We start from the raw sequence: 56,221 nt of genomic DNA on the forward strand, positions 1-56,221 counted from the left end.
CGGCCACCCTCGGAATCCAGCTCGCTCCGCACAACGAGAACGTACGAGGCGCCTTCGCCGTCTTGCCGCAAGCCAACGAGTGGGACCTCGAGGCCCGCGACAGAAGGGGGAGCGGTGGACGGCGTTGCCGTCACCTCGCTCCCATCCACAAATGCGCTAGGAAGCGGACCGGTTGGTGCCACGGAGACGTCGACACCAGGGGCACCCTCGTTCGCCGTGAACTCGCTGATGGCTACAACAGTCCCGTCGAACACATCGCTGACTGACCCAGGACGGGTGATGGTTACAGCCGTACCTTCAAGAAAGGCCGCTTCCACGTCCAGCGTTGCCCGAAGGACGACGGATGGCGCACCTAATCGGACCACCGCCGCTGGCGCTTCAAGGCTGACTGCCGAGCCCACTTGGCCTGCCGCCGCGACCGTTGCAGGCCCGGTGATGGCGAAGACCTCGCCTGCCGCCAATCGGGCCGCTGCGGAGAAACGTGCGGCGGCGAGCCGGGCGTCTGCGTCGGCTTGGGTACGTCGTGCAGCCGCAACGATCGCGGGCTCTGCGTCCGATGCGAGTTCAAGGACCGCGGCGTCGGCTTCAGCGGCCAGTACCTCTGCGTCGAGGACCGCGGCCTGCACCTCGGGCGACGGTGCAGGCGGCTCGTACCCCGCCGCCCTGTAAAATCTCGTGACCGCGGACGCGGTACCTGGCCCGTACTTGCCGTCGACCGTGCCGGCGTAGTGTCCTAGCCTCATCAACGCCTGCTGCAGGGCCTCTACGTCGCGTCCGCTCGCGCCCGGCTCGATAGATCGATACGGCGGGAATGCCATCTCTAACGCGATGATTGGACGCCCTGACACTTCAACGATTAGGGAACCATTCTCAACAGAGTCTCCGGGTATGCGCGGCGAGGCGGTCACGACCAGAGTGCTTTCGCCGACATTTCCTACGCTCGTCGGCGCGACGCTAAGCGTACGACCGAGGCTCACCTTGCCCGATATGGCGGGGAGCGCCTCTGCTATGGATCCCTGCGTAACCGCCACTGCGACCGGAACCGCGCGTTCGGAGTTTTGAGCCGCACTGTCGAGGGGAGACACTATTCGAGTGCCGATTAAGAGTGCAGCAACCGCGACAGCCAGAGTGACGCCCAACCAGACGAAGAGCCACCCACCTGTTGGCGCACGCCGCTTAATGACAGAGCTCATCAGAAGCCTTGAGCGGCGAGGAACTCCTGCGCCTCGGCGAGCTGAGCTTCCTGCTTTGCGCGGACGGCTTCCAGCTCGGTACGGTACTCGACGATAATCGGTGACTGATGTGCCGCCAGGAGATCAGCCAGCTTCTGCACCATGCCGACTTCGCTCTTGCACTGCGTGTCGGCAACGGCGACGCGGATTTCTGTTTCGCTCAACTGCTCGCCCTCACCGACAGCTAGCGCATCGAATGCCGCCTCGTTGTCTGGGGGCTGGACCCCTGCAGCCTCGAGGCAGCCACGCCAGGTCTCCCTGAGAGTAGCTGCCTCGTCGGACCCAGCGACCGCCGAGTAGGCGAACTCCATTGCGTCGCTCCACGGTCCCGTGCTTGGCACCTCACGGAACCGCTTCACCTCTGGCGAGTTCACGCACTGATCTGCCAACAGTTCTTGCTGTTCGGGACTCACGACTCCGAAGTCCGGAGTTGTTTGCCCTGCCGCTGCGGCCGCCTTCTCCTCCGACATGACCGCGTGATACCCGAATTGCGCGGCATAACTTGTGACCCACACTCCGAAGTCTCGATCGTCACCCATTTCAGGGATCAGGGGCTTATATGTGTATTCGATGCCAAGGCCGCGAGCGCAGGTTCCCAGGGCCAGGGTGGCAGCGTTCAGGACAGTTTGATGCTCGCTCCAGTTGAAGAAGTACTCCTCGAGCGGGTACGAGATTGTGCCGGCCTCTGGATCGAGTGCGGCGGCGTTCTGGACGATAGGGCCTGGCGTGAGCCGCACCGCGTCGGGGATGGAATTGCCGGCGCCGCATCCGCTGAGGGTCACCGCGAATAGAGCGGCGAGGACGAGTCGGCTCCGGACGTGTGACACTTGATGCCCCCTTCATTAGACCGCGCCACGGCTGAGGAGCTCTGCCTCAGCCGTGGCGCGAGGATCAGACGCAGTCGACAAACTTCAAAGAGGTGAGGTTGTTGCTGAAATTCGATCCGCTGTACGGACCCTGCCCCGCGCCGTTGGAGAGGTTCGGATCCTGGTAGTTGTACCCGTCGACGACTCGGTGCAGGTAGAAAGACGCGCCGCCGTAATTGGCGTCCTTGTACCAGGAGGTCCGGCAGCTGTTGCCCTGACTGATGACAGAGTCGGCCCAGTTGTCGGCGATAGCGAAGTCGGCGTCGCTGTACTGATTGTTCTGCTGATAGAGGTTGCCGAGGTCATAGTCGTTGTACGGGAACCTACAGGCCCATCCGTTGGAGCACACCCCGGGCGCAGCGGCGGCCGGTACGGCGAACCCAACGGCAACCGTTGCGGCGATGGCGAGCGACGTGACTATGCGGTGAACCATGCGTGTGCGCATCCGAACTCCCTTGTGGCATGCCGAGGCAGGACGCACGTATGGGCCCCCTGCTACGTCCCCCTTTCCGGGACGTTGGCGCCGACTTTAGCGGGTGCGAGGCCCGTTGTGGGGTCAATGAGTGCACCAGTTTCGCGCTGGGCAGGAGCCATCGGACGCCCGGTCAGGGAGCCGCGAGGGTGACACGCCGAGTGACCGGGGTCTGCACCTGGGTTGCAGTTGCGGCTGCGACGGTTGCTGACAGGACGAGGTCGAGGAGCTGGCCCGTACTCAGCCCCTCTTCGTGCGCCGTCCGAGCAAGTTGCTGCGCGAGGGCGTACGTGCGGCCTTGCGTGCGCCGTGGCGCAGTAACAACGGTACCGATTCGACGACGGGAGACGACGAGCTGTGCTGCTTCCAGTTCGCGGTACGCCCGGGCAACGGTCCCAGGGGCGATGCCGAGGTCAGCTGCCAAGGCCCTTACGGTAGGCAGCTTTTTTCCGTCATGAAGACCGCCAGCGAGTATCAGGGCTGCTACCTGCGCCCGAATCTGCTCGTACTGCGGCGTCGATGAGCCTAGGTCAACGGCGAGTTTCACGAGGCAGCCAGGCTCTCGATGGGTGCGGCCGCTGACACCGCGGGGGCTCGCCGGCGGGCGGGCAGGAACGTAAGTGCGGCTCCGACTACGAGCGCGGCGACCGAGGCGACCAGCAACCCAACACCCGCGACCTGGCTGGCGGCTCGTAGGTACACGGCGCCGGCAGCTCCGAGTGTGCCCGCGACGCTCATGGCGAGGACGAACTGAACGCCGCGGAGCACGTGGCGCGCTGACCGCTGGCGGAGGTGGTGGTCCCACTCGGGGTTCACGCCAACGACAGCTGGTCTCCATGTGATGAGCCGCAGGACCAGCTCGCAGCTACCAACGAGAGCGAGGGTTCCTACAGCCATCGGGACGCCGTAGTAGATGCCCGGATATCCGCCCAGCGATCCGAAGAGGGGCGAGTCAAGAGTTCGCGGCCCGTCTGCCAGCACGGCGAACGCCGCCAGGGAAAGAAGGTGAAAGGCGGCCCATGATCGAATTAGACGACGGTAGAAGGGTGGAACTACATCCAGGACGCGTCGGCGCTGTAGCACTGCCTCGCGGATCGCGCCGGTCGGCCGCGGCCATGTGACCTGCCCTACCGCTTCCGCGATCAGCAGGCCAGTTCCGGCGAAGGCCGGCATGAGCGCGAGGGTCCGCCCGTCACCGACAAGCGGCCCAACTAGGCCGGCCAGGGCGCTGGCAAGCACGACCACAAGGAGGGCCGCGACGCCCGTCAGGGAGGCAAGAGTCGCATGGCGATTCGCGCGTGCTGCAACCCGGGATGGCGTCGCTGTACGGCGGCTATCAAGCACCAGCAGACCGAGGGTCACGCCAAGCAGCAGACAGGCAGGAGCCAGGAACGCTACCGTGGCCATAGGCCACGAAGCGCAGAGCATGCTGCTCGACCCGTTCAAGCAGACGCCACCGTCAACGATCCACATCCCGGCCTCCTGTTTATTGTTCATGAACAATGCTCCATCACGCTCGCAGTGTCAAGTGCGTGGATGCGCGTGTGCGGATGACGGACGCGTACGCCGGTCGCTCGCAGAGTGTTCCGCGCCGGTGCTGCTCCTCAGGTGCGGCGTGAGCCCGTGGTCCGTCGGTCCTCACCACTCCTCACCCTCGGTCGGACTCTGAATGAGCGTGCCGCTGACGTCCTGACCTGACTGGCGCCGTCGCGCGCCCGCCCCCGCGCGCGGGGAGCCGGCCGCCGCGCGGCGGCGGCTGCCCGGTCGTGTACTAAGCCCGGCGACGACACCGGTCCCTCACGGCCGTCGCGACTGTCAAGGGCCATCGAGTTCTGCCCAGGGGCGGTCGTGAAACTTGCCCGGTGACGGTCACGAAAACTGCCCGGGGGACTGCTGCAGGGTCGGTTGACACTCCATCTGTGGGACGAAGTCCCGCTGGAAGGATGTCGCTGTGCCCAAGAAGTTCCCGCCTGAGTTCAAGCGTGACGTCGTGCGGGTCGCCCGCCGCGGCGACCTGACCCATGCCGAGGTTGCCTCCGACTTCGACATCTCCGTGGAGTCGGTGCGGCGCTGGGTGCGCCAGGCCGACGTCGATGACGGTGTCGTGGACGGCAAGACCACCAGCGAGCAGAACGAGTTGGTGCAGCTGCGCCGTGAGAAGCGTCGGCTGGAGCAGGAGAACGAGATCCTGCGCCGCGCGGCTGCCTACTTCGCCGCTGGATCGCTCCCAAAATGAGCTACCCGCTGGTCCGTGACCTGGCCGCCGAGGGGATCCCGGTGCGGTTGACCTGCGGGGTGCTGGGCCACTCCAGGCAGGCGTACTACGCCTGGCTCGCCGAGCCGGTCAGCCAGCGTGAGCTGGAGGACGCCTACCTGACCAACGCCCTGATCGACGCCCACAGTGACGACCCGGAGTTCGGCTACCGGTTCCTGGCCGACGAGCTCGAGCGAGCCGGTCACGACGTCGGTGAACGCAGGGTCTGGCGGTTGTGCTCCCAGCAGAGGCTGTGGTCGGCGACGGTCCGCAAGGGCCGGCGCGGCACCGGGAAGTCCCCGGGGCCGGCAGTCCACGACGACCACGTCCAACGCAACTTCACCGCGCAGGAGCCGGACCAGGTCTGGGTCACCGACATCACCGAGCATCCGACCGCCGAGGGCAAGCTCTACTGCTGCGCGATCAAGGACCTGTTCAGCAACCGGATCGTGGGCTACTCACTCGACGAGCGGATGACCGCCCAGCTCGCCGTCACCGCACTGCGCACCGCCGTCGCCCGGCGCGCCCCGACCGGTGTGGTGGTGGTGCATTCGGACAGAGGGTCGCAATTTCGAGCGCGGAGCTTCCGGGCGGTCCTGATCGCCGCCGGGCTGCAGGGCTCGATGGGTCGTGTCGCGTCGGCCGGTGACAACGCGGCCATGGAGTCCTGGAACGCGCTGCTGCAGAAGAACGTCCTGAACCGTCGCCGCTGGCGCACGCGCGACGAACTGCACGATGCGATCGTCTTCTGGATCGAACGGACCTACAACCGTCGTCGACGCCAGCGCGCCCTGGGCAAGCTCACCCCGGTCGAGTTCGAGCTCGCCTTCACCGCCCAGAACGCCGCTCTTGCGGCATGATCACCACTCACCCGGTGTCAACCGAACCTGCAGCAGTCCCGTTTGCCCGTGCCGCGGCGCCGTTGGCGCCGTTGCCGGCGTTGCTCGCGGCGCTACGTGCCATGGACATCCCCGTGTCGTGGTTGGCACGCTCCCGGTTCATACCGCTCCTGGACGCCACGGGTGTCCGCGCCGAGGCCGACCGGACTGCCGCGGTGACTCTCCCGGAGGACAGCACTCGAACGCTTCGGCTCCTGCTGCCAAGCGTGCTGGAGGCCACCGTGAGCCGCGAACCACCCACAGGACCTCCATCGGCGCCTTCGCCGATGCCTGGCAAGCGCATGTCCAACCGGGACGCGTTGAAGTACGCCCAGGAGCAGAAGGCACTGATGCTCGAGCTCACGCGCACGGATCTGGTCGAGCCACCCGAGCTGGACCCGGTCACTGCCAGGGCGATCGCGGACTACAAGCCCTCGGGCATCCCGCCATTGACATGGGACGTCATCGCGCCAGCCGTGCGGCTCGCCGCCACGTACTACAAGCCGCCATCGAAGACGTCCGCCCAGAACACGCTCTCGATCGTGGCGCGGTACGCCGCCTACCTGCAGGAGCACCCGCGCCCCGGCCGGTCCGGCCCGATCCAGGCGGAGGACCTGGTCCTCGAGTCGAACATCCGGTGGTGGACTTCGGCGGCGTACCCCAACCCTCACTCGCGAAGCACTGCATCCTGCACCGTGAACCGCGTTGCCCGTAACGCCACCGGGCGCAAGAAGGTCACCCACGTCGTCCGTGACAGCCAGGAGCCGTACGGCACCTGGGAGGTGATTGAGATCCGTCGGGCTCTTCTGTACCAGAAGTCCGTCGGCTTGAACCGGGCGTCGTGCTTCCTCGGCGCGTGCTGTCTGGGCGCTGGCCTGAACTCCCGGGACCTGCGCCGGCTGCGCGCCCGCGACATCGAGGAGCGGACGCTGAGCGACGGGACCGTTGCGTACGTCATCCACGTGACTGCGAAGGGACGCGAACGAGAGGCGGTCGTCATGCGCCAGTACGAAGCGATGACGCGCCGCGCCCTGCAACTGCACGCCGACACCGGGCGGGGCCTGGACGACCTCATCATCGGCGTGAGCGAGGAGCGCGCCGCGATCGCCTCTCCCATCCTCGCCCGCGTCGCGCTCTACGGAAAGGCCGCGACGATCCGGCTCGACGTGAACCGGATGCGCGCCACCTGGATGGTCTCCGCGATGAGCGCCCCCGTCCCGTTGGTCGACCTCCTCAGGACCGCAGGTGTGCAGTCGGCGCGGATGTTTGTCGCTCTCTCGCCGTACTGCCCAGCGCCCGACCCGCACCACGTCGAGCACCTGACCCAGTTGCTGCGCCACGTTCGATGCCCCGCTCTGTCCGGAAGGGAAACGTGATGCCCTCGTCCAACCAACTGCGCAGGATGCGGCGCGCCGACAGGTCCATGTTCAAGGACGTCCTGGCCAAGCTGGAGCAGTCCGGTCTTCCGGACGAGCTGCAGGCCATGCTTAACCCTCACCAGACCGGCGCGCCTAGACAGGTCTCGGTTGCCGTCTTCTTGACCGCGCTGATCCTGGTGTTTCGCTTCACAGGCTCTGCCACTCTGGCCGACCTCCACCGCTACTTGACAACCGGACTGGACCGGCACCTGCAGGTCGAACTCGGCACTCGCAAGAGCCTCCACGGCCGTGACGATGCCTGCGGCGCCCTCACGTACCGGCAGGTGCAGTACTTGTTCCGCCAGATCGTCCGGCGAATCGACCCCAAGGAGTCGAACGAGGTCTTCGAGCGCACGCGCCGCCGTCGGTTTCTCATGCGCCTGCAGACGGAGTACGCCCAGGTCCTGATCCCGAAGGATGACCTCGCGGACGTTCGTGCGCGCGCCGTTGACAGCACGCCTGTACACGCGTGGAACCTCGCCTGGTCCGGGCGAGACTGTGATGCTTCCACCGGACACCGGACGCTGACCGACTCAGACGCACGCGAGTTCTTCTTTGGTTTCCGCGCGCTGACGTACTGCATCGCCGGCGAGCGCCCGTACGTGGAGGCGTTCTACTTGCGTCCCGCCAACGAGGGCGAAATCGAGGCCAACCTTGACCTGACGACCGCGCTGGCCGACCTGCTCAAGAAGGACGGACGGACCCTCGGCTACGTTCTGGCAGACCGTGGGTTCTCCGAACTCCAGGAGCACAACTGGGTGGAACCGATGCGCGGGCTGGGCGCCGAGCCGGTTTTCGACTACAGGAAGTCGGACCGCGGTGTGGTGATGATCCTCGGCGCACTGGTCACCGATGGGCGTCCGCATTGCCCTTGCCTCCCGAAGGAGCTAGAGCTGCCTGCCCGCCCACCTCGCGTTGGGCTGGGTGCGCCTCCCGGGGACAAGGCGCGCCAGAAGCGGCGGGATCAGTACGAGAGCGACCGCACGGCCCTCGAGGAGGCCAAGAAGCTCATCGAGCAGCGTCAGGACTACATGGGTGGACACGTCGCCGGTAACGGATACGGCCACGGCGACGCGTGGCGGTGCCCGGCGCTCGAGGGAAAGGTGCGCTGCACGCGTCGCCCTGACTCGATGTTCCTCCCTGACGACGGCCGGCCCACCCTGCGGCCCGGAGACGACATAGAGATGGGCGAGTTCTGCACCGAGGAGTCGATCGTTCTTCGAGCTGACGTGCAGCCGAAGCTCCGTCAGAAGTTCACCTGGATGGGCCGGATGTGGCGGTTCTGGTACCGGAAGCGCACCTACGCCGAGGGAGTGTTCGGCAACCTCAAGAACCGACGCACGGAGTCCATCACCCGGGGCTGGATCCGAGTGGCTGGTCTGACGGCGACGACGCTGATGCTGTGGGCTGCGACCAACCACTACAACTTGAGGATCGCTACTCGCGACGCTGACGACGGCGACTACGGCTTCGTCGACCTCCCGCGTCCGGACACACCGTGACCCGCTGAGATCGCGCCGCGCAACACAACTGGCTGGACCCGTACCGAGCCCGCCTGAGCACAGGCGGGCCGGGCGGCGCGTCGGCGTCCGCCGCACCTGGGGTGTGAGATCGAGCAGATCGTCGGCCAGGTCTGGCGCACGGCACCCAAGAGCGCCGTCCAACCCTAGAAGCGACGAGAACCCGGCCCTGAGCACCTGTCGGTGCTCCCGAAGCCGGGTTCTGTCGTGAGGGGCTGCCGACTTCTGTCGACACCCCGATGGCGGTAGCGGTGGGATTTGAACCCACGGTGGACTTTCACCCACACACGCTTTCGAGGCGTGCTCCTTAGGCCGCTCGGACACGCTACCTCGCCGGTGAGGATACCTGGTCCGGAGGCCCCGCTCCGAATCGGGCCCGTCGGCCGCGCGGGCAGGCAGGCCCGGGCCGACGACGCGCGCCCGTCACGACACGCCACGTACCGTGACCAGGTGAGTCAGCACACCGCCACCGCGCCGCCCGACGGCGCCGCGCTCACCGACCTCCTCCGCCCCGCCGTCGAACTCCTGGCCGGCCGCCGCCTCGCGGTCCTCACGGGCGCGGGCGTCTCGACGGACTCGGGCATCCCCGACTACCGCGGCCCCGCCTCGCCGCCGCGCCGGCCCATGACCTACCAGCAGTTCGTGTCCGACGCCGCGTTCCGCCGCACGTACTGGGCGCGGAACCATGTGGGGTGGCGGCACGTGGACCGCACCCGGCCCAACCCCGGGCACGTGGCGCTCGCGCGGATGGAGGCGCGCGGCGTCGTCGGCGGCGTGATCACCCAGAACGTCGACCGGCTGCACGAGCTCGCGGGCAGCCGCACCGTCGTGGACCTGCACGGGACGTACGCGGACGTCGTGTGCCTCACGTGCGGCACCCGGATCAACCGCGACGCCCTGGCCGTACGGCTCGAGGCGCTCAACCCGGGCTTCACGGAGGCGGTCGGAGCGGTCGCGGACGTCGAGATCGCACCCGACGCCGACGCCGTCATCGAGTCGACCGAGGGCTTCCGGGTCGCCGACTGCGAGCGCTGCGGCGGCATCCTCAAGCCGGACATCGTGTACTTCGGTGAGAACGTCCCCAGGGAGCGGGTCGCGCGCGCGTTCGCCCTGGTCGACGACGCGCAGGCGCTCCTCGTCGCCGGCTCGTCGCTGACCGTGCTCTCGGGCCTGCGCTTCGTCAAGCACGCCGCGAAGACCGGCAAGCCGGTGGTGATCCTCAACCGCGGCACGACGCGCGGCGACGAGCTGGCCGACCTCCGGCTCGACGTCGGGACCTCCGAGGCGCTCACGGCGCTCGACGACCTGCTGCCCGCGCCCGACGCCGCCGCGGGCCGGCCGCGCACCTGACGCCCGGCCGCGTCAGTCCCGCTGCTCGGCGAAGAAGTCCCGGAGCAGGTCGCCGCACTCCTGCTCGAGCACGCCACCGACCACCTCGACGCGGTGGTTGAGTCGCCGGTCCCGCACCAGGTCGTGCACGGACCCCGTCGCACCGGCCTTCGGGTCCCACGCACCCACGACGAGGCGCGGGATGCGCGCGAGCACGATCGCCCCCGCGCACATCGCGCACGGCTCGAGCGTGACGACGAGCGTGCAGTCGTCGAGGCGCCACCGGCCGAGCGTCACGGACGCCTGCCGCAGCGCGAGGAGCTCCGCGTGGGCCGTGGGGTCGCCGGTCGCCTCGCGCGCATTGTGCCCACGCCCGGTGACCACGCCGTCCGGCCCGACGACGACGGCGCCCACCGGCACGTCACCGGTCGCCAGCGCGAGCCGCGCCTCCGCGATGGCGACCGTCATCCGCCGCTCGTCGTCCGCACGCACCACGACCGTCCTCCGCCCTCACGCGCCCTCGGCGCCTCGCGGTCACCGCTCGGCACGCTAGCCCACCGCACCGGCCCACTGGGCAGGCCCGTCCAGCCGGTACGGTTCACCCATGCGCCTGCACGTCGCCGACCACCCCCTCGTCGCCCACAAGCTCACCGTCCTGCGCGACGAGAAGACGGCGTCACCGACGTTCCGCCTCCTCGTCGACGAGCTCGTGACGCTGCTCGCCTACGAGGCGACGCGCGACGTCCGCACCGAGCCGGTCGAGGTCACCACGCCCGTCGCCACGACCATGGGCACCCACCTCGCCGAGCCGCGCCCGCTCGTCGTCCCGATCCTGCGTGCGGGGCTCGGGATGCTCGAGGGCATGACGCGCCTGCTCCCCACCGCGGAGGTCGGCTTCCTCGGCCTGCAGCGCGACGAGGAGACGCTCCAGGCCATCACGTACGCGAACCGGCTGCCCGACGACCTGTCCGGTCGCCAGTGCTTCGTGCTCGACCCCATGCTCGCCACGGGCGGCACGCTCGTCGCGAGCATCGACTACCTCTTCGAGCGCGGGGCACGCGACGTCACGTGCATCTGCCTGCTCGCGGCCCCCGAGGGTCTCGCGGTCGTCGAGAAGCACGTGGGCGACCGCGCCGACGTGACGATCGTGGTGGCCGCCGTCGACGAGCGCCTCAACGAGAAGGCGTACATCGTTCCCGGGCTCGGCGACGCCGGCGACCGGCTGTACGGGCTCGTCTGACACCCGCCCGTCGGCGCCCAGTCACACCCCCCTTCACTCCCGCGGCCCCTCCCGGACAGGGTCGCGGTCGCACGCCTCGCGCCCGCTACGCCCCGGTTTGCGCACACTCGTCGCCGGTCAGCGGGTGAGGTATGTCCACGATGCGAGACGAGGGGTGACGAGGGCTTGGTGGTGAGGGGAGCGCCAGTCACACTCTTCCCATGACTGCTGTTGCGCTCCCTGTGACTGACACCTCGGTGTCGTCCTCGAGCGCGCAGTCGCACCCCGAGCACGAGGCCGGCTTCGCCCTGTACGTGGGCGTGCCGCAGGACGGCGCCGCCGGTCGAGCGCTCCTCGCAGACATCGCGGAGGCCGTCGTCGCGCTCGTCGAGCAGATGGCACCCGGGGCGACCACACGCTCCACGCTCGCCCTCGGCGCCCGGAGCTCGCGCCTCGACCTCGTCACCCAGGTGCGTGACGCGATCGACGACACGGACGAGCCCGCCTCGCCCGCCGAACCTGCGGCGACGACCCCGGCCGCCCAGCGTGCCCGCGCGGTCTGGAGCGGCCAGCACGGCGGCTCCGTCGTGCTGGACCGGGCCGCGCACCAGCTGACGGTCGACGGCCGAGCCGTCGCCCTCACGTTCAAGGAGTACGCACTCCTCGAGTACCTGCTCCGCCCGCCACACAGGGTCGTCGGCCGCGACGAGCTGCTGGCCCAGGTGTGGCGCACCGGTGTGTCGGAGATCGGCGCCCGGACCATCGACGTCCATGTGCGACGGCTGCGGGAAAAGCTGGGGGGCTGCCTGCAGATCGTCACCGTCCGGGGCGTGGGATATCGCTGTGATCCCACGCCCGAGTTCGTCCTCGTCGGCTCGGGGGATGCTGGCTGAGGGCCCGCACTGCCGGGTCGCGTGAACCAGGGGGCTCGTCCGCGACCCGGCAGTGCACTCTCTCCACCGAGGTGGGGTCGACCGGTCGTCCAGGACCGGTCGGCCCCACCTCGGTGGTTTCAGGACCCGTCGGCCATCCCCGCCGCCAGCACACCGACGCGCGGCCGTGAGCGCCGCCCCCGTGCGGCCGTGAGCGCCGCCCCCGCACGGCCGAGCACGCGCCGGCGCACGGCAGAGCGCGCGCCGACGCGCTGCCGAACGCACGCCCGAGCGCGCCGACACGCCCGGCCGACAACGACACGCCGACCCTACATCTAGTGGCGTGTCGCGCACTTGACCCCCACATCTAGGGGACTAACGTGGCGCTCCTTGGTCTCACGCTGACCGAGGCCCGCCGCCGGCGCGACCCTGCGGCGAGCTCCCACGCTGGAAGGAACGCCGTGACCACCACCACGGACCATGTGACCCCGCCCCCGTCAGCCGCGCCCGCGTCCGCCCCCGCGGCGGCACCCGCGCCGGACACGCGCATCCACGTGACCAAGCGCGACGGGACGCGCGAGCCGTACGACGCGGACCGCATCAACCGCGCGATCGAGCGGGCCGCCGTCGGCCTCAAGGACCAGATCTCGAAGGTCACGCAGGTGGCCTCGGAGCTCGCGATCACCCTGTTCGACGGCATCACCACCGAGCAGCTCGACGAGGCCGCCATCGGTGTCGCCGTGCAGAACGTGAAGGACGACCCGGACTTCGACGTCATCGCCGCACGCCTGCTGCGCAAGGTCCTCTACAAGCGCGTCCTCGGCGACTACGAGTCCGACCTCGAGCTCGCGCTCCTGCACCAGGCCCGCTTCCCCGGCTACGTGCGCGACGCCGTCGAGACCGGCCTGCTCGACACGCGGCTCGCGAGCAACTTCGACCTCGACGTGCTCGCCGCCGCGCTCGACCACCGCCACGACGAGCTGCTCCGCTACACGGGCACCGTCACCATGCGGAACCGCTACATGATCAACGACCGGACCGGGAAGCCGCTCGAGGTCCCCCAGTACTTCTGGATGCGCGTCGCCATGGGGCTCTCGCTCAACGAGGCGAACCCGACGGCCGCCGCGGTCGGGTTCTACTCCGCGATCGCGCGCCTCGAGTACCTGCCCGCCGGCTCGACGCTCGTCAACGCCGGGACGTCCTACCCGCAGCTCTCCAACTGCTTCGTCATGCAGATGGACGACGACATCGAGCACATCGCGACGTCCGTCCGCAACGTCATGTGGCTGACCAAGGGCACGGGCGGCATCGGCCTGTCGGTCACCAAGCTGCGGGCCGAGGGCTCGCCGATCCGGTCCAACAACACGACGTCGACCGGCCCCATCCCCTTCATGCACACCATCGACTCGACGCTGCGCGCCGTGTCCCGCGGTGGCAAGAAGTTCGGCGCCCTGTGCTTCTACATGGAGAACTGGCACCTCGACTTCGCCCAGTTCCTCGACCTGCGGCAGAACTCCGGCGACCCGTACCGGCGCACCCGCACCGCGAACACCGCCGTCTGGATCTCCGACGAGTTCATGAAGCGCGTCGCGGCCGACGACGACTGGTACCTCTTCGACCCCGCCGAGACGCCCGACCTCGTCGAGCTCGTGGGCCGCGAGTTCTCCGAGCGCTACGCGCGGTACGTCGCCGACGCCGAGACGGGCCGCATCCGCCGCTTCCGCAAGATGAAGGCCCGCGAGCAGTGGACCGCGATGCTCATCTCGCTGCAGACCACGTCGCACCCGTGGCTCACGTGGAAGGACACCATCAACGCGCGTGCCCTCAACGACAACACCGGCACCATCCACCTGTCGAACCTGTGCACGGAGATCACGCTGCCGCAGGACCGCGACTCGATCGCGGTCTGCAACCTCGCGTCGGTGAACCTGTCGACGCACCTCGTCGACGGCGAGATCGACTGGGACCTGCTCGCGGCCTCGACGCGGCTCGCGGTGCGCCAGCTCGACAACCTCGTCGACATCACGCTGTCCTCCGTGGGCGAGTCCGAGAAGGCGAACCGCGAGAACCGCGCGGTGGGCCTCGGCGTCATGGGCTTCACGGACCTCACCGAGCGCCTCGGCTACGCCTACGAGTCCCAGGAGGCGTACGACCTCATCGACCAGCTCGTCGAGTTCATCAGCTGGCACGCGATCGACGCGAGCGCGGACCTGGCCCGCGAGCGCGGCTCCTACCCGAACTTCGAGGGGTCGGGCTGGTCCAAGGGCATGGTCCCGATCGACACCCTCGACCGGCTCGAGGCGGACCGCGGCGTCCCCGTCCAGGTCGACCGCACCACGCGCCTCGACTGGGACGCGCTGCGCACCAAGGTCGCGGGCGGCATCCGCAACGCGACGCTCATGGCGATCGCCCCGACGGCGTCGATCGGCCTCGTCGCGGGCACGACGCCGGGCCTCGACCCGCAGTTCTCGCAGATCTTCTCCCGTGCCACGAGCTCGGGGAAGTTCCTCGAGGTCAACCGCAACCTGGTCCGCGACCTCCAGCAGCTGGGCCTGTGGGAGCAGGTGCGCGACGACCTCCTCGCCGCGCAGGGCGACCTCTCCGCCGTCGCGGGCGTGCCCGAGCACCTCAAGGCGGTGTACCGGACGTCGTTCCAGCTCTCGCCGTACGCGTTCATCGAGGTCGCCTCGCGCGCCCAGAAGTGGATCGACCAGGCCATCAGCCGCAACATCTACCTCGCGTCACGCGACGTCGGTGAGATGGCGGCGCTCTACCAGGCGGCGTGGGAGCGCGGCGTCAAGACGACGTACTACCTGCACGTGAAGCCGCGTCACACGGCCGAGCAGTCCACGGTCCGCGTCAACAAGGCCGAGACGCGCCCGACGACGATCGACGCCGCGCCCTCCTCCGGCACGACGAGCGCACCCTCCGCCGCACCCCGCCGCGGGTTCGGCTTCGGCCGCGCGGGCGGCGCGGGCACGGCGGCGACGCCCGAGGTCCGCACAACGCCGGCGGCCCCGGCCCCGGCCCCGGCGCCCGCACCGGACGCGACGGCGACGGCGACACCGGCGCAGCAAGCCGCCGTCTCCCTGGTCACGGCTGCGCCGGCGACCCTCGACCTGGTCACCGCGGCTGTCCGCGCCCGGCCGGTCACGGCCACGCCCGCCCCGATCGCAGCACCTGCACCGATCGCTGCTCCCGCCCCGGCTGTGGCACCCGTCCCGACGGCCTCGGAGGCGGTCGCGGCGCCCGCGAGCACCACGACGAGCGCCGCACCCATCGCCCTGCTCGACGTCACCGACGTGAGCGAGACGGACGACATGGTCGGCGGCGTCGCGTGCCCCGTCGACCCGATGGAGCGGCTCCAGTGCGAGTCGTGCCAGTGACCCGGCCGACCACGCCGGACGACCACGCCCCCGCTTCTGACGCACCGAGGAGAACCATGACCACCGACGCGACCGACCCCACGCCCGCCGCCCAGCCGACTGGGACCGCCGAGCCCACCCAGCCCGCCCACCGCGGCATCCTCGGCACGGGCATCGCCGAGGGACTGCTGCTCAAGCCCGTCCGCTACCAGTGGGCCATGGACCTGTACGACCAGGCCGTGGCGAACACGTGGTTCCCCAACGAGATCCAGCTCGGTGAGGACCTCGCGGACTTCGGCCGCATGACGGACGAGGAGAAGCACGCCGTCACGTTCCTCATGTCCTACTTCAACCCGAACGAGCTGCTGGTCAACAAGGCGCTCGCCTTCGGCGTCTACCCCTACATCAACGCCCCCGAGGCCCACCTGTACCTCGCGAAGCAGATGTGGGAGGAGGCCAACCACTGCATGAGCTTCGAGTACGTGCTCGAGACCTTCCCGATCGACCGGGCCGAGGCGTACGAGTCGCACGTGACGGTGCCGTCGATGGCCGCCAAGGAGGAGTTCGAGGTCCACTACATCCGCCGGATGACCGAGCAGACGCTCGACATCACGACGACCGAGGGCAAGCGCGACTTCGTGCGGAACCTCGTGGCCTACAACATCATCCTCGAGGGCATCTGGTTCTACAGCGGCTTCATGGTGGCCCTGAGCTTCCGTCAGCGGAACCTGCTGCGGAACTTCGGGTCGCTCATCGACTGGATCGTGCGCGACGAGTCCCTGCACCTGAAGTTCGGGATCAACCTGATCCTCACGGTCCTCGAGGAGAACGAGGACCTGCAGACGCCCGAGTTCGCCGACGAGATCCGCCAGATGGTGCTCGACGCCGTCGCGATGGAGGAGCAGTACAACCGGGACCTGCTGCCGGGCGGCATCCTCGGGCTCAACGCGGACTACGTGAACCAGTACGTGCGCTACCTGGCCGACCGCCGGCTCGAGGAGCTCGGGTTCGAGCCCCACTACAACGCGTCGAACCCGGCGAAGTGGATGGCGACGGCCAACGACACCCTTCAGCTCGTCAACTTCTTCGAGGCGACCAACACGTCCTACGAGGTCAACGCGAGCGCGTCGAGCGCGCGCAGCTGAGCAACGGTCCGCGGCGTCGGGAGGGCACAGCGCCCGACGCCGCGGACCCGCTCAGGCGAGCGCCGACCAGATCAGCAGCTGCGTGACGAGGAACCCGACGACGTAGTTGACGCCCAGGAACCTGCGCCACCCACGGTTGGCGAGCGCGGCGTCGGCGTCGGGCACCGAGCGGTACGGCCACGCGAGGGCCGCGTACGGGAGCACCAGCACGGAGGCCAGAGGCCCGGGCCACGGCACGGCGAGCAGCAGCAGGCCCGCCGCCAGGTAGCTCGCGATCGCGAGCCGCACCGTGGTCCGTGCGCCGAGCACCGTGGCGACGGACGCGATGCCGCCCGCACGGTCCGGGACCACGTCCTGGACGGCGCCGAAGGCCTGGCTCGCGCCGCCCCACACAAAGAAGGCGGCGAGGATGATCCAGGCGCCGCGGCCGATCGGCTCCCCGGCCAGCACCAGCCCGTACAGGGCGGGTGAGACGAAGTGGGTGCTCGACGTCAGGGAGTCCAGCACCGGCCGCTCCTTGAACCGGAGCCGGGGCGCCGAGTACGCGACGACGGCGAACAGCGAGAACGCGAGCACCGCCCAGGAGACGGGCGACCCCACGGCCACGAGGTACGCCACGAACGGCACGGGCAGGAGCACGGCCGCGAGGAGCGTCGTGCGGTGCAGCCGGCGGTCGAGCAGCGCACCCTCGACCCCGCCCTTGCGGGGGTTCGCGAGGTCCGACTCGTAGTCGAACACGTCGTTGATCCCGTACATCAGCAGGTTGTACGGGATCAGGAAGAACAGCGTGCCGACGACGAGCCGCGCGTCGACCTCCCGCGTCGCCATCACGTAGGCGGCGGCGAACGGGTAGGCGGTGTTGACCCAGCTCACGGGCCGCGACGCGACCAGGAGCTGCCGCAGCGTCGCCCCCGCACCGCCCGTCGCCCCCGCACCGCCCGTCGCCCGGGCCCCGCCCGCCGTCCCGGGCCCGTCGGGCGCACCGGCCCCGCCACTGCCCACGCGGCTCACCTCTCACCCTCCGCCCGACGACGCCGGCCCAGCAGGTGCCACAGCGCCGGCAGCAGCAGCACGCCCGCGAGGGGGTAGCTGAGGTCCTCGACCGGCGCGACGCCGAGGTCGATGCCGACGAGGTGGGCCTGGCCGTAGGTGAACAGGCCCGCCCGGATCATGAGGTTGTCGAAGACGACGGTCATGACCGCGAGCGCGACGAACGCGAGGGCCACCGGGCGCGCCCGGGGCAGCCCGGTCCGGCGTCGGACGACGACCGCCACCACGGCGGCGACGGCCACGAACGCGAGGGCGAGCCACAGGTACGTCACCGCGCACCTCCCGGGCGGCCCTCGCCGGAGACCGCCGCCGGTGCCCCGGTCGTCGACCGCCGACCGCGCGGGGACCAGCGCGCGAACGCCGCGTACAGGTTCATCGTGAGGTAGCTCAGCAGCACCAGGAACCCGATCTCTTCGATCGGGAGGTGCGGCGCGAGCAGGATGCCCGTCATGTACGGCGTCTGCCCGCGCGCGAAGATGCCGAGGCCGACGCCCGCGAGGTCCCACGCCACGAAGAACGCGACGCCCGCGAGCAGGACGACCGCCGCGCGTCGGGCATCGGCGAAGAAGAACAGCCGGTGGCGGTGGTCGAGGATCACCATGCCGAGGATCGAGAGGGCGAGCGCACCGGCGTACGCCAGGCTCATGCGCGCGCCTCGCCGCCGGCGTGCGTCCGCAGGTCCGCGACCGCCGGGAGGTCGGGCATGCGCGACCCGAGCGGCTCGGCCAGCGGCCCGGAGGACACGTCGCCCCGCAGGCGCTTGACCACGAGCTCCGCGGAGATCAGGCACATCGGCAGCCCGATGCCGGGGATCACCGACCCGCCCGCGTACAGCAGGCCCGCGACGCGGCGCGAGACGTTGCCCGCACGGAACATCGCGCTCTGGCCGAGCGTGTGCGCGGGGCCGAGCGCGGTCCCGCGCCAGGCGCGCAGGTCCTCCGCCCAGTCCGCGGGCCCCACGGTGCGCCGCAGCACGACGCGCTCGGCGAGGTCGTCGACACCGGTCCACGAGGCGATCTGACCGATGACCGCGTCGGCGAGCTCCTCGACCCACGGGTCACCCGTGCCGTCGAGGCCACCGCGGCCGAGGCGCACGTCGGGCGGCACCGGCACCAGGACGACGATGTTCTCCATGCCCTCGGGCGCGGCCGTCGGGTCGGTCGCGGTCACGCGGCTCACGTACACGGACGTCGGGTCCGGCATACGGGCGGGCGGCGCGTCGGTCAGCGGCGCGAAGATCCGGTCGAACGTCCGGTCCCAGCTGTCCGCGAAGAAGAGGCTGTGGTGCTCGATCTGCGGCAGGGGCCCGCGCACGCCGAGGTAGAGCATCACGGCGCTCGGTCCCGGCACCTGCTTGCGCCACCAGCCCGGCGAGTAGGAGCGCAGCTCGGCGGGCAGCAGCTGCTGCTCGGTGTGGTGCAGGTCCGCGGTCGAGACGACGACGTCGGCCGCAAGCTCGTGCGTGCGGCCGTCGGCGTCGCGGTACCGGACGCCTGTCGCGCGGGCACGGTGCCCGGAGCCGTCGAACCCGCCGAGCCACGCCGGTGCCTTCGCGAGGGCCGCGCGAACGCCCGCGGCGGGGCCGCTCAGCGGCGCGACGGGCAGGGGCGTCGTCGTCAGGGCCGTGACGTCGGCGCCCGTGCGGATCCGCACGCCCTCCTTCTCGGCGACGCGACGCATCGCGTCGACCAGCTCGCCGAAGCCGCCGCGGGGGTAGAGCACGCCGTCGGTCAGGTCGAGGTAGCTCATGAGGTGGTACATGCTCGGCGTGAGGCGCGGCGCGGAGCCGAGGAACACGGCGGGGTACCCGAGGACCTGCTGGAGCCGGGTGTCGTCGACGGTGCCCCGGATGCGCGACTCGAGGGACTGGGTGAGCAGGCGCACGAGCTCGGGCAGGTGACGGAGCACGTCCGGGTGCGCGCTGCGGACCAGGGACGCGAACGTCGTGTACAGGAAGTGGCGGGTCGCGATCGTGTACGCCTGCGACGCCGACGCGAGGTAGGCGCGCAGGCGCTCGCCGGCGCCGGGCTCGATCTCCTCGAACAGCCGGACGCTGTCCTCGAGGTCCGAGCGGATGTCGAGGGGCTCGTGCTCCTCGTAGTACACGCGGTAGGCCGGGTCGAGGCGCACGAGGTCGAGCTGCTCGTCCGCGGACGTCCCCAGGAGCCGGAACCAGTGGTCGAAGACCTCGGGCATGAGGTACCACGACGGGCCGATGTCGAAGCGGAAGCCGTCGCTGCGCCACGGTGCGGCGCGCCCGCCGACGTCGTCGCGCGCCTCGAGCACGGTGACGTCCCAGCCGTCGCGCGCGAGCAGCGCGGACGTGGCGAGGCCCGCGACACCGCCCCCGATGACGACGGCCGGACGCCGACGGATGCCCGCCGCGGTCCCGTCGGCGGTCATCGGGCACCCGCCGGTGCGAGCCGGCCGGGCGTGGGCCGGGACCCGCCGCCGCGCAGGGCGCGCGCGGCGACACGGACCTTGACGGGCCCAGGGACGCGGACGCGGGTTCGCGCGATCTCCGCCGCCGGGGTCACCGACAGCCGGCGCGTGAGCTCCGCGAAGAGCCCGTACGCGACGGCCACCGCACGGCGGGCCGCACCGGGCAGCCCGGCCATGGCGGTCGCCGCGAGCCGCAGGTCGTTCTCGATGTCGGCCAGGATCACGCGCTTCTGCTCCTCGGTGAGGTTCTGCGGGTCCACGTCCACGAAGTAGCTGCGGCCGAGCCGGTCGCTGTCGTCGGCGAGGTCCCGCAAGAAGTTGATCTTCTGGAAGGCGGCGCCGAGAGCCCGTGCCCCGGGGGTCAGGCGCTCGTACCGGGCCTCGCGCTCCGCGGGCGGCACGTCGAGGAGGAAGACCCGCAGGCACATGAGCCCGACGACCTCGGCCGAGCCGTACACGTAGGTCGCGAGGCTCTCGGCGTCGTGCACCGTCCGCTCGAGGTCCATGCGCATCGACGCGAAGAAGGGGCGCGTGAGGTCCTCGCGGATCCCCGCGCGGCGGGCCGTGCGCGCGAAGGCGTGGACGAGGAGGTTCGTCGAGTAGCCGCGCTCCAGGGCGCGCTCCGTCTCGGCCTCGAGCGCGTCGAGGAGCCGCCCCGCCTCCACCGCGTCGCCGCCCGCCTCGGCTGCGGCACCGTCGACGACCTCGTCCGCGAGCCTGACCAGGGCGTACACGTTGCGGATGTCCGTGCGGCAGTGCGCCGCGAGGATCCTGGTGGCGAGCCCGAAGCTCGTCGAGTACTCCCGGACCACGAGGTCCGCGGCGCGCTGAGCGACCGTGTCGTAGAGCGTCAGGCGGGCGGGCACCGGGCCTCCTCGATGTGTCGCGCGACGTCGTCGAGGGCCGCACCGATCTGGGCGGCGACCGACGAGACCACCGCTGCCGCGCCGGGCGGGAGCGCGCCGTCGGCCAGCCGTGCGGAGATCTGGCCGAGGTCGGCCCCCACGGCATCCTGCACCATCGCGGGGGCGACCGACCGGGCCAGGGCCCTGCGCAGGTGCGCGGCCGTCGCCTGGTCGAGGTCGGGCCGGCCCAGGTGGTCGGCGAGCTCCGCCCAGACGGGCATGGTGCGCGCGTGCAGGATGAGCGGGGTGCGCTTGCCCTCGCGCAGGTCGGACAGGTTGCTCTTGCCGGTCTCCGCCTCGGGTGCGAACACCCCGAGCAGGTCGTCGACGAGCTGGAACGCGCGGCCGAGGAGGCGGCCGAGGCCGTCGAGCTCCTCGAGCACGGCACGGGGTGCGCGCGCGAGCACGGCGCCCGCGCGCAGCGGCGCCCGGAACGAGTACATCGCGGTCTTGGACTCCGCGACGAGCAGCGACTCCTCGAGCGTCGGCGCCTCGAGGCCGAGGCCGAAGGCCGTGTCCGCGAGCTCGCCACCGGCGGACACGAGCAGGGTCTCGTCGAGCAGGTCACGTAGGGCGTCCCGCAGCTCCGCGGGCACGGGCGCCCCGCCGATGAGCCGGTGGGCCTGGCTCAGCGCGAGGTCGCCGGCGAGGACGGCCGCGGCCTCGGACCAGCGCAGGGCCTGCTCGGAGCCGTGCCCGGCGCCCAGCACCTCGGCCCGCATCGTGGCCGCGAGGTTCGGCTGACCGCGGCGTACCGTGTCGTGGTCGATGAGGTCGTCGTGCACGAGGAAGGACGTGTGCAGCATCTCGAACCCGCACGCCACGGCCACGGCCGCCTCGCGGAGGTCGCCGCCGAGGCCGGCGTGGGTGCGCAGCACCATCGCCGACCGGAACCGCTTGCCGCCGCGCACGCTCCGCTCGATCTCGCGCCACAGGAGCACGTACCGGGGCCCGAACTGCCTGGCCCGCTGCGACGCGTCGTCGAGCACGTGCGTGAGCAGGCGCTCGACCTGCTCGTCGAGGTCGGTCTCGGTGAGCGTCGTCGTGCTCACGGAACGCCGCCCTGGAGGTGCGGGAGGTCCACCGCGGAGCTGACGAGCCAGGGGCTGAACGCCCAGGGGGCCGCGTCGATCGCCCGGCGCAGGGCGTCGGGCTCGACCCACGCGTGGTCCATGACCTCGTCGGGGTTCGGCCGGGGCAGGCCCACGGCCCGCGCCGTGTGGACGGGGCAGATCTCGTTCTCGACGATGCCCGACGCGTCGGTCGCGCGGTACCGGAAGTCGGGGGCGACGAGGCGCACGTCGGCGAGCTCGAGGCCGAGCTCGTCACGCGCGCGCCGCCGCACGGCGTCCTCCATGGACTCGCCGGGGCCGGGGTGGCCGCACACGCTGTTGGTCCACACGCCGGGCCACGTCTTCTTGGCGAGGGCACGCCGCGTCACGAGGACCATGCCGTCGGCGTCGAGCACGTGGCAGGAGAACGCGAGGTGCAGCGGGGTGTCGTGGGTGTGCACGGTGGCCTTGTCGGCGGTGCCCACGGGCTCGCCGTCCTCGGTGAGGAGGACGACCGTCTCGGCTGTCGTCATGGTGGGCCCCTTCCCCGCGCCGGGTCCGCCGCGGAAATACTCAGTATGCTGAGCATACCTGGCGGCTGGCGTGCGACGCTCCCCGTCGAGCGTCGGCCACGTCCCCCTGCGACCCTGGACCCCCATCGTCCGCCCTGAGGGCCCGCGCTGCGACAGGAACGGGAGAGGAGGTGCCATGGCACCCACGCTGTCCGTCGTCATCCCCGTCAAGGACGACGCCCTCGCGCTGCGCCGGTGCCTGGCCGCCCTGGCCGACCAGACGCTCGCACCCCTCGAGGTCGTCGTCGTGGACAACGGCTCGCGGGACGACAGCGCAGCCGTCGCCACCGACCACGGCGCACGCGTGGTCACCGAGCCCGCCCGCGGCATCCCCGCCGCCGCGAGCACCGGCTACGACGCCGCGCTCGGCGACGTCGTCGTGCGCTGCGACGCCGACACCGTGGCCCCGCCCGACTGGCTCGAACGCATCGAGGCCCAGTTCGCCGCCGACCCTGCGCTCGACGCCCTCACGGGCGCCGGACGGTTCTACGACGTCGGGCCGCTGCAGGCCGCCGTCGTCGGCCGGCTGTACCTCGGGGCGTACTACGCGTCCATGCACGCCGCGCTCGGCCACCCGCCGCTCTGGGGCTCCAACATGGCGATGCGCCGCTCGTCCTGGCTCCGCGTCACCGGCACCGTCCACCGCACCGACCCGGAGGTGCACGACGACGCCGACCTCGCCTTCGCGCTCGGTCCCCGCACCCGCATCGTCCACGACCGGACCCTCGTCGTCGCGGTCTCCGGCCGTTCCCTGCACGGGCGCGCCCAGCTGCGCCGACGCTTCGCCCGCGCCTTCCACACCCTCGCGGTCAACTGGCGCCGCATGCCCCCATGGCGGCGGTGGGCCGAGCGCTCACGTGCGCACCGGGGCTCCGCCACCTAGCGTGGCGCCCATGCGCATCGTCATCGCCGGAGGTCACGGCCAGATCAGCCTGCGTCTGACGCGCCTGCTCGCGCAGCGCGGAGACACCGTCGTCGGCCTCGTCCGGAACCCCGACCACGCGCCCGACGTCGTCGCCGCCGGTGGCCAGGCAGGCCTGGTCGACCTCGAGCGGGCCACCGTCGAGGAGCTCGCCCCGATGCTCGCGGAGGCCGACGCCGTCGTGTTCGCCGCCGGTGCCGGGCCGGGCTCGGGCGCCGCCCGCAAGGACAGCGTCGACCGGGGCGCCGCGGTGCTCCTCGCGGACGCCGCTGAGCGCTCGGGCGTCCGCCGCTACCTCCTCGTGTCCTCCATGGGCGTCGACTCCGTCGAGCAGGTGGCCGACGACGTGTTCCGGGCCTACCTGCACGCCAAGGCGGCCGCGGAGGGCGAGGTCCGTGGCCGCGACCTCGACTGGACGGTGCTGCGGCCCGGCGGCCTGACCGACGAGCCGGGCACCGGCCGTGTGCGCCTCGAGTCCCGCACGGAGCAGGGCCAGGTCAGCCGGGACGACGTCGCCGCCGTGCTCGTCGCGCTCCTCGACGAGCCCGCGACGGCCGGCCTCACGCTCGAGCTCGTCGCCGGCAACGACCTCGTGGATGCCGCCGTCCAGGGTGCCGCGCGCGGCGAGCCCGGAGACGCGTCCGCGAGCGCCATCCGCGAGGAGGCCACCGAGCTCGAGGACGACGGTCACGCGGCCGGCCTGCCCCGCGGGCCAGAGGACATCCCGCCGGGGCGGGGGCGGCACCGCGCGGACGACTGAGCTCTCGCGGCCGCCTGGCCGCGGGGTGGGAGCGTGGCCGGGCCAGCGGGTGGGGTACGACCGGGCCGCGGCTCGGATCGTGGCAGCAGCGGACCGGCCTGCGCCGAGAAGCGCGCACGGCGAGCCGTCCGGCTACCGGCGGACAGGCAGCCTCAGGCCGCGCACGCTCCGAGCGGCTTCCACAGGTCGGGGATCTGCGGCGGGATGTAGTACGCGGTCTCGCTCCGGAGGCGCTCGTAGTTGATGAAGTCGTACGAGACGACGGCGCCCTTGGCGTAGAAGGCCCCCTGGACCCACACGGGCTCGCACTCAGGCAGCAGGCGCGTGGTCTCGGAGATGGCGTCCACGCCCTCGGCGCTCGCCGTAACCGTCACCGCGCGGTCGGGCGCCTGCCCACGGACCAGGAACGACATCGAGAGCGTCGCATCGGCGCCGACCTCGAGCGGGGCGGTCCGCGTGCACGTCGCGGGGGCGTTGCTGCCGTGCACGGCGAGACACTCCCAACCCGTTCCTGACGGTACGGACTCCCACAGCACCGCCGGAGGCAGGGTCACCGTGACGGCAACCCCCGTGAGCGGCGCCTCGCCGTCGTTCCCGACGGACGCGCTGAACTCCTCGACGCGGCCGCTGATGTAGCCGTGGTCGGCCGGGACGGTCAGTGCGAGACGACCGGGCTCGAGGACGGTCACGGACAGCTCGTCGCGGAGCACGGCAGCGCCGGGCGCCGTCGCGTCCAGGGTCACGCGGTGGGCTCCGTTGCTCGCGGACCCGGGCACCACGACGTCCAGGGGGACAGTGGTCGCGCGTGCGCCGACGCCAGGTGCGACGGGGACGTCGGTGCACACCTGGGAGGGCGCGCCGCACGAGCGCCAGGCACCGCCCGCCGCGTTCCACCCGTTCGGGAACGTGACGGTCGCGCTCGCGTTCGCCGTCGTCCCGCCGTGGTTCTCGAGCACCACGCTCGTCGTGTGGACCGCGCCGCGGCCGACGCGGGCGTCGCCGCCGATCGAGGCCACGAGCTGCGCAGGAGCAGAGGTGATCGTCACCGGGGCGACGGCCACGGCCGGGCCCGCCGCCGGGACGTGCACCTGGACCTCGGCCGCACGGGCGACGTCCAGCAGGCCCGTGCCCGCGGTCAGGTCGGGGACTGCGGCACGCAGGGTCAGCGACAGCGGCTGGGCGCTCTTGGGCGCGAGCGCCGGGAGCGTGCAGGCCAGGGCACCCGAGCTGGGGGCGCCGCAGGACCACGGCGCCACGCCTTCGATCGTCACGCCGGCCGGGAGGCCACCGGGCACGGCGACGGTCGCCGCGACATCGCGCGCCGTCGTCCGGCCCTCGTTGCTCACGGGGACGGTGACGGTCGCCGCCTGGACCGCGCTCGTGCTTCCGGTCAGGGTCGTGGCACCCGAGGCTGCGCCGATCACGACGTCCGCCGGGGCGGAGGCGACGCGCGCGGGCTTGAACGTCGGCGTGGGGCGCTGCGAGGCGCCGGGGGCCCAGGTGGCCATGCCGATGGAGAGGTCGCGGCTCGCGTCGAGGGTGCCGTCGTCCGCGATCAGCACGGCTGCGCGCAGCGTCGCCGAGTCGCCAGGTGCGAGGTCACGCGTCGTGCACGTCGCGGTCGTCGCGGTCGACCGGACGCACGCCCAGCCGCCCGTCGACACGGCCGCGCGGGACGCCCCTGCGCCGCCCGTGACCGGGGCCAGGGCCCGCACGTCCCACCCGACGCCGTCGGCGAAGACGAACTCGGTGCGCACCTCGTCCGCGCTGCCCGTGCCCCTGTTCTCGACGGTCACGCTGACGACCTCGGCGACCCCCGCCGTCAGGGCCAGCTCACCCGGCTCCTGCACGACGAGGTCGGGCGTCGGCGTCGGGTCGTCGGCCGGGTCGTCGGCTGCCGGGCCCGGCACGACGGCGGGCGGCCTCGTCGAGCCGCTCGTCTGCACGGCGGAGTCGTCGTCGGGGATGTTCGTGGGGTCGGTCAGGTCCGCCGGGGGCTCGACCACGGGCTGCGTCGGCTGCGTCGACGGCTCCGCGGTGGGCTGCGTGCGAAGGTCGGCGTCGTCGTCGGCCGTGCCCGTCGTGTCATCGGCGTCAGGGCTCGGGGTCGCGTCGGCGACGGCCGGCGGGTCCTGCGAGAACGCGCCGAGGCTGCCCGCGACGCCCACGGCCCCGCCGACGACGACGACGCCCGCCACCGCCAGGCCCAGCGCCCCGGCGGGCACGGCCGCGAGGAGACCCGCGAGGCCGCTCGCGGCACCCACGGCAGTGGCAGTGGTGGCCGCTGCTCCCGCGCCCACACCCGCGCTGACCGCTGTCGCTCCCGCTCCTACGCCGGCACCCGCAGTCCCGGCACCCGCACCGACGCCCGCAGTCCCGGCGCCCGCACCGGCACCGGCACCTGCCGAGCCGGCACCCGCACCCGCACCGCCCGCGCCTCCGGCACCACCCGCACCACCGGAGCCAGCACCCACGCCCGCACCCGAGCCGGCCGTCGACGAACCCGCCGTCGCGCCCGTGCCGCCACCCATCGCCGCACCGACACCGCTGCTCGCGGCGATGCCGCCCGTCGCAGCGGCCGCACCGGCAGCGCCACCGAACCCGAGTCCCTGCAGGACCGCGACCGCCACGGCGCCGAGCACCAGCGGACCGATCACGGCGCGCATGCCGTGGTTGACGTCACCGAGCTCCAGGACGAGCGCACGGCACGCGCCGCACTCCTCGAGGTGGCTCTCGACGAGCGCCGTCTCGCGCTTCGCGAGGCCACCACGCACGTAGGCGCCGAGCTTCGCGTTGACGATCGTGCACGCCTCGCCCGCGGGGGCCGCGAGGTGCTGCTGGAGGTACGCCTGGCGCAGGCCCTCGCGGGCGCGGTACGCCAGGGCGGCGACGCCGTTGGCCGTGAGGCCGAGGACGGGCGCGATCTCGGCAGGGCTGAGCTCCTCGACCTCCGTGTACCAGAGGACCGCCTGCCACCGCTCCGGCAGCGACTTGTAGGCCTGCGAGACGATGCCCCGCTCGAACCCCGCGAGCGCCGGCTCCTCGGTCGACGCGGCCGCGGGCACGGCAGCCTCGAACAGCTCGAGGTCGTCGCTGGGCCGCGCACGTCGGACGGCCTCGACCCGGTCGAGCGCGACACGGCGCAGGACCGTGAAGAGGTAGGCACGGAAGGCGACATCGGGACCGCCGCCGCCCTGGATCGCGGAGAACACACGCGAGAAGGCGTCCGAGACGGCGTCCTCGGCGTCGGCGGAGGAGTTCGAGTACTGGCGGGCGACCGCGCGCGCGGCACCGGCGTGACGCTCGTAGAGCGTGCCGAACGCAGCCGACTCGCCGCTGCGGACAGCGGTGATCAGCTCGGCGTCGCTCGAGAGGTCCCACGCGCTGCCGACACTCACGCGGACCCCTTTCTGCTCGGTCCGGGTCAGATGCGTCCTGCTCTGCACGGCGCCGTCGCTGCACCACTGGTGACCGTCGACGACGCCGACCTGCTTGTCACGGTCTGCCGCCCGCCACCCAGGGTCTCATGACACGCGCGCGCAGGCGCTAGTGCCCAAGGGTGACATCGGCAGCAGCCGTCTGGCACTCATCGGCAGCCCGCCCGAGGAAATGAGGTGTCCGAACCGGCGTCATAGGCACGGACCTGACCGCTCTCATCCCCCGTGACGGAGACCGAGCAGCTCCACGACGCGGGCGCAGTGGCCTTGCGTGAGCAGTGGCGTGCCGTGACGGTCGACGCCGTCTGGCTGCGGCCCGGCGACTGGTACCACCCGGCCGTCGACGCGCTCGTCGAGGCCATCGTGAGCGGCGGGTCACCCCTTGCCGCAGCCGCGCGGCTCGGCGAGTCCCGAGGGGCCGCGGGCGTCGGCATCGCGGAGACCCTGGACGACGTCGCTGCGCTCTACGGGCTCATCGGCCTCGAGCCGGGCCTCGACGTCGTGCGCGCGCTGTGCGAGGGCTGGGCCGTGGCGGTCGAGGGGATCCCCGTCCAGGCCGCGTGCATCGAGCCCGAGTCCGGCCTGCCGACCCTCGAGTACCTCGCGGTGCGGCTCGGCGAGACCTACGGGGCCGCCCGCAAGCACGCGCACCACGCCTTCCTCACGCACTGCCTCGTGCTCGTCGACGTGGCCACCGAGGAGCTGCCCGCCTGGCGTCGCATGGCACGGTCCGCCGCGATGGGTCGGGCCCTGAGCAGCGCACTGGTCCCGGGCCACCCCATGGCGGCCCTCGGCGGCGGCGCCTTCGCCGTCCTCGTCGCCCGCGACTTCGACCTCGGCGAGACCGTGCGCCTCATGCGCGACCAGGTGAACGAGCAGGCCGCGCAGCTGCAGATCAGCGACCTGCTGCGCCAGCCGCCGCGCATCTGGATCGAGCCGCTCCCCGAGACCCACGAGCGTGCCGTCGACCTCCTCAACCACCTGCGTCGGTGACCCGCCGCACCCCCTGAACGTCCCCCGGTCGCGAGCGGGGCCGCACCGGCACCACGCCGATGCGGCCCCGCTCACGGCGTTCCGGGTCAGTCGCGGTGCGCGGGGCGCCACACGACGAGCGCACCGGTCGACGTGACGCGCGCGGGCCGGTGGCCACGGGGCACGGCGACGACCTCGCCCTGGGGCCCCGCGGTGAAGACCCGACGGCCGGGGTCTGCGAGGGTTCGCAGGAGCTCGACCTGCTGCTCGAGGCGCTCGACCTCGCTCTCGAGCGCGAGGATGCGCTTGATGCCGGCGAGGTTGATGCCCTCGTCCTGGGAGAGGCGTTGCACCTCGCGCAGCGTCGCGATGTCCCGCAGCGAGTAGCGGCGGCCCCGGCCGCGCGTCCGACCGGGCGAGACGAGCCCGAGCCGGTCGTACTGGCGGAGCGTCTGCGGGTGCATGCCTGCGAGCTCCGCGGCGACGGAGATCACGAAGGCCGGGGCGTCGTACGCCATCGACATCGCGTCCTCCTCACTCCTCGTCGGGTGCCGCCGCACGCCTCACGCGCACGGCGGCACGTCCACCTACTGCGTCGCGCGGGCGCGGAGCTCGGCGCGCACGTCGGCGTCCGCGGTCGCCTTCGCGAAGGTCTCGACGGCCTCCCGCGCCTCGGCGGACAGCCGTTGCGGGACGGCGACCTGCACGCTGACGAGCAGGTCGCCCGACGTCGTGCCCTGCTTCACGCCCCGGCCCCGCACGCGCAGGGTCCGGCCCGACGGCGTCCCCTCGGGGATCTTGACGCGCACCGTCCCGCCGTCGAGGGTCGGGACCTCGACCTGCGCACCGAGCGCCGCCTCCGCGAACGTCACGGGCACGGTCACACGCAGGTCGCGCCCGTCGAGGGAGAACACCGGGTGCGGCTCGACCTTCACGGCGATGACCAGGTCACCGGCCGCCGCGCCACCCTCGCCCGGCCGACCCTTGCCACGCAGCCGGATCTTCTGACCGTCGCGCACACCCGCGGGGATGCGCGCGGTCACGCGTCGGCCCTCGACGCCGATCGTCACGGTCGAGCCCTCGACGGCCTGCCGGAAGGGCAGTGTCGTGCTCGCCTCGATGTCGACGCCGCGCTGGGCGCCCCGGTTGGGCCGGAAGCCGGCGGGCGCTCCCCCGCCGCCACCACCCCCGAAAAGGCCACCGAGGATGTCCTCGAAGCCGGGCGGGACCTGGCCGCCCTGCCCGCCCGTCGAGTACCTGACGCGCGAGCCGGCGCCACCGGCACCACCGCCGCCACCGAACAGCCCGCCGAAGAGGTCCTCGAACCCGGCCGCACCCGAGCCGCCGCCGGGGCCACCCGGTGCGGAGAAGCGTGCGCCGCCGCCGGCCATCGCGCGGATCGCGTCGTACTGCTGCCGCTGCTCGGGGTCGGAGAGCACGGCGTAGGCCTCGCCGACCTCCTTGAAGCGCGACTCCGCGGCGGCGTCGTCGGGGTTGTGGTCGGGGTGCAGCGTGCGGGCGAGCTTGCGGTAGGCCTTCTTGATCGCCGCGGCGTCCGCGTTCTTGGGCACGCCGAGGGTCGCGTAGAAGTCCTTCTCGAACCAGTCCTGCCCGGCCATCACCTACCTCCTTCCGCTGCTCGTGCGGTCCGGGCCCGCGCATCGGCTGCGCGGGCCCGTCCCGGACCTGACCCCATGGCGCTCAGGCGCCCGGCTCCGCGACCGCCACGCGCGCGGCGCGCACGATGCGCTCGCCCACGCGGTGACCCGGCTGGAGCACACGCACCACCGTCGCCTCGGTCACGTCGTCGGAGTGCTCGTGCATGAGCGCCTCGTGCACGTTCGGGTCGAAGGCCTCGCCCTCGACGCCGTACCGCTCCCAGCCGAAGCGTCCCAGGCTCGTCTCGAGCTTCTCCGCGATCGACGCGAACGGACCCTCACCGAGCTCGCCGTGCTGGCGTGCGAGCTCGACCTCGTCGAGCACGCCGATGAGCGCCTCGACCATGGCGACGACCGTCTGGTCGCGTGCGACGAGCCGGTCACGGTCCACGCGCTTGCGGTAGTTGACGTACTCGGCCTGGAGCCGCTGCAGGTCGTCGAGCCGCTCCGCCGCGAGGGCCTGCGCGGTCTCGAGGTCCCCGCCCGGTGCGGCCGCCGCGTCGTCGGGCCGGGAGCCCGGCGTCGTGCCCGCGTCGGTGTGCGCCGGCTCGCGCACGGCGCCCGTCTCCGGGTCGATGCGTCGCTTGTCGGTGAACCGCGGGCGGGTCGGGTCCTCCGACCCGCCCGCGGTGGTGGTCTCGTCCGTCACTTCTTCTCGTCCTCGTCCACGATCTCGGCGTCGACGACGTCCTCGTCCGAGGCGGACGACGACGGCTGCTCGGTCTCGGGCGCGGCCTCGGGGGTCTCGCTCTCGGCCTTGTAGATGGCCTCGCCGATCTTCTGGCTCACCGCGGCGAGCGCGGCGTGCTTGGACTTCACGGCCTCGACGTCCGTGCCCTCGAGCGCGGTGCGGACCTCGGCGATCGCGGCGGTGACCTCGGTCTTGACGTCCTCGGGCACCTTGTCGCCGTTGTCCGCGAGCACCTTCTCCGTGGAGTAGGCGAGCGACTCGGCCTGGTTGCGGACCTCGGCCTCCTCGCGACGCTGCTTGTCCTCGGCGGCGTGCGCCTCGGCCTCCTTGATCATCCGGTCGATCTCGTCCTTCGCGAGGGCCGAGCCGCCGGTGATCGTCATCGACTGCTCCTTGTTGGTGCCGCGGTCCTTGGCGGACACGTGCACGATGCCGTTCGCGTCGATGTCGAACGTGACCTCGATCTGCGGGACGCCGCGGGGCGCGGGCGCGATGCCCGTGAGCTCGAACGTGCCGAGCGGCTTGTTGTCCCGCGCGAACTCGCGCTCGCCCTGGAAGACCTGGATCAGCACCGACGGCTGGTTGTCGTCCGCCGTGGAGAAGATCTCGCTGCGCTTGGTCGGGATGGCCGTGTTGCGCTCGATGAGCTTGGTCATCACGCCGCCCTTGGTCTCGATGCCGAGGCTCAGGGGGGTCACGTCGATGAGCAGCACGTCCTTGCGCTCACCCTTGATGACACCGGCCTGGAGCGCGGCGCCGACGGCGACGACCTCGTCCGGGTTGACGCCCTTGTTGGGCTCCTTGCCGCCCGTGAGCTCCCGCACGACGTCGGCCACGGCCGGCATGCGCGTCGAGCCACCGACGAGGACCACGTGGTCGATGTCGGCCAGCGAGATGCCCGCGTCGCGGATGACCGCGTTGAAGGGCGCCTTGGTGCGCTCGATCAGGTCGGCCGTCATCTGCTGGAACTGCGCCCGCGTGAGCTTGGAGTCCAGGTGGATGGGGCCGTTCTCGCTCATCGAGAGGTACTGCATCGAGATGTTGGTGCTCGTCGCGGACGAGAGCTCCTTCTTGGCCTGCTCGGCCGCCTCGCGCAGACGCTGGAGCGCGATCTTGTCCTTGGACAGGTCGACACCCGCGGTGTTCTTGACCTCCTTGATGAGGTGCTCGACGATCCGGTTGTCCCAGTCGTCGCCGCCGAGCCGGTTGTCGCCCGACGTCGCACGGACCTGGATGGTCGAGAACTGGTCCTCGTCCTTGCCCACCTCGAGCAGGGACACGTCGAACGTGCCGCCGCCGAGGTCGAAGACGAGGATGAGCTCGTCCTCCTTGCCCTTCTCGAGGCCGTAGGCGAGCGCGGCCGCGGTCGGCTCGTTGACGATCCGCAGGACGTTCAGGCCGGCGATCTGGCCGGCGTCCTTCGTGGCCTGACGCTCGGCGTCGTTGAAGTACGCGGGGACCGTGATGACCGCGTCGGTGACGGGCTCGCCCAGGTACTCCTCGGCGTCGCGCTTGAGCTTGCCGAGCACGCGCGCCGAGATCTCCTGCGCGTTGTACTTCTTGTCGTCGACCGCGACGCTCCAGTCCGTGCCCATGTGGCGCTTGACCGAGCTGATGGTGCGGTCGACGTTGGTGACGGCCTGTCGCTTGGCGACCTCGCCGACCAGCACCTCGCCGGTCTTGGAGAACGCGACGACGGACGGCGTCGTGCGCGCACCCTCGGCGTTCGCGATGACGGTGGGCTCGCCGCCCTCCAGGACGGCGACCACGGAGTTGGTGGTGCCGAGGTCGATTCCGACCGCTCGTGCCATGGGAGGTGCTCCTTCGTCGATTCCGTGTGCCTGCGCCCTGGTCCCTCGATGTCAGGACCGGGCGGCGGCTGTCTTTGAGCCTGCTGGGCTCAAGTCTGCGCCGCGCGGCCCGCGGGTGCAAGTCCGCGGCGCCAAACTTGAGCCTGTCTGACTCACCTCTCCGTTGGGCGGGGTTGTTCCCGCGCGCGCGGAGGCTGCGGGGCGGGGGGCTACGGCCTGCCCGACGCTCCCATGCGGATATCCTTGTGTCTGACACCCGGACATGGTGGTGTGCGTTTATTCGCATGAGAGCCCCAGCGTCGGAGTTGCTCATGCTGATATCCGCTTCACTCGGGTCTACCCTGGCTTCGACACCGATAACCGCAACCCGAACCGGAGTGGTGATGCAGCAGGACGTTCGCGCTGCCGAAGGGCGGGGGCAGCGGCAGGAGGACCAGGCCATCGCACGCCTGGCGCAGCGGCTGCGCGAGCGACGCGTGGACCTGGGCATCACCCAGGCCGAGCTCGCTGACCAGCTCGGTGTCACCCAGGCGTACCTGTCGCGTCTCGAGACCGGGGAGGCGACCACCCAGCTGCGCCGCCTCGTCCGCGCCTTGTCGTCCGTCGGACTGGACCTGCTGGCCCTGCCGCGCAACCACCCGGCCGCGCGCGAGGAGCGTCTACGCCCCGTCACCCCACCCAGGCGCGCCCACAGGACGGACGTCGAGCAGCTCCTCGACGCGTTGGACAGGCTGGACCCGTCCCACGTCGGGTCTCCCGAGCTCGCCGAACGGTTGCGGACGCTGCGCGCGGTGCTCGCGCGCGAGGGCACGACCGGTCCCGAGCTGAGACGGATGAACTCGCTCGTCGGCCCGGTGGCCAGGTTGGCGTACAGCAAGGAAGCCCTGTCGATCGCGCACCCGTCGTTGCGTCGCGTGCTGCTGCAGGTGCGCGAGACGTTCCCTGACGCCGTCCAGACCGAGCGATCTGCGTCGACGCTCCCGCCGCAGGGAGGTCCGCAGTGAACGAGACCCTGCGGATCTGGTTGAACGATGTCCACGTGGCCGACCTGCTGGACGCCGGCATCGGGACGGTCTCCTTGCAGTACACCGACGAAGCGGTCGAGCGATACGGACCCGGGGCGATCGCGCTGTCCGTCCGACTGCCGGTGCGCCGGGAACCGTACCCATCGGTCGTCGCGCAGTACTGGCTCGACGGTCTGCTTCCGGAGGACAGCCTGCGCAAGGTCCTGGCCGACCGGTACCGCGTCGCGGAGAGCGACACGATGGGCCTGCTCAGCCGGATCGGCCGCGAGTGCGCCGGCGCGGTCGTGATCACCCCGCCGGACACGGATCTACCGGTCAGCGCCGGGGTGCACTGGTTGGACGAGTCGCTGCTGGAGCAGACCGTGGACGACCTGGCGGTCGCGCCGTTCGGGGTAGGCACCGACGAGCACGTGCGGGTGTCCCTCGGCGGCGTGCAGGAGAAGCTCGTGCTCGTGCGCGACCAGGCCGGCCGACTGGGCCTCCCGTTGGAAGCCACCCCGTCCACGCACATCCTCAAGCCCGCACCGTTGAAGCCCAACGGTGATGAGCGCTGGCCCGGGATCGTCCACGGGGAGCTGTTCGCGATGCGCGCGATGCTGCTCGCCGGTGTGCCGACCGCGGAGGTGCAGTTCAGACAGGTGGGAGCGCGCCCGGGCATCCTGGTGGAGAGGTTCGACCGTGAACGCCTCGACGACCGGCTCGTGCGGATCCACCAGGAAGACATGTGCCAGGCGTTGGGCATCTCCCCGACGAGCAAGTACCAGGAGGCCCAGAAGCCGCTGTCCCCGTCCCTGGCCAAGATCGCCAGGGTGCTGTCGTCGCACGCGGACGCTCCGATCGACCAGCTGCGCGCGCTCGCCAAGCTGGTCACCAGCTCCCTGGTGCTGGGCAACTGCGACCAGCACGCAAAGAACATCTCGCTGCTGCTGGACCCGGAGCAGGGGGTGCGGCTAGCACCGGCGTACGACGTGGTGCCGACCACCGCGTTGCCGGGAGCGAGCCCGGAGCTGTCGATGCGGATCGGGGAGGAGGCGTTCATCGAGGATCTCTCGAACGAGGCACTGCTCGCCGAGCTGGGCGCCTGGGACATCGGGGAACGAGCGGCGCGCCGGATGATCGACGGCGCCCTCGACCGGCTGGAACCGGCGATCGAGGACGCCCGGGAGCAGGTCGCGGACGAAGCAGGGGACCACGAGGTGCTCGACAGGGCCGTGGAGCAGGCGCGCGAGCGAATCTCGAAGCTGCGCCGGTAGGGGAGGGATCCGCACCGCGAGCGGCCTGCCTGACGCCGCCGGGACTCGCGCGAGGGCGCGGTCGTTCGACCCGCTCAGGTCGACGGGTCGAGAAGCCCCGCGAGCGTCGCCGCGGAGTCCAGCCGGGCGACCCTCGGGAAGATCACGTCGATGCTGTTCGCGTGGGCCGAGGCGACGAGGTCCGTGACGGCGTCATGGGCGACCACCACCTCGTAGCCGAGCTCGCGCGCCGTCCTGGCGGTGGACTCCACGCCGACACTCGTCGCGATCCCAGCGAGGACGACCGAGCGCACGCCGCGGCGGCGCAGTCGCGAGTCGAGCTCGGTGCCGGCGAACGCGTCCCACCCACGCTTGGTCACGTGCAGGTCGGTCGCCGTTGGCGGGACGCGCGGGTCGAGCTCGGCGAAGTCGGCATCCTGCACGACGGAGGGCCCGGGCGAGTCGGTGCGCCCACGGAGCAGGTCACCCCCGTCGGCCGAGAACTGGGTTCGGATACGAACGACCGGGCGCCCGCCCCGGTGGGCGGCGTCCGCGAGCAGGGCGGCGCGCGCGACGACGGTCGCCGGGTCATGGACCGTGCGGAGAGCGGTGATGCCCTTCTGGAGATCCACCAGGACGAGAGCGGTGGCGGGATCGAGAACGTCGACGGGCATGTGGACTCCTGATACGTGGCACAAAGGACAGCAAGACTGTCTATCGACGGTTACCAGGATGTCAAGCAAGACTGTGCAGTCTCGCTGCTTGCTTGCCGTAAGGTGCAGATATGGAGAACGCACTGCTCGCGGCCGAGCTCCGCCTCCAGCTCGGCCGGCTCGTCAGGCGCGGGCGAGCCGAGGACCCGCGACCCCAAGCCGTCACCGCCGCCCTCGGGCTCCTCGGACGGGAGGGGGCCCTGACCACCAGCCAGCTCGCCAGCGCCCAACGGGTCCGGCCCCAGTCGATGGCCCGCACGGTCCGTGCGCTCGAGACCGAGGGGCTCGTCGAGCGCTCGACGGACCCGGAGGACGCCCGCAAGTCGCCCCTGGTGCTGACCGCGCAGGGCCGAGCCGCCCTGGAGCTGGAACGCCGACGCCGGACGGACTGGCTCACCGTGGCGTTGGCCGAGGCTCTCGACCCACAGGAGAGGGAGACGGTCGCGGCCGCGGTCCCGCTGCTCGCGCGCATCGTCGCCTGGGACGAGCGCCGCTCGGAGAGGCACGACTGAGCACCTGCCTGCGAGCTGCGCAGGCGCCGGTGCCGACGACCGCGTCGGCCGCCGGACCTCCTCGCGAAGCAACGGGACCCGCGCGTCTCTCTATCCTGTGCCGGTGCCCCGCCGCCTTGCCGCGCTGTCGCTCGCGCCCGTCGTCCTGCTGACCGCCTGCTCGGCCGCCTCGGGCGAGCCGTCCACGGACCCGACGCCGGTCGCGTCCGTCCCCGCGTCGTGGCTGACCTCGACGGCCGAGGGTTGGCCGGACTCTGACGGGTACGGCAGCTCCGCACCCGTGCTGAGCAACGCCGACTGCGTCCTGACCGACGAGGTCACGGTCCACGGCGCGACGGGTCGCACAGACATGAGCGGCTGGGGCCCCTACGGCGACGACACGTCGGCCACCGACGCCTACCGGTACGTGTGCGAGTTCCGGGGCGACGAGCTCAGTGCGCAGCTCCAGGTCATCCAGGCGGGCTCCGCGAGCGACGCCGCGCAGACCGTCGACCTCTTCCTCGACCAGCCGACCAACGGCGACCAGGAGAACGAGACGACGACGGTGCAGCTCGGCGACGTCGACGTGCACGTCAACCAGCGGTGGTACCCGAAGCCGGAGTACGGCGCCGCCACGGCGATGCTGCTCGACGCGGCCGCGAACGCCGTCGTCGTGCTCGAGGTCACCTCGCTCGAGGCCGACGCGTTCGAGGAGTACACGCCCGAGGCGGTCGCCGCGGACCTGATGCGCGCCCTGAACCAGGGCTGACCCCCGCACCGACCCCACCCCGCCACCGGCCCCACCCCCGCTCCCATCACCGGCCAGGTCGTCGAGAATGGGGGGCGGCTGCGAGCGCGGGAGCGGGTAGCGGGCGGACCCCCCGGCGGGGCGTTCAGGATGCTCAGCCGGCTGAGTGTTGCGACGCTCTTCCCATGAGCACATCACGCGCCGCGTCCGACACCGCCACGGGCACCACGTCCCAGGACCGGGTACGCCAGGTCACCGTCCTCGTCGGCGCGGTGGTGGCCATCGCCGGCGCGGCCGTCGGCTCGGGCGCGTTCGGCGGACAGCCCATCGCCGAGGCCGCCGGCGGAGCGCTGTCGGCCACCGCCACGCCGCTCGCCCCGGACACCCCGGCGTTCTCGATCTGGTCCGTGATCTACACCGGCCTAGCCGTCTTCGCCGTCGTGCAGGCACTGCCCCGGCACGGCGCCGACACGCGCCTACGCGCCGTGTCCTGGTGGGTGCTCGCGTCGATGCTGCTCAACGCGGTGTGGATCGGGGTCGTGCAGGCAGGCACCGTCGCAGGCAGCGTCGCGGTCATCGCCGGGCTCCTCGCCGTGCTCTGCGTGATCTACGTCCGGCTCGTACGCCTCGCGCACACGCGCGCCGCGGCGTCGACCGTCACGGACGTGACCGTCGGCCTGTACCTGGGCTGGGTGAGCGTCGCGACCCTCGCGAACGTCGCGGCGTTCCTCGCGGTCGCCGACGTCGGCGACCTGGCGCTCGGCGCGACCGCGTGGTCGGTCGTCGTCCTGACTGCTGCCGCCACGCTGTCCGTCGCCTACGCGGTCTTCGGCCGCCGTCGACCGACCGTCGTCCTGGCCATCGGCCTCGCGATGGCGTGGGGCCTCGCATGGATCGGCCTCGGCCGGACCAACGGCCCGCTCGTGGACGAGACGGTCGGGACGGTGGCGTTCGTGGCAGCCGCCGTCGCCCTGCTCGCACCGGTCGCCACGACCCTCACGGCACGCCGCCGCTGAGGTCAGGGCGCCGCCGACACGACTGGCACGAGCCGTCCGCGTTCACGCCCGAGCAGCGCGATCCACGAGATCATCGGAACGCACGGCGCCGCCGCACGGCGACCGCCCCGACGAGGAGGACGCCCAGATGACCACCACCGGACCGGGTACGCAGCGCGGTGCCGAGCTGGACGCCAGGCGCGTCGGGGTGATGCTGCCGCGTGACCTCCCCGTGGACCTGGTGCTCCCCTACGCGCGCCGCGTCGAGGAGCTCGGGTTCGACGAGCTGTGGGTCGTGGAGGACCTCGGGTTCCGTGGCGGCATCGCGCAGGCGGGCGTCGTCCTCGCGAGCACGTCCCACCTGGTCGTCGGCATCGGCATCCTCCCGGCGGGTGCGCGGAACGCGGCGTTCGCCGCGATGGAGGTCGCGACGCTCGCACAGCTGTTCCCGGGACGGGTCATCGCGGGCATCGGGCACGGCATGGACGGGTGGATGCGCTCGGTCGGCGCGTGGCCGGCCAGCCCACTGACCCTGCTGGACGAGCACACGACTGCGGTGCGCGAGCTGCTCCGCGGTCGGCCCGGCCCGGCGTCGGGACGGTACGTCGACGTCGAGGGCGTCGTGCTCGAGGAGGTGCCCTCGGTGGTGCCGCCCGTCGTGCTCGGCGTGCGCGGGCCCAAGTCGTTGGCGCTCGCCGGACGGGTCGCCGAGGGCATCCTGCTCGCCGAGCCGTCCCCACCGGAGTACATCCGCGCCGCCCGCTCCGCCGCGGGGTTCACGGGGGCAGCGCCGGCGGACGAGGGGCCGCGCGAGGTCATCGTCTACGACGTCGCAGCCGTGGCCGCGGACTCAGCGGCCGCACTGGCGGCGGTGCGACCAGGGCTCGTGTGGGTCGGCGACCGCACCTCCGCCCCGCACGTGGCGGCGCTTCCGTTCGCCGACGACCTCGCCGCCCTCCGCGCCCGGTGCTCCACACGTCAGGAGTTCGTCGCGGCGATGCCCGACGAGTGGGTCGCCCGCCTCTCGCTCGCGGGCACGCCCGACGAGGTCGCCGCCGCGATCACGGCGCGCCACGACGCCGGCGCCACGTGCGTCGTCATGAGCCCGGCCGGCGGGGATCCGCTGGCAGCCCTCGACGCACTCGCGAGCGCACGACCTCAGGCGTGATGCGGCCCGGCACGCTTCCCTGGCGAGACCTGAGGCTCGCGTGCGCAGGACTCGGGACCCTCGTGGGGCCCGAGCACGACGACCATCGCGCCGGGGTGCTGCCGATGACCACGACGCCCCGCCGGGCCGTCGGACCTAGACTCCGGCCATGGCGGCCACCGAGACCCGGCTCCTCGTCCTGGGTGCCGTGCGCCTGTTCGAGCCGGTCAACGGCTACCAGATCCGGCGCGAGCTGCTCTCCTGGGGTGTCGAGGACTGGGCGCACATCCACCCGGGGTCCATCTACTCGAGCCTCTCGACGCTGACCAAGCAGGGCCACGTCACGCGGCGCGACCTCGAGGACGGCGGGCGCACGGTCGCCGTGTACTCGACGACGGCGTCGGGCCAGGACGAGCTCGAGCGCCTGTTCGCGAGGGCGATGACCGAGGTCGAGCCGCTCAACCCGCTGCCCGTGCACACCGCGATGAGCATGTGCTCGCTGTTCGAGCGCGACGTCGTCGCGGCGCACCTCGAGACGCGTGCGGCCTGGCTGGGCGAGCGCATCGCGCACCTGCGTGAGCAGCACGAGGCGACGTCGGCCGGGACGTCCCCGCCGCACGTCGTGCACATCCTCGAGCTCCAGCTCGGGATCGCCGAGCTCGAGCGCACCTGGGTGCAGGACATGGCCGGGCTGGTGCGCCGGGGCGGCCTGTCGTTCCGGGGCGAGCCGATGGCCTGGCAGCCGTCGACGGACGACCCGGGCTGGCAGATGGCCGCCGACCGCGACCGCTACCTGGCGATCCTGCGCGCCCAGGGCTGACCCGCACCCGGGCCGACCCCGATGAGAACGGGCGCCGAGCCCGGTCTCACCTCTGCGGAATGCCGTTGACACACCTCCGGCGGGTCCCCAGGATGGCCCGTGTTCAAGTTTGAATATCGCAGGGAGATGAACACATGATCGAAGCGCGAGGTCTGGTCCAGACCTTCCATACGAGACAGGGCAGGCAGAAGGCCGAGGTCCGCGCGGTCGACGGCGTGGACCTCGACGTCGCCGAGGGCGAGGTCGTCGGCTTCCTCGGACCCAACGGCGCGGGCAAGACGACGACCCTGCGCATCCTCACGACGCTGCTCAAGCCCACCGCGGGCACGGCACGCGTCGCGGGCTACGACGTCGCGACGCAGTCCGAGGACGTGCGGCGCAGCATCGGCTACGTCTCGCAGGCCGGCGGCGCCTTCAGCGGGGCCCGCGCCGGGGACGAGGTCGTCGACCACGGCATGCTCTACGGCCTCCCCCGCCGGGTCGTCGAGGAGCGGGGCAAGCGGCTGTTCGAGCAGATGGACCTGCCGGGCCTGTGGACGCGCATGCCCAAGAACATGTCCGGCGGCCAGAAGCGCCGGCTCGACATCGTCATGGGCCTCATCCACGAGCCCAACCTCGTGTTCCTCGACGAGCCCACCACCGGCCTCGACCCGCAGGCGCGCGCCAACCTCTGGCAGCACATCCGCGACCTGCGCGACAGGCTCGGCGTCACGGTGCTGCTCACCACGCACTACCTCGACGAGGCCGACGCGCTGTCCGACCGCATCGTCATCATCGACCAGGGCCGCGTCGTCGCGTCCGACACCGCGGCGAACCTCAAGGCCCAGGTCGCGGGCGACCTCGTCGACCTCGAGCTCGTCGACCCCGCACTGATCCCGCGTGCCGCGGAGAAGCTCGCGGTGCTCGCACCCGGGCCCGGCGGCGTCGAGGTCGTCGACGGCCACGTGCGTGCCCGCGTGCCGCGCGCCGGCCGGGCGATCCAGGGCCTGCTGCGCGACCTCGACGGCGCAGGCATCGACCTCGAGTCCGTCGAGGTCCACCGCCCGACGCTCGACGACGTGTTCCTGGCCCTCACGGGACGTTCGCTCCGGGAGGCGGAGTCCGCGCCGTCGGGCACCGACGGGCAGCCCCGCGCCGGCGAGCACGAGGTCCAGCCGCCGACGCCACCCGGCACCCCCACCGCGACACCCGCCGCCCCGACCACCGAGGGAGCCGTCCGATGAGCACCTTCTTCCGCGAGAGCTTCATCGTCTTCCGCCGCCAGCTCCGGATGAACCTGCGCAACCCCGCCTGGGTGATCATCGGGATGCTCCAGCCCGTGCTGTACCTCCTGCTCTTCGGGCCGCTGCTCGAGCCGCTCATCGGGCAGTTCGGCGCCCAGAACGCCTACACGTTCTTCGTGCCCGGCATGCTCGTCCAGCTCGGCATCTTCGGGGCGTTCTTCGCGGGGTTCAGCCTCATCGGCGAGTGGCGCGAGGGCGTCATCGAGGCCGAGCGCGTCACGCCCGCGAGCCGCACCGCGCTGCTCGTCGGGCGCCTCTACCGGGACCTGCTCCAGCTCCTCGTCCAGGCCCTCATCCTCATCGCCCTGGGCTGGGCGATGGGCATGGTGGCGTCCGGCACCGGCATGGTGCTGGGTGTCGCTCTCACGCTGCTGCTCGGCGGCGCGTGCGCGGCGGCGTCGAACGCCCTCGCGCTCACGACCAAGTCCGAGGACGTCATGGCACCCGTCATCAACATGGTGATGATGCCCGTGCTGCTGCTCTCCGGGATCCTGCTGCCCATGACGATCGGGCCCGCGTGGCTCGAGCGCGCGAGCGACTTCATGCCGATCCGGCACGTGGTCGACGCCGTGCGGTCCTCCTTCGCCGGGGACTTCGCGACGAACGCGCTCGGCTGGGGCATCGGCTGGTCGGTCGCCATGTTCGTGCTCGCCCTCTGGTGGGGCACCGCCACGTTCCGCCGCGAGAACGCCTGACGCAGCACGGGCCTGGAGCCCGAGGCACCTGAGCCATCGGGGTGAACCTGTACCAGGGCCGACGACGACGCCGCCTCTCGATGGCAGGCTCGTGCGCGTGAAGCGCACGAGCCTGCGGGGGGCGGCCTCGGTCCTGGCGCTCGGGGTCGTCGCCGGCTGCGCGACCCTGCCGGCCGGGCCGACGACGGAGCCGTCGTTCGCACCCCTGACCGACACGTCCCCGACGGGAACGGGGACGCCCCTGGAGTTCGTCGCGTGCGACCGGGAGCCCGCCGACCCGGCGTCGACGAACCTCCGCCCGAACGCGCTGACGGCCACCGACCGTGCGCTCGCCGGCGACCTCGCGGAGCAGATCCCGGACGGCACGCTCGTCGTCGAGCACGCCGTCGACCTCACGATCCCCGACGGCGAGATCGGCTTCGGCAACGGGTACGAGGCGGCGACGGCGACCGTGCCCGCCACCCGCACGGTCTCCGACGCTACGGTGACGGCGCCCGTCACGCTCCAGGTGCTCGACAGCCCGTCGTCGGGCCGTCGCGTGGCCTTCGTGGAGGTCCGCGTCTCGCCCGAGCCGCCCGTGCGGTGGGCGGAGGAGCCGGCGCTCGGCTTCGGCACCGACGGTGGGGACGGCGGCGTGGTCGCGACGGCCGACGCGCCGGCGACGGGGACGGACGCGGACTTCGCTCAGATCGACGCGTACATCGACGCGTTCTACCCCGACGGCGACTCGGCGTCAGGCACCGTGTGCGTGCTGCGCGAGGCGGCGGGCACGGTGGATGCCGTGCTGTTCAGCGCGGGGTGGGGTGACGGCGGCTACCCGACGTACCTCGGCTACGGCGCGGACGGCGACGTGGTGAGCGTCGTCTCGCACGGGTTCGTGGTGCCGTGGGTCCTCAGCGGTCTGCCGGGCGAGCCGCCCGCGATCGAGGGCGAGGAGAGCACGGGCTGACGGCGCCTTCGCGGGCAGCGAGGCGGTGTAGGGAGCGAGGGCGGTGCGTGTCGGTGGCGACCGGCACGATGGGCGCATGCCACCCGAGCTGCCCGAGCTGGTCGTCCCCGACTCCGCCGCGTGGCGCGCCTGGCTCGAGGCCAACCACGCGACGGCAGACGGCGTGTGGCTGGCCCTGGCGAAGAAGGGCGGCACCGTCACCTCCCTCACCTACGAGGAGGCGGTGCTCGAGGCCCTGTGCTTCGGGTGGATCGACGGCCAGGCGCGGTCGAGGGACGCCGAGACGTCGGCCCAGCGGATGACGCCACGGCGCGCACGCTCGCGGTGGTCGGCGCTCAACGTGCAGCGCGTCGGGCGGCTCGAGGCCGAGGGCCGCATGACGGGGGCCGGCCGTGCGCAGGTCCTGGCCGCCCAGGCCGACGGCCGGTGGGAGGCCGCGTACGCGGGGCCGGCGACGATCGAGACGCCACCTGATCTCCTTGCCGCGCTCGCCGCCGAGCCGCGGGCACAGGCGTGGTGGGACGCCCTCACGTCGGGCAACCGCTTCGCGATCCTCTACCGGATCCACTCCGTCAAGCGCACCGAGACGCGGGAACGCAAGATCCGCGAGTTCGTCGCCGACCTCGCCGAGGGGCGCACCCCGCACCCGCAGAAGAAGCGGCCCGAGGGGCTCTGACGCCGCCGCCGCGATCGCCGCGGAACTCGTCCGCCCTGGCTGTCGATTCGCGGGCACCTCGCACGTCATGATGCCGACGGGGCCACCGGGGCGCCGTCGGGACCGAGGAGGACACATGAGCGCACAGGAGTACGTCGTGCTGCTGCACGGGGACGAGGCACCGTGGCGCGAGGCCGACGACGCCGCCCGCACGCAGGCCTACCGCGAGCACGGTGAGTTCAGCCGGCTCTGCGCCGAGCACGGCCACGAGATCGTCGGCGGCGCCGAGCTCCGGCTCAGCGAGACGTCGCTCGTCGTCCGGCGCCGTGACGCCGACGTGCTCGTCACCGAGGGGCCGTTTACCGAGACCGTCGAGCAGCTCGGGGGCTTCTACCAGGTCCGTACCGCGGACGTCGCCGACCTCGCGCGCCTGTGCGCCCTGATCATCGGCGACGGCGCGGCGGAGATCCGCCCGATCGTGACGGACGAGGACCGCGAGTCCGAGACCCCGACCGCGGCAGGCACGGCGACCCCGTGAGGTTCGTCGTCCTCATGCACGGGGATGAGGCGGTCTGGCGTGACGCGTCCACGCAGGAGCGCGCGGCGATCATCGACCAGCACACCGCCTTCGCGGCGCAGGCCCCGCAGCGGGGCTGCACCCTCGTCGGCGGGGAGGCGCTGACCGACGTCGCGGTCGCCACGATGGTGCGACGCCACGGCGACCACCTGGAGGTCACCGAGGGGCCGCTCGCCGAGTCGGTCGAGCAGCTCGGGGGCTTCTACGTGCTCGAGGCGCCCGACGTCGACGCCGTCACCGAGGCCCTGCGCGAGTTGCCCGAGCACTACGCCTTCGAGATCCGCCCGGTCCTGGACCTGGACTGACGTGGCACGCACGTCCGACGGGTCCGGCGGGGCGCACCCGGCCGAGGCGGGGCCGGCCCTGGAGCTCGCTTGGCGCGAGCACTGGGGCCGGCTCGTCGGCCTGCTCATCGGCCAGACCGCCCGGCCCGACGTCGCCGAGGACGCCGTCGCGGACGCGTTCGCCGCCGCGGCCCGCACCTGGCCGACGTCGGGCGTGCCGGCGTCACCGGGCGCGTGGCTCCTCACCGCTGCCCGACGGCGCGCGCTCGACGTGCTCCGGTCGGAGGCCGTCCGGCGGCGCAAGCAGCCCCTCATGGTCGTCGACACGGAGCTGCGCGAGCGGGCCGCCGCCACCACCGACCCCGGTTCCCACCTCGCCGACGAGCGGCTCCGGCTCGTGTTCACCTGCTGCCACCCGGCTCTCGCACCCGAGGCGCGCGTGGCGCTCACGCTGCGGTTCGTCGTCGGCCTGGACGTGGCCGACATCACCGCGCTCCTGCTGCTCCAGGAGCCGACGGCGGCCGCACGCCTGACCCGCGCGAAGAAGCGCCTCGCCGCCGCGGGCATCCCGTTCGTCACGCCGGCACCCGACCGGCTCGACGAGCGGCTCGACGTCGTCGCCGCCGTCCTCTACCTCGTCTTCACCGCCGGCTACCAGCCGGGGCCGCGCGACCGTGGGCTCCGCGTGGACCTGGGCGACGAGGCCATCCGACTCGCGCGCCTGCTCGACGAGCAGCTGCCCGGGCGCCCCGTGGTGCGCTCCCTGCTCGCGCTCATGCTGCTCCAGCACTCACGCCGGGACGCACGGCTCGACTCCGACGGCGCCCTCGTCCTCCTGCCGGAGCAGGACCGTGGGCGGTGGCACGGCGCGGAGATCGAGGCCGGCCTCGCCGTGCTGCGCGACCTCGGCCCCGCGTCGGGCCTCGCCGAGGAGTACCGCCTGCAGGCCCTGATCGCCGCCGAGCACGCGACCGCACCGACTGCCGCCGACACGCGCTGGTCGGTCGTCGCGGAGCACTACGCGGCGCTCGAGGCGCACACCGGTTCCCCCGTCGTCCGGCTCGCGCGCGCCGTCGCGGTCGCCGAGGCGTGGGGCCCGGCCGCGGGGCTCGTGCTCCTCGACGGGCTCGACGACGCGCTCCCGCACCACCACCGCCCGCCCGCTGTCCGCGGCGAGCTCCTGCTGCGGCTCGGCCGGGCCGAGGAGGCCGCGCACGAGTTCGAGCGCGCGCTCATGCTCGTGCGCAGCGACACCGAGCGCCGTCACCTCGAGGACCGCGCGGCCGCAGCAGCCCGTGCCGTCTGAGCGCCGCACGGCCCGTGGTGCCGCCAGGTCCCGCGCCGCTACTCCGCGCCGTGCTGGTCCGCGGTGCCCTCCCCCCACCACCCCGACCAGCGACGCTCGGCCTCGGCGAACCGCGCGTCGTCGAAGCCGTACGTGCTGAGCACGAACATCACCTGGCCGTTCGGCGGGGCGCTCGCGGGTGGTGTGCGCGCGACCACCAGCAGCGCGTCGTCCTCCTCGGCAACGGTGAGGCCGATCTGGAGGTCGGTCTGGAAGTACACCTCGCCGGAGAACGTCGTGCCGTCGGCCCGGCGCACCTCGTAGCCGCCGCCCACGGACTCGCCGCCGAGCTCGCGCAGCCCCAGGCGCGACAGCAGCGGGCTGTCCTCGGGGCCGAGGTCGAGCCCGTGCGCGGAGATCGTGCGGCGCGGCTGGTCCCGGTGCCGCTCGACGAGGAACCGGAGCTGCTGCGAGAACGTGATCCAGCCCTCGTCGACGGCGTCGTACACGCCGTCGAACGGGACCTCGTCGGACGCCCCGGGGATCCCGTGACCCGCGCGCAGCACCTGGAGGCTCGTGCCCTCGCCGGCGGGCGTCACCACGATGCGGTCGCCGTCGGGCCAGGAGAGCGTCCGGACGTCGTCGTCCGCGTCGGCCTGCTCGGCGAAGATCTCGCGGATCTCCGCGGCGAGCCCGTCGTAGTCCCACCCGAACCACCGGCCCACGAGTGCCGGGTCCCGCAGGGCGGACCACACCACGTCGGGCGGGGCACCCACTGGCACGTCGACCAGGACGCGTTGCTGCTCGGCCATGGATCCTCCCGTCACCTGCGTGCGCGACCCAGAGCCCCCCTCCGCCGCGATCCGAGCATGGCACCGCGTGCCCCGCCGCGCGACCAGGATCATCGGGCGCGAGACAGGGCCCCGGCCTGCGCCGGAGCAGCTCCAGCGGCGGCCGCACCACGCCCGAGCCGGCCCCGGCCTACCCCGCGACGCGCGCCACGGCGTCGTCGTCCACACCGAGGCGGACCGCCTCGCCCGCACCCGGCACGCCCGCGGGGTCCGCGCGGCTCGGTTCGACGACGGTGACCTCACCGAGTCCCTCGACGTCCACGACGAGCTCCGTCACGCCGCGACGGAACCCGGTCGAGCGCACGGTGCCGACGAGGGGACCGTCGGCCTCCCGCCGCAACGAGCCCGGGCCGAGGGCGAGCAGCGCCTCCGACGATGCGCCCACGAGCCCGCCCACGCGCGACGAGCCGCCGACGAACGCCTCGTACCCGAGGAACTCGGCCACCCGGCGCGACGCGGGCCGGTGCCAGAGCTCGGCCGGGGCGGCGACCTGCAGCAGCCGGCCCAGGTCCATCACGGCGATGCGGTCCGCGACGGCGAACGCCTCGTCGTGGTCGTGCGTGACGAACACAGCAGTCGTGCCCGTCGCGGTGAGCGCCGCACGAACGTCGCCGGCGAGCCGCTCGCGCAGCGCCCGGTCGAGCGCCGACAGCGGCTCGTCGAGCAGCAGCAGCCGGGGCCGGGGCGCGAGCGAGCGCGCGAGGGCGACACGCTGCCGCTCGCCGCCCGACAGGCTCGCGACGTCGCGCCGCTCGAACCCGTCGAGTCCCACCAGGGTGAGCAGCTCACCGACGCGCGCGCGACGCTCGGCCACCGGGACGCGCGCCATCTCGAGCCCGTACGCGACGTTGCCCGCGACGTCCCGGTGAGCGAAGAGCTGGCCGTCCTGGAACATCAGGCCGAACCCGCGCCGGTGCACGGGCGTGCCGGCCACGTCGGCGCCGTCCCAGGCGATGGTCCCGGCAGACACGGGCTCGAGGCCCGCGATCGCGCGCAGGAGGCTCGACTTGCCGCTGCCGGACGGGCCGAGGAGCGCGACGACCTCGCCCGGCGCGACGTCGAGGCTCAGCCCGTCGACGGCCGTCGCGACCGTCCCGTCGTCGTCCCGGTAGTGCACGACGACGTCACGCACCGCGAGCCCCCGACCGGTCGCTGACGTGGGGTGCGCCGACGCGCCCGGAGCAGCACCCGGTGCGACAGGTGAACCGTCGTGCGCCATCAGATCTCCACGCTCGAGCCGTGCCGCAACCGTTCGGCGAGGCTCATCACGGTCGCGGTGAGCAGCCCCAGGACGACGGACGCGGCGAGTGCCATGCCCAGATTCTCCGCGCCCGGCCGCCCGATGAGCCGGAAGATGACCACCGGCAGGGTGGGCCGCTCGGGGCGGGCGAGGAACGACGTCGCGCCGAACTCGCCGAGGCTCACCGCGAACGCGAGCCCCAGCGCCAGGCCGAGCGAGCGCGCGGCGACGGGCCAGTCGACCGTCGCGAGCACGCGCGCCGGCGAGGCTCCGAGGACGGCCGCCGCCTCGTGCAGCCGGCTGTCGACCGCGCGGAGCACGGGCAGCACGGTGCGGACCACGAGGGGCGTCGCGACCACGGCCTGGGCGATCGGGATGAGCAGCGGCGAGGAACGCAGGTCCAGGTCGAGTCCGAGCGGCCGGTGCAGCGCCACGAGGAACCCGAAGCCGACGGTGACGGCGGAGACGCCGAGCGGGAGCATGAACACCGCGTCGAGGAGGCGCACGGCCCGCCGACGCGCCCGCGCGCGGGGTCGCCGCGACACGACGAGCGCGACGAGCCCGCCGACGACGACCGCGATGACCGTCGCGTCGAGCGCGACGCGCAGGGACGTGAGGGTCGCCTCCCACACGGTGACGCTCAGGGCGTTGCGGCCCCCGGTGGTCGCGAGGTTCGCGTAGTTGTCCAGGCCCCACCCCGTCGGCGTCCGCAGCGAGCGCACGGCGACGGTCGCGAGCGGGAGCGCGAGCAGCAGCACGCCGACGGCGCCCGTCACGGCGACCGCCGCGATGTCACCGGCCCGACGGCCCGGCCCGCGCAGGGCCAGTCGCGGCGGACGGCTCGCGCGCTCGGGGGCGGTCATCTGCAGGGCCCGCTCGCGCCGGTCCCGTGCACGGCCGGCGGCGAGGAGGGCACCCGCGACCACGACGAGCTGCACCACGGACAGCACGGCGGCGGCGCGCAGGTCGAGGAACTGGGCGGTCTGCACCCAGATCTCCGTCTCGACGGTCCCGTAGCGCGTGCCGCCGAGCACGAGGACCACGCCGAACGCCGTCGCGCAGAACAGGAAGACGATGGACGCGGCGGACGCGATCGCGGGCGTCAGCGCGGGCAGCGTCACGGACGTGAACACCCGCCACGGGGGCGCGCCGAGCGCAGCGGCAGCGTCCTCGGCACGACGGTCGAGCTGCACCCAGAACGCACCCACGGTCCGGACGACCACGGAGTAGTTGAAGAACACGAGCGCGGCGACGACGCCCGCGAACGTCCCGTCCCAGCCGAGCGCGCCCAGCGGCCCCGAGTCGCTGAGCACGGACCGGAAGGCGACGCCGACGACGACGGTGGGCAGCACGAACGGCACCACGACGAGCGCCCGCACCACCCCGCGACCGCGGAACTCCCGCCGGTAGAGCAGGTGCGCACCCGGCAGGCCGAGCAGGACCGAGATCGCGGTGCCCACCGTCGCCTGGGCGAGCGTGAGGCCGATGATCCGCCACGTGCGCGGGCGGCTGAACACCTCGGTGAAGCCGGTGAGGTCGAGCGCGCCGTCGGCCACGAACCCGCGCAGCACGAGGGTGCCGACGGGCAGCGCGAAGAACACGCCCAGGAACGCGAGCGGCGCAGCGACGGCGAGCGCCCACCCGGCATGGCCGAGCAGGCGCCCGCCGCGCCCGGCGACGACGCCCGACCGCGCGGCCGCGACCGCCGTCATCCCGTCACCCCGTCACCCCGGCATCCCGTCACCTGGCCGTCCCCGTCACCCGGTCATCCCCGTCACGCGGTCACCCGACGACGGTGTCCGTCCACGCCTGGATCCAGTCGTCCCGGTTCTCGCTGATCGTCTCCGGGTCGAGCGTGTACGGCTCCTCGGGCTGCGGCGCGTACGTGGTCCACGACTCCGGCAGCGTCACACCCGAGTCGACGGGGTACACGTACATGCTCTCGGGGATGTCCGCCTGGACCTCGGGGCTGAGCAGCCAGTCGACCACCTGACGCGCACCCTCGGGGTTCGCGGCGCCCGCGAGGACGCCCGCGTACTCGACCTGACGGAAGCACGTGTCGAGCAGCGCGCCCGTCGGAGCCTCGGTGGCGCCCTCGGCGACCTCGTACGGCGGGGACGACGCGTAGCTCAGGACGAGCGGCCGGTCGCCCTCGCTCGTCGGGCCCGAGAAGTCGACGTAGTACGCGTCCGACCAGCCCGAGACGACCTTGAGCCCGTTGTCCCGGAGCGCAGCCCAGTAGTCGAGCCAGCCGTCCTCGCCGAACGCGGCGACCGTGGCGAGCGCGAACGCGAGGCCCGGCGACGACGTCGCGGGGTTCGTCACGACGAGCAGGTCCCGGTACTCGGGTGCCGTGAGGTCCTCGAGGGTCACGGGCTCGGGGATGCCGGCCTGCGCGAACCACTCGTGGTCGACGTTGATGCACACGTCGCCGACGTCGACCGCCGACAGGTGGCCCTCGTCGTCGACCGCGTACTGCTCGACGTCGTCGCTCGCGGCCGGCGACGTGTACGGCTCGAGCACGCCCTCGGCGATGGCGCGCGACGCGAACGTGTTGTCGATGCCGTAGACGACGTCGCCCAGCGGCGCGTCCTTGGTGAGGATGAGCTGGTTGACGAGGGCGCCGCCGTCGCCGGGCGCGACCGTCTCGAGGGTGAGGCCCGTGTCGGCCTCGAACTGGGCGACGAGGTCGTCGCTGAGCAGGAACGAGTCGTGCGTCACGAGGACGACGGTGCCGCCCTCCTCGCCGGGGCTCGCGGTCGCGTCCTGCCCGCCGTCGTCGGCCCCGATCGCCGAGCAGCCCGCGAGCGCGAGGCCCACCGCGACCACCGTGGCCGGTGCGGCCAGTCGCCGCCCGTGTGCCGTGCGGGCCCCGGGCGCCGCGTCCGTCGTGCTGCCGGCCCGCGGGGTCGCGGTCGTGCCGGCTGCGAGATCTCTCGCCATGTCGTCCTCCTCGTCGGTTGCAGGAGGGGGGACTCCACCCGCGCACCCACGGCGGCCCGACGAGCGGACGCGACCGTGAGCTGCACGGATGGGGTCCTGAGACGTTCCCGACTCCCTACGCCGGTACCAACCGGATCAGGTTCGAGGGTCTGCGGTCGCCCGCACTCTCAGCGCCCTGTGCCCGGCATGCCGGGCGACGCTCCCCTGTCGTTCGGACCGACCCTACCGCGATCGCCGCCAGGGTCCGGATACGCTCCGAGCATCGACCCGGGAGGGACCATGGCCGTGCTCGCACAGCTCTTCGCTGCAACCCACACCCAGGCGCTGGCCAGGGCGGACGCCCTCGACGCGGGCCGCGACCCGGGCGCCGCCGAGCCGCACGTCGGGCTCCCCGGGCTCACCGCCCTCGAGCTCGAGGTGCTCGGCGAGATCGCCGCCCGCGCGGTCCGGTTCGGCACCGGCGACCTGGAGGCCGCGGACGTCGACCTCGATCACGACCAGCTCCAGCGCATGCCCGCGTTCTGGACGGAGGTCATGGCCGAGCTCGCCGCACCCGAGGACCCGGAGGCGCCCGACGACGTCGCCCGCGCCTGGGCCGCGTCGGAGGAGATGGGCGAGCCGGACACCGACCTCCTGCCGCGGGTGCGTGCCGTCGCGGCCCTCGCCGCGCAGGCCCGGGAGGCGGGCCTCGACCTGTACGTCTGGTCCCCGGCCGACTGAGCGGCGGGCCGGCCGCGGCCGAACGCCCGCCCTGCGCACGCGTCGGCACGGCACTAGCGTGAGGGCCAGGGCGTCGACCGGCACCGCCGGGGGAACCCCCGCGGGCCGTCGCGGCCGTGGGGCGGCCCACGCAGGCGCCGCACGACGACACGACCGGAGAGGGAGGCACTCGTGGCCGACAAGAAGGAAGGCATGATCGCCAAGCTCGTCGGGCTGGGCGTGGCGCTCGCCGCCGCCTGGGCCGCGCAGCAGATCGTGACGGGGGCCTGGAAGGCCACCGTCGGCCACAAGCCCCCGAAGCCCGAGGACGAGGGTGACGCACGCTTCGGCGAGGTCGCGCTCGCCGCGGCGATCACGGGGGCCGTCGTCGCGCTCACGCGCGTGCTCGCGACCCGCGGCACCGCCAAGCTCCTCAGCTGAGCCAGTTCCTCACTGAGCCGAGTCCCTCAACTGAGCCAAGCGCTCAGCTGACCGGCCGGCCCTCCCGGCCGTCGCGGTCACCATCGGCGTCGCGGTCCCCACCGGCGTCCTGCGCCTGGCGCCCGGCGCGGTCCTCGCCGTCCTGCGCGGCAGCGAGGTCGCGTGTGAGCTCGTCCACGACGAGCATCTCCGGGCGGATCTTGCCCGTGCGGTAGCCGGCACGGGAGACCATGTGCGCCGCGACGGGCGACGTGAGCATCTGGAACAGCGCGACGAGCACGAGCATCCACACGATCGGCCCGCTCCGCAGCCGCAGCGCGAGCCCCAGGAGCATGAGGAGCAGGCCCAGGACCTGCGGCTTGGTCGCCGTGTGCATGCGTGCGAGCAGGTCGGGGAAGCGCAACAGGCCCAGTCCCGCGGTGAAGGCGAGGAACGCCCCGCCGAGGAGGCAGACGGCCGCCACGACGTCGGCGACGGTGGTCCACACGTCGCTCATCCGGCCACCTCCCCGCTCGCGGGCCCGCCGTGGTGCTCGTCGTCCGTCGCCCGCCGGTCGGCGTCGTCGGCCGCGAGACGCTCGGCCTCGAGGGCCGCGACCTCCTCGCGCGTGAGGATCCGGCCCTCGCCCTCGGGCTCCACGGCGGCGAACCGGGCGATCGTGACGGAGCCGATGAAGCCGACGAGTGCGAGCGCGACGAGGATCGGCACCGTGTCGATGCGGCGCGACCAGGCGGCCTCGAGTGCGATCGCGCCGACGATGACGCTCGTGACCACGTCGAGCGCGATGGTCCGGTCGAGCATCGTCGGGCCCTTCTCCGCCCGGATCAGCGCGAGCACGGCCGCGGCCGCGAGGAGCACGGCGCACACGAGGACGACGACGGTCATGCGCCCACCTCCGCGTCGGGGCGCGCCTGCGGTGCGCTGCGCTGATCGGTGCGCGGGGTGCGCGTGAGACCCGCGGCGGCGAGCTCGGTGTCGGACGCGAGCGCACGGAGCACCCGGGCCTCGGTGTCGAGCACGTGGCGCCGCGCGGCGTCGATGCCGTGCGCCGTGTCCACGTCGAGGACGTGCACGTAGAGCATGCCCGTGATGCGGTGCGCCTCGACGACGAGCGAGCCGGGGACCAGCGAGCAGAGCTGGGCGGTCAGCGTGAGGTAGAGGTCCGAGTGGCTCCTGAGCTGCACGGCGATGACGGCGCTGCGTGGGGGACGGCGGCGCAGGGCCAGGCCGGCGACCTGGGCGCTCGCGACCACGAGGTCCACGGCGAACCGGTAGACGAGGTACAGGAGCGCGACGGGGTGGACCCGGCCGTGGAACTCGACGCCCGGCATGCGCAGGAACCGGCCCGCGACGAGTGCGATGAGCAGGCCCGCGAGCACGTTCGCGATGCTCAGCTCGCCCCACAGGAGGACCCAGACGAGCGTGAGCCACAGCGTCGCGACGACGTGGAAGCCGAGCGTGCGGCGTCGGGGGTGCAGGGTCATCCGCCGTCACCGCCCTCGGGTGCGTCGCGCACGTCCTCGCGCGCGTCGTCGTCGCGCACGTCGCCCGAGACGTCCTCGGGCGGGTCGGTGCCCGCGCCCGCGTCCTGCGCGACGTCGGCGGACTTGCCCTGGCCGCGGGTGCCATCGGGCAGCACGGCGTTCACGTACTGGGCGGGGTCGCGGAGCGTCGCGGCGGCCCGCTCGGTGTAGCTGAACAGCGGTCCCGCGAGCACCGTGAGGCTCAGGCCCACGCCGACGAGCGCGGCGGTCGGGGCGATCATGCCGCGCGGCAGGCGAGCCTCGACCGGCACCGCCGGCCCGGCCTGCCAGAAGGCCTTGTTCCAGGCCTTGACGATCGCGTACAGCGTCAGCAGCGAGGTCAGCACGGCGCCGACGACCAACGCGTAGGCCAGCGGTGTGCCCTGCGCGACGCCCGCCTGGAGGAGTCCGGCCTTGCCGAGGAACCCGGACAGCGGCGGGATGCCCGCGAGGTTCATGGCGGGCACGAAGAAGAGGACGGCCAGGACGGGCGCGATCTTCGCGAGCCCCCCGAGGTCGTCGAGCGACGTGGAGCCGCCGCGACGCTCGATGAGCCCGACGACGAGGAACAGCGCCGTCTGCACGGTGATGTGGTGCGCGACGTAGAACACGGCGGCCGCGAGCCCGGCCTCGCTCGACATCGCGATGCCGAAGATCATGTAGCCGATGTGGCTCACGAGCGTGAACGAGACGAGCCGCTTGATGTCGTTCTGCGCGACGGCGCCCAGGATGCCCACGACCATTGTTGCCAGTGCCGCCCACATGAGCAGGTCATCCACCCGGCCGTCCGGGAACAGGAGCGTCTGGGTCCGGATGATCGCGTAGACGCCGACCTTGGTCAGCAGGCCCGCGAACACCGCGGTGACGGGTGCGGGCGCGGTCGGGTAGGAGTCGGGCAGCCACGCGGACAGCGGGAAGATCGCGGCCTTGATGCCGAACGCGAGCAGCAGCAGCACCTGGAGCACGAGCTGGACGGTCGGGTCCACCTCGGGGAGGCGCTCGGCGAGCTGCGCCAGGTTGACCGTGCCCGTCGCGGCGTACGTCAGCGCGATCGCGAGCAGGAACACGACCGAGGACACGAGCGAGACGACGACGTAGATGGTGCCGGCCCGGATGCGCTCGCCCGTGCCCCCGAGGGTGATGAGCACGTAGGACGCGGCGAGCAGGATCTCGAAGCCCACGTACAGGTTGAAGAGGTCCCCGGAGAGGAACGCGTTCGCGACGCCCGCCGTGAGCACGAGGTAGGTCGGGTGGAAGATCGCGACGGGCGTCTCGGCGTCCCCGTCCTCGACACCCTGGGCGAGCGAGTACAGCAGCACGCACAGCGTCACGGCGGCGGAGACCGTGAGCATGAGCGTCGAGAGCCGGTCCGCCACGAGGTCGATGCCGACGGGTGCGGCCCAGCCGCCCACGTCGAGGACCAGGGGGCCGTCGTCGACCGCGACCAGCAGCGCCACCGAGGACAGCAGGACCAGGGACAGCGCGACGACGCTGATCACGCCCTGCGCCTTGCCGTTGCGCCACAGCGCGAGCGCGAGGCCCGCGGCGAACAGCGGCAGCACCACGGGCAGGGGGACCAGCCAGGTGAGGTCGCTCAGGTCGAGGCCGTTCATCGTCGACCTCCCTGGTCGGCGGGACTGGCAGGCGCGGCGGGCGCGGCGGGGGCGGCAGGTTCCGCGGGCTCGGCGTCCCCGGTCTCGTCGCGCACCTCGGCGGCGTCCTCCGCGAGGGTCGACAGGACGTCGGCGTCGGCGTCCTCGAACGCGGCCTGGTCGGCGGCCGCGCGGCGTGCGGTGCGGCGGTCCTCGAGGTCGTCCTGGACCTCGTCGTGCTGGTTGAGCTGCCAGGACCGGTACGCCATGGCGAGCAGGAACGCCGTCATGCCAAGCGTGATGACGATCGCGGTGAGCACCATCGCCTGGGGCAGCGGGTCGCTCATCTCGCTCTCCTCGGTCTGCCCGATGATCGGGGCCCCGCCCGCGGCGCCGCCCGCGACGAGGAAGAGGAGGTTGATGCCGTTCCCGAGGAAGATCACGCCGAGGAGCACGCGGGACAGCGAGCGCTCGAGCAGCAGGTAGACGCCCACGGCGACGAGCGCGACGACCACGAGGACGAGCGTGACGCTCGGCGACATGTCGATCATCGGGCCACCGTCCCCTCGATCTCGGTGGGGATCTCGCCGGCCGCGATGCGCGCCTCGCGGCTGCCAGGTGCGGGCGGCTCGACGATCAGCTCGCCCTCGGGGTCGTCGAGGGCCCCCTCTTCTCCGTGCCGGTCGATCTCCGCGCCGAGGCTGCGCAGGATGTCCAGCACCAGGCCGATGACCACGAGGAACACGCCGACGTCGAAGAAGAGGGACGTCACAAGCTTGATGTCGCCGAGCACGGGCAGGGCGAACTCGATGATCACGCTCTGCAGCACGGACCCGCCCGCGAGGATCGCGACGAGGCCCACGCCGGCCGAGAGGAACAGGCCCGAGCCGAGCAGGATGCCGGGGTGCACGGGCGCCGCCTCGCCGAGCTCGTAGCGGCCGCCCGCGAGGTAGCGGACGATGAGCGCGATGCCGACGACGAGGCCCGCCGCGAACCCGCCGCCGGGTGCGTTGTGGCCCGAGAAGAGCAGGAACACGGCGAAGACGATCACGGAGTGGAACAGGAGCCGCGTCGCGATCTCGAAGATGACCGAGCGTCGTTGGGGGGCGAGCGTGTGGCCGCCCCGGAGCCACTCGCGCTGGCGGCCGGCGCCCCCGGGTGCCGCACCGTCCGCGTGCCCGGCGGCGGCTA

56 protein-coding genes, 1 tRNA gene and 1 riboswitch (2 of these 58 cut by a window edge) are annotated in these 56,221 nt (G+C 72.5%); of the genes, 27 read left to right on the plus strand and 30 right to left on the minus strand.

Going from position 1 to position 56,221, the window contains the following annotated elements; translation table 11 throughout:
• From FZ988_RS16315 to FZ988_RS19065, 5 genes are all read right to left on the minus strand, one after another.
• Positions 1-1,193 carry the 5' portion of a peptidoglycan-binding protein gene (locus FZ988_RS16315; RefSeq protein WP_149205099.1) on the minus strand. Its footprint begins 127 nt before the window's first position, so only the first 1,193 of its 1,320 coding nucleotides appear in the window; the start codon lies at positions 1,191-1,193; the stop codon falls past the left edge of the window.
• Positions 1,193-2,014: a hypothetical protein gene (locus FZ988_RS16320; RefSeq protein WP_149205100.1), complete on the minus strand. Its 822-nt coding sequence runs from the start codon at positions 2,012-2,014 to the stop codon at positions 1,193-1,195. The genes FZ988_RS16315 and FZ988_RS16320 overlap by 1 nt, the downstream gene beginning before the upstream one ends.
• A 109-nt stretch (positions 2,015-2,123) precedes the next feature.
• A complete protein-coding gene (locus FZ988_RS16325; RefSeq protein WP_149205101.1) occupies positions 2,124-2,543 on the minus strand; it encodes a hypothetical protein in 420 nt (139 codons plus the stop codon).
• Positions 2,544-2,703: 160 nt separating this feature from the next.
• Entirely contained in the window at positions 2,704-3,117 is a 414-nt protein-coding gene (locus FZ988_RS19060) for a GntR family transcriptional regulator (protein WP_246169571.1), read from the minus strand.
• Positions 3,114-4,067, minus strand: a complete 954-nt coding sequence (locus FZ988_RS19065) for a hypothetical protein (RefSeq protein WP_246169572.1) — start codon at positions 4,065-4,067, stop codon at positions 3,114-3,116. Before FZ988_RS19065 ends, FZ988_RS19060 begins: the two co-directional genes overlap by 4 nt.
• Positions 4,068-4,521: 454 nt before the next feature.
• Between FZ988_RS19065 and FZ988_RS16335 the strand changes: the two genes are divergently transcribed.
• From FZ988_RS16335 to FZ988_RS16350, 3 genes are all read left to right on the plus strand, one after another.
• A protein-coding gene (locus FZ988_RS16335; protein WP_246169573.1) for an IS3 family transposase occupies positions 4,522-5,684 on the plus strand; the annotation gives its coding sequence in 2 pieces (ribosomal slippage) (positions 4,522-4,789 and positions 4,789-5,684; 1,164 coding nt in all).
• A complete protein-coding gene (locus tag FZ988_RS18635; RefSeq protein ID WP_188079149.1) occupies positions 5,681-7,078 on the plus strand; it encodes a hypothetical protein in 1,398 nt (465 codons plus the stop codon). Before FZ988_RS16335 ends, FZ988_RS18635 begins: the two co-directional genes overlap by 4 nt.
• A 47-nt stretch (positions 7,079-7,125) precedes the next feature.
• On the plus strand, positions 7,126-8,622 hold the full coding sequence (locus FZ988_RS16350; RefSeq protein WP_188079150.1) for a hypothetical protein: 1,497 nt from the start codon (positions 7,126-7,128) through the stop codon (positions 8,620-8,622).
• A 258-nt stretch (positions 8,623-8,880) separates the two neighbouring features.
• Here FZ988_RS16350 and FZ988_RS16355 read toward each other — a convergent pair.
• A tRNA-Ser gene (locus FZ988_RS16355) sits at positions 8,881-8,970 on the minus strand.
• 120 nt (positions 8,971-9,090) lie between these two features.
• Here FZ988_RS16355 and FZ988_RS16360 point away from each other — a divergent pair.
• Positions 9,091-9,990, plus strand: a complete 900-nt coding sequence (locus tag FZ988_RS16360) for an NAD-dependent protein deacetylase (protein ID WP_149205106.1) — start codon at positions 9,091-9,093, stop codon at positions 9,988-9,990.
• A 12-nt stretch (positions 9,991-10,002) separates the two neighbouring features.
• Here the strand turns inward: FZ988_RS16360 and tadA are convergent, their stop codons facing one another.
• On the minus strand, positions 10,003-10,464 hold the full coding sequence (gene tadA, locus FZ988_RS16365) for a tRNA adenosine(34) deaminase TadA (RefSeq protein WP_281287202.1): 462 nt from the start codon (positions 10,462-10,464) through the stop codon (positions 10,003-10,005).
• A gap of 109 nt (positions 10,465-10,573) precedes the next feature.
• Here tadA and upp point away from each other — a divergent pair, with 109 nt between their 5' ends.
• From upp to FZ988_RS16385, 4 genes are all read left to right on the plus strand, one after another.
• On the plus strand, positions 10,574-11,209 hold the full coding sequence (upp, locus tag FZ988_RS16370; protein ID WP_149205108.1) for a uracil phosphoribosyltransferase: 636 nt from the start codon (positions 10,574-10,576) through the stop codon (positions 11,207-11,209).
• A 200-nt stretch (positions 11,210-11,409) separates the two neighbouring features.
• Positions 11,410-12,081: a winged helix-turn-helix domain-containing protein gene (locus FZ988_RS16375; protein ID WP_149205109.1), complete on the plus strand. Its 672-nt coding sequence runs from the start codon at positions 11,410-11,412 to the stop codon at positions 12,079-12,081.
• A 440-nt stretch (positions 12,082-12,521) separates the two neighbouring features.
• Positions 12,522-15,446, plus strand: a complete 2,925-nt coding sequence (locus FZ988_RS16380) for a ribonucleoside-diphosphate reductase subunit alpha (protein WP_246169574.1) — start codon at positions 12,522-12,524, stop codon at positions 15,444-15,446.
• 56 nt (positions 15,447-15,502) lie between these two features.
• On the plus strand, positions 15,503-16,570 hold the full coding sequence (locus FZ988_RS16385) for a ribonucleotide-diphosphate reductase subunit beta (RefSeq protein WP_149205110.1): 1,068 nt from the start codon (positions 15,503-15,505) through the stop codon (positions 16,568-16,570).
• A 51-nt stretch (positions 16,571-16,621) separates the two neighbouring features.
• Here FZ988_RS16385 and FZ988_RS16390 read toward each other — a convergent pair whose 3' ends face one another.
• The 7 genes from FZ988_RS16390 to idi form a co-directional block, all read right to left on the minus strand.
• The gene (locus FZ988_RS16390; RefSeq protein WP_188079155.1) at positions 16,622-17,473 is read right to left on the minus strand and encodes a prenyltransferase; all 852 of its coding nucleotides are present in this window, start codon (positions 17,471-17,473) and stop codon (positions 16,622-16,624) included.
• 104 nt (positions 17,474-17,577) lie between these two features.
• On the minus strand, positions 17,578-17,892 hold the full coding sequence (locus tag FZ988_RS16395; RefSeq protein WP_149205112.1) for a lycopene cyclase domain-containing protein: 315 nt from the start codon (positions 17,890-17,892) through the stop codon (positions 17,578-17,580).
• Positions 17,889-18,266 (minus strand): lycopene cyclase domain-containing protein, encoded by a 378-nt coding sequence (locus FZ988_RS16400; protein ID WP_149205113.1) that lies wholly within the window; start codon positions 18,264-18,266, stop codon positions 17,889-17,891. Before FZ988_RS16400 ends, FZ988_RS16395 begins: the two co-directional genes overlap by 4 nt.
• A complete protein-coding gene (crtI, locus tag FZ988_RS16405; RefSeq protein WP_149205114.1) occupies positions 18,263-20,023 on the minus strand; it encodes a phytoene desaturase family protein in 1,761 nt (586 codons plus the stop codon). Before crtI ends, FZ988_RS16400 begins: the two co-directional genes overlap by 4 nt.
• Complete coding sequence (locus FZ988_RS16410; protein WP_149205115.1) at positions 20,020-20,928, minus strand: phytoene/squalene synthase family protein; 909 nt, start codon at positions 20,926-20,928, stop codon at positions 20,020-20,022. Before FZ988_RS16410 ends, crtI begins: the two co-directional genes overlap by 4 nt.
• Positions 20,913-22,019 (minus strand): polyprenyl synthetase family protein, encoded by a 1,107-nt coding sequence (locus tag FZ988_RS16415; protein WP_149205116.1) that lies wholly within the window; start codon positions 22,017-22,019, stop codon positions 20,913-20,915. The genes FZ988_RS16410 and FZ988_RS16415 overlap by 16 nt, the downstream gene beginning before the upstream one ends.
• Positions 22,016-22,552, minus strand: coding sequence for an isopentenyl-diphosphate Delta-isomerase (gene idi, locus FZ988_RS16420; RefSeq protein WP_149205117.1), 537 nt, complete (start codon positions 22,550-22,552; stop codon positions 22,016-22,018). The genes FZ988_RS16415 and idi overlap by 4 nt, the downstream gene beginning before the upstream one ends.
• Before the next feature lie 175 nt (positions 22,553-22,727).
• Here idi and FZ988_RS16425 point away from each other — a divergent pair, with 175 nt between their 5' ends.
• Together FZ988_RS16425 and FZ988_RS16430 are read left to right on the plus strand one after the other, a co-directional pair.
• Complete coding sequence (locus FZ988_RS16425; protein ID WP_149205118.1) at positions 22,728-23,474, plus strand: glycosyltransferase family 2 protein; 747 nt, start codon at positions 22,728-22,730, stop codon at positions 23,472-23,474.
• A gap of 10 nt (positions 23,475-23,484) precedes the next feature.
• Positions 23,485-24,273 (plus strand): NAD(P)H-binding protein, encoded by a 789-nt coding sequence (locus tag FZ988_RS16430; RefSeq protein WP_149205119.1) that lies wholly within the window; start codon positions 23,485-23,487, stop codon positions 24,271-24,273.
• Between the two features lie 152 nt (positions 24,274-24,425).
• Here FZ988_RS16430 and FZ988_RS16435 read toward each other — a convergent pair whose 3' ends face one another.
• The gene (locus FZ988_RS16435) at positions 24,426-27,671 is read right to left on the minus strand and encodes a sigma-70 family RNA polymerase sigma factor (protein WP_188079151.1); all 3,246 of its coding nucleotides are present in this window, start codon (positions 27,669-27,671) and stop codon (positions 24,426-24,428) included.
• Positions 27,672-27,935: 264 nt separating this feature from the next.
• Here FZ988_RS16435 and FZ988_RS16440 point away from each other — a divergent pair, with 264 nt between their 5' ends.
• Positions 27,936-28,703, plus strand: a complete 768-nt coding sequence (locus FZ988_RS16440) for a hypothetical protein (protein ID WP_149205121.1) — start codon at positions 27,936-27,938, stop codon at positions 28,701-28,703.
• Between the two features lie 86 nt (positions 28,704-28,789).
• Here FZ988_RS16440 and FZ988_RS16445 read toward each other — a convergent pair whose 3' ends face one another.
• From FZ988_RS16445 to dnaK, 4 genes are all read right to left on the minus strand, one after another.
• Entirely contained in the window at positions 28,790-29,200 is a 411-nt protein-coding gene (locus FZ988_RS16445) for a heat shock protein transcriptional repressor HspR (RefSeq protein WP_149205168.1), read from the minus strand.
• A 69-nt stretch (positions 29,201-29,269) separates the two neighbouring features.
• The gene (locus tag FZ988_RS16450; protein WP_149205122.1) at positions 29,270-30,301 is read right to left on the minus strand and encodes a DnaJ C-terminal domain-containing protein; all 1,032 of its coding nucleotides are present in this window, start codon (positions 30,299-30,301) and stop codon (positions 29,270-29,272) included.
• 82 nt (positions 30,302-30,383) lie between these two features.
• Entirely contained in the window at positions 30,384-30,989 is a 606-nt protein-coding gene (grpE, locus tag FZ988_RS16455; RefSeq protein WP_149205123.1) for a nucleotide exchange factor GrpE, read from the minus strand.
• Positions 30,986-32,842, minus strand: a complete 1,857-nt coding sequence (dnaK, locus tag FZ988_RS16460; RefSeq protein WP_149205124.1) for a molecular chaperone DnaK — start codon at positions 32,840-32,842, stop codon at positions 30,986-30,988. The genes grpE and dnaK overlap by 4 nt, the downstream gene beginning before the upstream one ends.
• A gap of 383 nt (positions 32,843-33,225) precedes the next feature.
• On the opposite strand from dnaK, the gene FZ988_RS16465 reads away from it, so the two are divergent.
• Positions 33,226-33,846 (plus strand): helix-turn-helix domain-containing protein, encoded by a 621-nt coding sequence (locus FZ988_RS16465; RefSeq protein WP_149205125.1) that lies wholly within the window; start codon positions 33,226-33,228, stop codon positions 33,844-33,846.
• Positions 33,843-35,120 carry a HipA domain-containing protein gene (locus FZ988_RS16470; RefSeq protein ID WP_149205126.1) on the plus strand — a complete coding sequence of 426 codons (1,278 nt, stop codon included), beginning with the start codon at positions 33,843-33,845 and terminating at the stop codon, positions 35,118-35,120. The genes FZ988_RS16465 and FZ988_RS16470 overlap by 4 nt, the downstream gene beginning before the upstream one ends.
• 74 nt (positions 35,121-35,194) lie before the next feature.
• On the opposite strand, the gene FZ988_RS16475 is transcribed toward FZ988_RS16470, so the two are convergent.
• On the minus strand, positions 35,195-35,773 hold the full coding sequence (locus tag FZ988_RS16475; RefSeq protein ID WP_149205127.1) for an isochorismatase family protein: 579 nt from the start codon (positions 35,771-35,773) through the stop codon (positions 35,195-35,197).
• Between the two features lie 110 nt (positions 35,774-35,883).
• Here FZ988_RS16475 and FZ988_RS16480 point away from each other — a divergent pair, with 110 nt between their 5' ends.
• The 12 genes from FZ988_RS16480 to FZ988_RS16535 all read left to right on the plus strand — a co-directional run bounded on the left by FZ988_RS16480 (position 35,884) and on the right by FZ988_RS16535 (position 45,762).
• Complete coding sequence (locus tag FZ988_RS16480) at positions 35,884-36,324, plus strand: MarR family winged helix-turn-helix transcriptional regulator (protein WP_149205128.1); 441 nt, start codon at positions 35,884-35,886, stop codon at positions 36,322-36,324.
• A gap of 103 nt (positions 36,325-36,427) precedes the next feature.
• The gene (locus FZ988_RS16485; protein WP_149205129.1) at positions 36,428-37,072 is read left to right on the plus strand and encodes a hypothetical protein; all 645 of its coding nucleotides are present in this window, start codon (positions 36,428-36,430) and stop codon (positions 37,070-37,072) included.
• Positions 37,073-37,236: 164 nt separating this feature from the next.
• On the plus strand, positions 37,237-38,067 hold the full coding sequence (locus FZ988_RS16490; protein ID WP_149205130.1) for a tryptophan-rich sensory protein: 831 nt from the start codon (positions 37,237-37,239) through the stop codon (positions 38,065-38,067).
• A 127-nt stretch (positions 38,068-38,194) separates the two neighbouring features.
• On the plus strand, positions 38,195-39,214 hold the full coding sequence (locus FZ988_RS16495; protein WP_149205131.1) for an LLM class flavin-dependent oxidoreductase: 1,020 nt from the start codon (positions 38,195-38,197) through the stop codon (positions 39,212-39,214).
• A 148-nt stretch (positions 39,215-39,362) separates the two neighbouring features.
• Positions 39,363-40,013, plus strand: a complete 651-nt coding sequence (locus FZ988_RS16500; protein ID WP_149205132.1) for a PadR family transcriptional regulator — start codon at positions 39,363-39,365, stop codon at positions 40,011-40,013.
• A gap of 134 nt (positions 40,014-40,147) precedes the next feature.
• Positions 40,148-41,236 (plus strand): ATP-binding cassette domain-containing protein, encoded by a 1,089-nt coding sequence (locus FZ988_RS16505; RefSeq protein WP_149205133.1) that lies wholly within the window; start codon positions 40,148-40,150, stop codon positions 41,234-41,236.
• A complete protein-coding gene (locus FZ988_RS16510; protein WP_149205134.1) occupies positions 41,233-41,991 on the plus strand; it encodes an ABC transporter permease in 759 nt (252 codons plus the stop codon). The genes FZ988_RS16505 and FZ988_RS16510 overlap by 4 nt, the downstream gene beginning before the upstream one ends.
• Positions 41,992-42,088: 97 nt before the next feature.
• Positions 42,089-42,940: a DUF4241 domain-containing protein gene (locus FZ988_RS16515; protein ID WP_188079152.1), complete on the plus strand. Its 852-nt coding sequence runs from the start codon at positions 42,089-42,091 to the stop codon at positions 42,938-42,940.
• Between the two features lie 76 nt (positions 42,941-43,016).
• On the plus strand, positions 43,017-43,616 hold the full coding sequence (locus FZ988_RS16520) for a YdeI/OmpD-associated family protein (RefSeq protein ID WP_149205136.1): 600 nt from the start codon (positions 43,017-43,019) through the stop codon (positions 43,614-43,616).
• Between the two features lie 115 nt (positions 43,617-43,731).
• A complete protein-coding gene (locus FZ988_RS16525; protein WP_149205137.1) occupies positions 43,732-44,133 on the plus strand; it encodes a YciI family protein in 402 nt (133 codons plus the stop codon).
• Positions 44,130-44,477 (plus strand): YciI family protein, encoded by a 348-nt coding sequence (locus FZ988_RS16530; protein ID WP_149205138.1) that lies wholly within the window; start codon positions 44,130-44,132, stop codon positions 44,475-44,477. Before FZ988_RS16525 ends, FZ988_RS16530 begins: the two co-directional genes overlap by 4 nt.
• A 1-nt stretch (position 44,478) precedes the next feature.
• A complete protein-coding gene (locus FZ988_RS16535) occupies positions 44,479-45,762 on the plus strand; it encodes an RNA polymerase sigma factor (protein WP_149205139.1) in 1,284 nt (427 codons plus the stop codon).
• A gap of 38 nt (positions 45,763-45,800) precedes the next feature.
• Here the strand turns inward: FZ988_RS16535 and FZ988_RS16540 are convergent, their stop codons facing one another.
• From FZ988_RS16540 to FZ988_RS16555, 4 genes are all read right to left on the minus strand, one after another.
• On the minus strand, positions 45,801-46,553 hold the full coding sequence (locus FZ988_RS16540; protein WP_149205140.1) for an SRPBCC family protein: 753 nt from the start codon (positions 46,551-46,553) through the stop codon (positions 45,801-45,803).
• A gap of 169 nt (positions 46,554-46,722) precedes the next feature.
• A complete protein-coding gene (locus FZ988_RS16545) occupies positions 46,723-47,811 on the minus strand; it encodes an ABC transporter ATP-binding protein (protein ID WP_149205141.1) in 1,089 nt (362 codons plus the stop codon).
• Complete coding sequence (locus tag FZ988_RS16550) at positions 47,811-49,544, minus strand: ABC transporter permease (RefSeq protein WP_149205142.1); 1,734 nt, start codon at positions 49,542-49,544, stop codon at positions 47,811-47,813. Before FZ988_RS16550 ends, FZ988_RS16545 begins: the two co-directional genes overlap by 1 nt.
• A gap of 70 nt (positions 49,545-49,614) precedes the next feature.
• A complete protein-coding gene (locus FZ988_RS16555) occupies positions 49,615-50,775 on the minus strand; it encodes a thiamine ABC transporter substrate-binding protein (RefSeq protein ID WP_149205143.1) in 1,161 nt (386 codons plus the stop codon).
• A 95-nt stretch (positions 50,776-50,870) separates the two neighbouring features.
• Positions 50,871-50,991, minus strand: a riboswitch (TPP riboswitch).
• Between the two features lie 63 nt (positions 50,992-51,054).
• Here FZ988_RS16555 and FZ988_RS16560 point away from each other — a divergent pair.
• Complete coding sequence (locus FZ988_RS16560) at positions 51,055-51,495, plus strand: hypothetical protein (RefSeq protein WP_149205144.1); 441 nt, start codon at positions 51,055-51,057, stop codon at positions 51,493-51,495.
• Positions 51,496-51,666: 171 nt separating this feature from the next.
• Complete coding sequence (locus FZ988_RS16565) at positions 51,667-51,915, plus strand: DUF4235 domain-containing protein (RefSeq protein WP_149205145.1); 249 nt, start codon at positions 51,667-51,669, stop codon at positions 51,913-51,915.
• A gap of 43 nt (positions 51,916-51,958) precedes the next feature.
• On the opposite strand, the gene mnhG is transcribed toward FZ988_RS16565, so the two are convergent.
• The 6 genes in view from mnhG to FZ988_RS16595 are tightly spaced (each overlapping or abutting the next) and all read right to left on the minus strand, a layout consistent with a single transcriptional unit that may run on beyond the window.
• On the minus strand, positions 51,959-52,411 hold the full coding sequence (mnhG, locus tag FZ988_RS16570) for a monovalent cation/H(+) antiporter subunit G (protein ID WP_149205146.1): 453 nt from the start codon (positions 52,409-52,411) through the stop codon (positions 51,959-51,961).
• The gene (locus tag FZ988_RS16575) at positions 52,408-52,800 is read right to left on the minus strand and encodes an MrpF/PhaF family protein (protein ID WP_149205147.1); all 393 of its coding nucleotides are present in this window, start codon (positions 52,798-52,800) and stop codon (positions 52,408-52,410) included. The genes mnhG and FZ988_RS16575 overlap by 4 nt, the downstream gene beginning before the upstream one ends.
• Positions 52,797-53,399 (minus strand): Na+/H+ antiporter subunit E, encoded by a 603-nt coding sequence (locus FZ988_RS16580; protein WP_149205148.1) that lies wholly within the window; start codon positions 53,397-53,399, stop codon positions 52,797-52,799. Before FZ988_RS16580 ends, FZ988_RS16575 begins: the two co-directional genes overlap by 4 nt.
• Positions 53,396-55,051: a Na+/H+ antiporter subunit D gene (locus tag FZ988_RS16585; protein ID WP_149205149.1), complete on the minus strand. Its 1,656-nt coding sequence runs from the start codon at positions 55,049-55,051 to the stop codon at positions 53,396-53,398. Before FZ988_RS16585 ends, FZ988_RS16580 begins: the two co-directional genes overlap by 4 nt.
• Positions 55,048-55,581, minus strand: coding sequence for a Na(+)/H(+) antiporter subunit C (locus FZ988_RS16590; protein WP_188079153.1), 534 nt, complete (start codon positions 55,579-55,581; stop codon positions 55,048-55,050). Before FZ988_RS16590 ends, FZ988_RS16585 begins: the two co-directional genes overlap by 4 nt.
• On the minus strand, positions 55,578-56,221 hold the 3' end of the coding sequence (locus FZ988_RS16595; RefSeq protein ID WP_149205170.1) for a Na+/H+ antiporter subunit A. The gene runs 2,383 nt beyond the window's last position; 644 of the gene's 3,027 nt are visible here — the last part of the coding sequence; the start codon falls outside the window, past its right edge; its stop codon occupies positions 55,578-55,580. The genes FZ988_RS16590 and FZ988_RS16595 overlap by 4 nt, the downstream gene beginning before the upstream one ends.

Origin of the sequence: Actinotalea subterranea (assembly GCF_008364845.1) — a bacterium.
Lineage (GTDB): Bacteria > Actinomycetota > Actinomycetes > Actinomycetales > Cellulomonadaceae > Actinotalea > Actinotalea subterranea.

Bases quoted from the DNA above. Each gene is read 5' to 3' on its own strand.
- FZ988_RS16325 (WP_149205101.1), bottom strand. From the start codon at position 2,543: ATGCGCACACGCATGGTTCACCGCATAGTCACGTCGCTCGCCATCGCC.
- FZ988_RS19065 (WP_246169572.1), bottom strand. From the start codon at position 4,067: ATGAACAATAAACAGGAGGCCGGGATGTGGATCGTTGACGGTGGCGTC.
- FZ988_RS18635 (WP_188079149.1), top strand. From the start codon at position 5,681: ATGATCACCACTCACCCGGTGTCAACCGAACCTGCAGCAGTCCCGTTT.
- FZ988_RS16350 (WP_188079150.1), top strand. From the start codon at position 7,126: ATGTTCAAGGACGTCCTGGCCAAGCTGGAGCAGTCCGGTCTTCCGGAC.
- upp (WP_149205108.1), top strand. From the start codon at position 10,574: ATGCGCCTGCACGTCGCCGACCACCCCCTCGTCGCCCACAAGCTCACC.
- FZ988_RS16375 (WP_149205109.1), top strand. From the start codon at position 11,410: ATGACTGCTGTTGCGCTCCCTGTGACTGACACCTCGGTGTCGTCCTCG.
- FZ988_RS16385 (WP_149205110.1), top strand. From the start codon at position 15,503: ATGACCACCGACGCGACCGACCCCACGCCCGCCGCCCAGCCGACTGGG.
- FZ988_RS16400 (WP_149205113.1), bottom strand. From the start codon at position 18,266: ATGAGCCTGGCGTACGCCGGTGCGCTCGCCCTCTCGATCCTCGGCATG.
- crtI (WP_149205114.1), bottom strand. From the start codon at position 20,023: ATGACCGCCGACGGGACCGCGGCGGGCATCCGTCGGCGTCCGGCCGTC.
- idi (WP_149205117.1), bottom strand. From the start codon at position 22,552: ATGACGACAGCCGAGACGGTCGTCCTCCTCACCGAGGACGGCGAGCCC.
- FZ988_RS16425 (WP_149205118.1), top strand. From the start codon at position 22,728: ATGGCACCCACGCTGTCCGTCGTCATCCCCGTCAAGGACGACGCCCTC.
- FZ988_RS16430 (WP_149205119.1), top strand. From the start codon at position 23,485: ATGCGCATCGTCATCGCCGGAGGTCACGGCCAGATCAGCCTGCGTCTG.
- FZ988_RS16445 (WP_149205168.1), bottom strand. From the start codon at position 29,200: ATGGCGTACGACGCCCCGGCCTTCGTGATCTCCGTCGCCGCGGAGCTC.
- FZ988_RS16450 (WP_149205122.1), bottom strand. From the start codon at position 30,301: ATGGCCGGGCAGGACTGGTTCGAGAAGGACTTCTACGCGACCCTCGGC.
- dnaK (WP_149205124.1), bottom strand. From the start codon at position 32,842: ATGGCACGAGCGGTCGGAATCGACCTCGGCACCACCAACTCCGTGGTC.
- FZ988_RS16465 (WP_149205125.1), top strand. From the start codon at position 33,226: ATGCAGCAGGACGTTCGCGCTGCCGAAGGGCGGGGGCAGCGGCAGGAG.
- FZ988_RS16475 (WP_149205127.1), bottom strand. From the start codon at position 35,773: ATGCCCGTCGACGTTCTCGATCCCGCCACCGCTCTCGTCCTGGTGGAT.
- FZ988_RS16480 (WP_149205128.1), top strand. From the start codon at position 35,884: ATGGAGAACGCACTGCTCGCGGCCGAGCTCCGCCTCCAGCTCGGCCGG.
- FZ988_RS16490 (WP_149205130.1), top strand. From the start codon at position 37,237: ATGAGCACATCACGCGCCGCGTCCGACACCGCCACGGGCACCACGTCC.
- FZ988_RS16495 (WP_149205131.1), top strand. From the start codon at position 38,195: ATGACCACCACCGGACCGGGTACGCAGCGCGGTGCCGAGCTGGACGCC.
- FZ988_RS16500 (WP_149205132.1), top strand. From the start codon at position 39,363: ATGGCGGCCACCGAGACCCGGCTCCTCGTCCTGGGTGCCGTGCGCCTG.
- FZ988_RS16505 (WP_149205133.1), top strand. From the start codon at position 40,148: ATGATCGAAGCGCGAGGTCTGGTCCAGACCTTCCATACGAGACAGGGC.
- FZ988_RS16510 (WP_149205134.1), top strand. From the start codon at position 41,233: ATGAGCACCTTCTTCCGCGAGAGCTTCATCGTCTTCCGCCGCCAGCTC.
- FZ988_RS16520 (WP_149205136.1), top strand. From the start codon at position 43,017: ATGCCACCCGAGCTGCCCGAGCTGGTCGTCCCCGACTCCGCCGCGTGG.
- FZ988_RS16525 (WP_149205137.1), top strand. From the start codon at position 43,732: ATGAGCGCACAGGAGTACGTCGTGCTGCTGCACGGGGACGAGGCACCG.
- FZ988_RS16540 (WP_149205140.1), bottom strand. From the start codon at position 46,553: ATGGCCGAGCAGCAACGCGTCCTGGTCGACGTGCCAGTGGGTGCCCCG.
- FZ988_RS16545 (WP_149205141.1), bottom strand. From the start codon at position 47,811: ATGGCGCACGACGGTTCACCTGTCGCACCGGGTGCTGCTCCGGGCGCG.
- FZ988_RS16550 (WP_149205142.1), bottom strand. From the start codon at position 49,544: ATGACGGCGGTCGCGGCCGCGCGGTCGGGCGTCGTCGCCGGGCGCGGC.
- FZ988_RS16555 (WP_149205143.1), bottom strand. From the start codon at position 50,775: ATGGCGAGAGATCTCGCAGCCGGCACGACCGCGACCCCGCGGGCCGGC.
- FZ988_RS16560 (WP_149205144.1), top strand. From the start codon at position 51,055: ATGGCCGTGCTCGCACAGCTCTTCGCTGCAACCCACACCCAGGCGCTG.
- mnhG (WP_149205146.1), bottom strand. From the start codon at position 52,411: ATGAGCGACGTGTGGACCACCGTCGCCGACGTCGTGGCGGCCGTCTGC.
- FZ988_RS16575 (WP_149205147.1), bottom strand. From the start codon at position 52,800: ATGACCGTCGTCGTCCTCGTGTGCGCCGTGCTCCTCGCGGCCGCGGCC.
- FZ988_RS16580 (WP_149205148.1), bottom strand. From the start codon at position 53,399: ATGACCCTGCACCCCCGACGCCGCACGCTCGGCTTCCACGTCGTCGCG.
- FZ988_RS16585 (WP_149205149.1), bottom strand. From the start codon at position 55,051: ATGAACGGCCTCGACCTGAGCGACCTCACCTGGCTGGTCCCCCTGCCC.
- FZ988_RS16590 (WP_188079153.1), bottom strand. From the start codon at position 55,581: ATGATCGACATGTCGCCGAGCGTCACGCTCGTCCTCGTGGTCGTCGCG.